This is a genomic window from Streptomyces sp. NBC_00285 (genome assembly GCF_036174265.1).
Classification (GTDB): domain Bacteria; phylum Actinomycetota; class Actinomycetes; order Streptomycetales; family Streptomycetaceae; genus Streptomyces.
In genome coordinates this window covers 4,627,524-4,684,058 of record NZ_CP108055.1, presented here as the reverse complement: position 1 = coordinate 4,684,058, position 56,535 = coordinate 4,627,524, and the positions used below count along the sequence as shown (strand labels likewise).

Below are 56,535 nucleotides of genomic sequence, written 5' to 3'. Positions count from 1 at the left end.
CCGGGCATCGCGGAGGCCATCCGGGCGTTCGGGCGGGAGAAGGTGCCCACCTCGGCGCTGTCCCGGGGCCTGGCCGGGGTGGCGGGACGCACGATGATCGTCAATCTGCCGGGTTCCAGCGGCGGGGTGAAGGACGGACTCGCCGTCCTGGAGCCCCTGTTGACGCACGCCGTCGACCAGATCCGCGGCGGGGACCACCCAAGACCCGGCGCCGGCACTGGGGGTGCGAGCTGAACAGCCCGTCATGGCCCGTCGTACTGGCGGACGGCGATGTCGTCCTGAGGCCGATAAGGATGCGCGACCAGCGGATCTGGCGCGAGGTCAACCGGCGCAACCGGGACTGGCTGCGGCCCTGGGAAGCGACCATTCCGCCGCCCACGCCCACCGGACCGATCGCACACCGGCCGACCTACCGTCAGATGGTCCGCCACCTGCGGTCCGAGGCGAACGCGGGGCGGATGCTGCCGTTCGTCATCGAGTACCAGGGGCAGCTGGTCGGGCAGTTGACGGTCGCCGGGATCACCTGGGGCTCGATGTGCTCGGGACACGTCGGCTACTGGGTGGACCAGTCGGTGGCCGGGCGCGGTGTGATGCCGACCGCGGTGGCGCTTGTCGTGGACCACTGTTTCCGTGCCGTCGGACTGCACCGCATCGAGGTCTGCATTCGCCCCGAGAACGGGCCCAGCCGACGGGTCGTGGAGAAACTCGGATTCCGCGAGGAGGGACTGCGGCCGCGCTATCTCCACATCGACGGGGCCTGGCGCGACCATCTCGTGTTCACGCTCACCGCGGAAGAGGTGCCCGACGGCTTGCTCAGGCGCTGGCAGCGGGCCCGCTCCGGCAGTACGCCGCACGACAATCCCGCATAGCCGAAGCATGGCGGTGGGCAGATTCGGGAGCATGGCCCAGAATTGAATAAGTGTTCGAAAATGATCGGTCCATGACCGTCTCGGGGCATTGAATTCGCGACTGAGGCGGCCTGCTGATCGGATCGGTCACAAAAAAAGCTCGAAATATCAGCCGGATCGTGCGACACACCGACTCAATTGGCAGATGGCCTCACGCAAACCCCTCTACCGTGTGAGGCGTGAGCAGCAGCGGCCTCATCTACGCAGTCATTGTCGGGGCCTGGGCCGCCTACTTGGTGCCGATGTGGCTCCGTAGGCAGGACGAGCTGAACGAGGCCCGTCCGACGGAACGCTTCAGCACCGCCATCCGGTTGCTCTCCGGACGGGCGGGCATGGAGCGCCGATACGCCAAGGACCTGCGCGCGCGCTCCACCGACGAGGAGGAGCGCGGCGCCGACGAACCGGACGCCGCCACCGAGTCGGTGGACGTCCGGGCCTTCGCCATGCCCCCGACCCGTCCGCAGACCCAGGCGACGCGCGAGCCCGCGCGAGAAGCAGGGCGGGATGCAGGGCGGGAACCCGGACGTGGCGAACCGGCGCGCCCGAAAACGAACGCGTCCGCGCCCGAACACAGCGGCGCGCCGACCCGGAAGCAGGCACCCGCCACCCCGGCGCACGCCCAGGGACAGACCCCCGCCCGGCGTACGGCCGCCGCGGAAGCGGCCGCGGCGCGCGCCCGGCGCTTGAAGGTGCTCGCACGCCGTCGGCGCACGACAGTGATGCTCTTCCTCGCCTTCACGCTCGGCGCGATCGTCGCCGCCGTAGGAGGGCTCGCCTTCCTGTGGGCGCCCGGCGTGCCCGCCGTGATGCTCAGCGTGTACATCGCCTACCTGCGCTCCCAGGAACACCGCCGCTTCGCCTACCAGATGGACCGGCGCCAGGCCGAGGCCGCCGCGCAGCGACTGCGGGAACGAGCGCGCCAGCCGCGCCGACGCGCCTCCGTCACCACCGGCGTGGACGCCGACGAATCGGACGAGGGACCAGCGCCGCAGACCGATCCCGGGCTTTCGGCGCTCGCCGCCGACCGGCGCGCCCTCGTGGAGCAGACCGACCACGCCGAGTGGGTCGACCAGCAGCGCGAGCGCCAGCGCGGACCGGGGCACGGGGACAGCTGGGACCCGGTGCCGGTGCCGCTGCCGACGTACGTGACCGCACCGGTCGCACCGCGGGCCTCCGCGGACGTGGACCTCGGGGCGCCGGACGCGTGGAGCTCGGCGCGGTCCAGCTCGGCCGCTCCGGAACAGTCCGGTCAGGAGGCGACGCCCGCCGCCGAGGACGGTGGATCGGAGGACGGGTCCGCCGACGCGGACGATCAGCCGGCGGCGGACGAGCGAAGTGACGCCCGCCGCGCCGCCTCCGCACGCCGGGCACGCGAGCGTGGCCGTACGCCCCTCTTCGACCAGTACGAGGACGGCGACCGGCCGCGCGCGGCCAACGAGTGAGGTCCCTGACCAGCCGGGAACGGATTTCCAAGCACCCTGACGGGGATGCTAGAGTTTCACTCGTTGCAAGGGCCTGTGGCGCAGTCTGGTAGCGCACCTCGTTCGCATCGAGGGGGTCTGGGGTTCAAATCCCCACAGGTCCACGCATCATGAAGACCCGCTCCTGGGTTCAGGAGCGGGTCTTCTGTCATGTGGGCGGGGGCCTCACAGGGGCTTCGCGAAGCAGCGGCTCTCCTCGTGGAAGCGGTAGTAGCCGAACTTCCCGCAGGGTTCGTAGCCGCTGGAGGAGTACAGGGCGATGGCCTCCGGCTGCTTGGTGCCGGTCTCCAGGACCATGCGGGTGCGGCCGGCCGTGCGGGCGTCGTCCTCCAGGGCGGCGAGGATACGGCGGGCGAGACCCCGGCCGCGTGCCACGTCGACGACGTACATGCGCTTGAGCTCGGCGTCGCCGTCCACGTTTCCCTCCCCGTTCGCGTCCTGGGCGCGCCAGCCGCCCGTGGCGACGGGGGCGTCCGTCTCGTCGTACGCGATCAAGTAGGCGCCGTTCGGCGGCTCGAAGTCCTCCGGTGCCAGGGTCGTGGCGTCGCCGCCGTCGCCGTAGCGGACGTGGTACTCGGCCTGGACCTGGTCGTTCAGCTTCACGGCGTCAGGGTGGTCGAAGGGGACCTGGCGTATGCGCATGTCCCACACAATAAATTGAGCAGGTCCGCAGCAGGGTCCGGCCCCAGGTGCCGGTATCGTTCCCGGGTGCTCACTGTGACCTCCGCCAATGTGAACGGACTGCGCGCCGCCGCGAAGAAGGGCTTCGTGGAATGGCTCGCGGACACCTCCGCCGACGTGCTCTGCCTGCAGGAGGTGCGCGCCGAGCCGCAGCAACTGCCCGAAGGCGTCCGCACCCCCGACGGCTGGCACGTCGTGCACGCGCCCGCCGCGGCCAAGGGCCGCGCCGGCGTCTCCCTCTACACCCGCCGTGAACCCGACCGCGTCCAGGTCGGCTTCAGGTCGGCGGAGTTCGACACCAGCGGGCGCTACGTCGAGGCCGACCTGCCCGGCGTCACCGTCGCCTCCCTCTACCTGCCCTCCGGCGAGGTCGATACCGAGCGGCAGGACGAGAAGGTGCGCTTCATGGACGAGTTCCTGGTGTACCTGAAGGGCCTGCGTGAGCGCGCCGCCGCCGACGGCCGCGAAGTCGTCGTGTGCGGCGACTGGAACATCGCCCACCAGCAGGCCGACCTCAAGAACTGGCGTGCCAACCAGAAGAGCTCCGGGTTCCTGCCGGAGGAGCGGGTGTGGCTGAGCCGGGTGCTCGATCAGGCCGACGGCGGTTACGTCGACGTCGTCCGGTCGCTGCATCCGGACGTGGAGGGGCCGTACTCGTGGTGGTCGTACCGGGGGCGGGCGTTCGACAACGATTCGGGTTGGCGCATCGACTACCAGTTCTCCACGCCCGGCCTCGCCGCCAAGGCGGTCAAGGGGTTCGTGGAGCGCGCGGCCACGCATGCGGAGCGCTGGTCGGACCACGCGCCGGTGACCGTGGTCTACGACCTCTAGGACCCTCTAGGACTGCGGTTTCCGCAACCGCCGGTCCAGTGCCAGTGAGAGTTCCGCCTCCACCACGCTGCGGGCCAGGGGGCGTAGTCGCTGGAGGTCGTCTTCTCCTGCGTGGCGCAGGACCAGTTCGGCGAACATCTCCGCCAGTTCGTCGACGTGTTCGCGGACGCGTTTGCCGGCTGCCAAGACCTCCGCGAGGGGGATGCCCTCGCGGACCAGGCTGGAGGAGACGTCCAGGAGGCGGCGGCTGATGTGGACGATCTCGTCGCCGTCGGTGCCGAGGTAGCCGAGGTCCATCGCGGCGGCGAGGTTCTCGGTGGTGACCTCGCCCTCGAAGCGGGCGGCGAGTTCCTCGGGGGTGAGGCGGACCGGCTCCTCCTCGGTGGGGGCCACCCCCAGGACGTCGGCGACGTCCCGGCCGTGGTCGAGGGCCTCGGCCAGTTCCGCGATCCCGTTCAGGGTGTGGCCGCGGTCCAGGAGGGCGGCGATGGTGCGCAGGCGGGCCAGGTGGTGGTCGTCGTACCAGGCGATACGGCCCTCGCGGCGGGGTGGCGGGATCAGTTTGCGTTCGCGGTAGAAGCGCAGGGTGCGCACTGTGATGCCGGCCAGGCGGGCCAGTTCCTCCATGCGGTACTCGCGCTTGTCCGTCACGCCCGCACCCTATGTCGTACTCCCGGTAACTTCCTCGTCCCCGACCCCTACCCATCGGTACGGAGCTGCTCTACCCTCCCATTGCGCCAGTATTTACTGGCGGAGTCGCGCAGGGAAGGCGTCGGTATGGCCGAACACGAGCATGTGCGGGTGGCGGTGGTCGGGTCCGGGTTCGGTGGGCTGGGGGCCGCCGTACGGCTGCGGCGGGAAGGGGTCACCGACTTCGTCGTCCTGGAGCGGGCCGACAGCGTCGGCGGTACCTGGCGTGACAACAGCTATCCGGGGTGTGCGTGTGATGTGCCGTCCCATCTGTATTCGTTCTCCTTCGCGCCGAACCCGGACTGGCCGCGCACCTTCTCCGGGCAGGAGCACATCCGCGCCTACCTGGAGCAGGTGACCGACGTCTTCCGGCTGCGCCCGCACATCCGCTTCAACTCCGAGGTCAAGCGGATGACTTGGGACGCCGAGAAGCTGCGGTGGGACATCGAGACAGCCAGTGGAGTGCTGTCCGCCGACATCGTCGTGTCCGCCACCGGGCCGCTCTCCGATCCGAAGATCCCGGACATCCCCGGCCTGGACTCCTTCCCGGGCGAGGTCTTCCACTCCGCCCGCTGGGACCACGACTACGACCTGCGCGGCAAGCGGGTCGCGATGGTGGGGACGGGGGCCTCGGCCATCCAGATCGTGCCGGCCGTCCAGCCGCTCGCCCAGAAGGTCACCCTGTTCCAGCGGACCCCGCCCTGGGTGATGCCCCGTATGGACCGGGCGATCAGCGGCGCCGAGCGCTGGCTGCACCGGCAGCTGCCCTTCACCACGCAGGCCCGGCGCGGACTGCTGTGGGGCATCCGGGAGGTGCAGGTCCAGGCGTTCACCAAGCGCCCGGGCGAGCTGGGCGCGGTCGAGCAGCTGGCCAAGCGGAACATGGCCCGCGCCATCAAGGACCCGGCTCTGCGCGCCAAGCTCACTCCCGACTACCGCATCGGCTGCAAGCGGATCCTGCTGAGCAGTACGTACTATCCGGCGCTCGCCCAACCCAACGTGGACGTGGTCGCCGCCGGGCTCAGCCGCGTCGAGGGGTCGACGCTCGTCGCCGCCGACGGTACCGAGGCCGAGGTCGACGCGATCGTCTTCGGTACCGGCTTCCACGTCACCGACATGCCGATCGCCGACCGGGTCGTGGGCGCGGACGGGCGGACGCTCGCCGAGGCCTGGAAGGGCGGGATGGAGGCGCTGCGCGGTGCCTCCGCGGCCGGGTTCCCCAACTGGATGTCCATCATCGGGCCCAACACCGGCCTTGGGAACTCCTCGATGATCCTCATGATCGAGGCCCAGTTGAACTACCTCGCCGACTTCGTACGGCAGCTCGACGTCCTCGGGGGGCGGGTCGCCCTCGACGCGCGCCCGCCGGCCGTGCTGGCCTGGAACGACCGGGTGCAGAAGCGTATGGAGCGCACGGTGTGGAGCACCGGCGGCTGCACCAGCTGGTACCTGGACGCGAACGGCCGCAACAGCACGATCTGGCCCGGTACGACGACCGAGTTCCGGCGCGCGACACGGCGGGTGGACCTCGCCGAGTACGAGGTGCTGCGGCCCTTCGAACCGGCGGGCGCGGTCGCGGACCAGAGCGCGGAGGCCGCCGTATGAGCCGTCTCGCACATGTCGCCTCCGGTCCATACGCCCCGCCCGTCCCGGTGCGTGAACTCACCGTGCTCTCCGCCGACGGCGCCCGCCTGCACGTGGAGGTGCACGGACCCGAGGGCGCGCCCCCGGTCGTCCTCGCCCACGGCTGGACCTGTTCCACCGCGTTCTGGGCCGCGCAGATCCGCGAACTCGCCGTCGACCACCGGGTCGTCGCGTACGACCAGCGCGGCCACGGGCGCAGTCCGGCGAGCCCGGCGTGCACTGCGGACCTGCTCGCCGACGACCTCGAAGCCGTACTGGAGGCGAGCCTCGCGGCGGACGAGAAGGCGGTGATCGCCGGTCACTCCATGGGCGGGATGACCGTCATGGCCGCCGCCGGGCGTCCGGCGTTCCGTGCGCACGCGGCGGCCGTCCTGCTGTGCAGCACCGGTTCGTCGCGGCTGGTCGCCGAGTCGACCGTGGTGCCGATCCGGGCCGGACGGGTGCGTACCTGGCTGACCCGGCACGTCCTCGGGGCGCGGGCGCCGCTCGGGCCGGTCACGCCGCTGGCCCGACGGATCCTCAAGTACGGGACGATGGGCCCCGGTTCGGCCCCGCACATGGTCGAGGCGTGTGCGCGGATCGTGCACGCGTGTCCGCGCAAGGTGCGCCACGCGTGGTCGCAGGTCCTCGATCTGCTCGACCTCGACCACGGGGTACGGCAGCTCACCGTGCCGACGGCTGTCGTCGTCGGTACGGCGGACCGGCTCACCCCGCCCGTGCACGCACACCGGTTGGCCGCCGCGCTGCCGAACTGCCTCGGGGTGACCGAGCTGCCCGGCCTCGGCCACATGACGCCCGTCGAGGCGCCCGAACTGGTCACCGCACGGATCCGGGAACTCGTCACCACCTACGTCCAGGTCAAGGAGGGCGCATGAGCAGGGTCGGACTCGAAGGACAGGTCGCGGTCGTCACCGGAGCGGCGCGGGGGGTCGGAGAGCTGCTCGCCCGGAAGCTGTCCGCGCGCGGGGCGAAGGTCGCGTTGGTAGGGCTGGAGCCGGACGCGCTCAAGCAGCTCTCCGAGCGGCTGCACGGCGACAGTGACCACTGGTACGCCGACGTCACCGACGACGAGGCGATGGCCCGGGTGGCGCGGGAGGTCAAGGAGCGGTTCGGGAAGGTCGACATCGTCGTCGCCAACGCGGGGGTCGCCACCGGAGGACCCTTCGTCGACTCCGACCCGCAGGCGTGGCGGCGGGTGATCGAGGTCAACCTCATCGGATCGGCCGTCACCGCGCGGGCGTTCCTGCCGGTGCTGATGGAGAGCCGCGGCTATCTGCTCCAGATCGCCTCCCTCGCCGCGGTCACCCCGGCGCCGATGATGACCGCGTACTGCGCGTCCAAGGCCGGTGTGGAGGCGTTCGCGCACAGCCTGCGGGCCGAGGTCGGGCACAAGGGCGTGCGGGTCGGGGTCGGTTATCTGTCGTGGACCGACACGGACATGGTGCGCGGGGCGGATCAGGACGACGTCATGCGGGAGCTGCGGCAGCGGCTGCCGTGGCCCGCCAACAAGACGTATCCGCTGGGCCCTGCGGTGGAGCGGATCGTGGCCGGGATCGAGCGGCGGTCGAGCCATGTGTACGGGCAGGGGTGGCTGCGCGGGATGCAGGGGGTGCGCGGGTATCTGCCGGGGCTCATCGGGACGGTCGGGCAGCGCGAGATGCGGCGGTTCGGGGCACGGTTGGAGGGCATGCGGGTGGGGCTCGTCGGTGCAGGTGGGGCGGCCGATGAGGAGGCGCGCGCTACGCACCGTAACTGATCGAAATGCGCGCTCTGTCCTGGCGTGTGAATCTGGTCGAGGCCCCGGCCAGGGGCTCTTCCCCTCACCCCCACGGGAGTGAACCCACATGGGTATGAAGGACCAGTTCCAGGACAAGTCCGAGCAGTGGCAGCAGCAGGCCAAGCAGAAGGCCCAGGAGGGCAAGGAGCAGGCCCAGCGGGGTCGCCGCGGCGAGCAGGACAGTGAGCGCACGCGCGACGAGGAGAGCGAGCGTCTCCAGCGCGAGGAGCAGGAGCGGATGGATCCCGACCGCGACATGTAGTCACGTCACTGCTTGAAGCGTGGGGTGCACTCTCTTTTTCTGGGAGGGCACCCCACGCTTCTGTGTGCCGGGACCGTGTGGCTGGACGGGTTCGTTGTCGGGTGCGGGGCGGTGGGGGCTTGTCGCGCAGTTCCCCGCGCCCCTAAAAACGATCACCATGGCCCCTTTCAAGTCCTCGGCGGCAGCTTCGGTCTCGATCTGTCCGGTACGTCTCGGTAGTCCGGCGGAGTTGCCGGTGGCGTTGTCTCCAGCAGGTCCAGTGCCAGGCGCACCGCGTCGTCCAGTTGGGCGTGCCGGCCCTCCGCCCAGTCCAGCGGGGTGCGGAGGATCTCCAGGTCCGGGGTGACTCCCTGGTTCTCGATGGACCAGCCGTACGCGTCGAACCAGGCCGCGTTCATCGGGACCGTGATCACCGTGCCGTCGCCGAGTTGGTGGCGGCCGGTCATGCCGACCACTCCGCCCCAGGTGCGCTGGCCCACCACCGGTCCGAGCCCGAGGAGTTTGAAGGCCGCCGTGATCATGTCGCCGTCGGAGGAGGTCGCCTCGTCGGCCAACGCGACGACCGGGCCACGGGGGGCGTTCGAGGCGTACGACACGGGCTGGGCGTTTCTCGTCAGGTCCCAGCCGAGGATGGTGCGGGTGAGTTTCTCCACGACCAGTTCGCTGATGTGGCCGCCCGCGTTGCCGCGTACGTCGACGATCAGGGCCGGGCGGGAGACCTCCATCCGCAGGTCCCTGTTGAACTGGGCCCAGCCCGAGCCTCCCATGTCGGGGATGTGCAGATAGCCGCAGCGGCCGCCGCTCAACTCCCGTACGACCGCACGGCGTTTGGCCACCCAGTCCTGGTAGCGCAGGGGGCGTTCGTCGAGGAGGGGGACCACCGCCACCCGGCGGGGCCCGCCCTCGCCCCCGGCCGGTGTGAACGTCAGTTCCACCGTCGTACCGCCCGCCGCCGCGAGCAGGGGGTACGGCCCCGCCGACGCGTCGACCGGCCTGCCGTCCACGTGGGTGAGGACCGCGCCCTCGCGGATGCCCGTGCCGGCGAGCGGGGAGCGCGCCTTGGAGTCCGAGGAGTCACCGGGGAGGATCCGCCGGACCCGCCAACCGCCGTCCCGGAGAACGAAGTTGGCGCCCAGCAGACCCTGGCGGCGCTGGTAGTGGGGTGGGCCCTCGTTGCGGCGGGCGGCGGTGACGTAGGCGTGGGAGGTGCCCAGTTCGCCGAGCACCTCGCGCAGGAGGTCCGCGAACTCGTCGGGGGAGGCGATCCGTTCGACCAGCGGGCGGTACTGGTCGAGTACCGCGTCCCAGTCGATGCCGCACATCCCCGGCTCCCAGAAGTACGCCCGGATCAGCCGCCCCGCCTCCTCGTACGACTGGCGCCACTCGGCGGGCGGGTCGACCTCGTGCAGGATGCGGCGGAGGTCGATCCAGACGGTCGAGTCGCCGTCGCCGGACTCCGTGGCGGGGGTCGCGCGCAGCTCGCCCTCGTCCACCACGACCAGCCTGGAACCGTCGCCGCTGACCGCGAACCAGTCCAGGTGCTCCACGAGTTCGGACTTCTTCGCCTTGCCGATGGCGAAGTGTTCGAGGGTCGGGCGCTCGGAGGTGTCGTCCGGGTTCACGAAGGTCTCGCCGAGCGCGCCCGAGATCGGCCAGCGCAGCCAGACCAGGCCGCCGCCGGCGACCGGGTACAGCGCCGAGTACTTGGAGGCGGGGACCGGGAAGGGGGTCACCCGGCTCTCCAGCCCTTCGATCTCGACCGTCACCGTGCCGCCTTCGCCGCTCTCGCCGCTGTCGTCCTCTACGGGGTCCAGGCCGCCGGCGGCCGGGCGGCCCTCCGGGTTCAGGGCGAAGGGGGAGGGGGTCGCGGAGGACAGCGGGACCAGGTAGGGGCGGCAGCCGAGCGGGAAGGACAGGTCGCCGGTGTGGACGTCGTAGACCGGGTCGAAGCCCCGCCAGGAGAGGAACGCCAGGTAGCGGCCGTCCTTGGTGAAGACGGGGTTCTCGTCCTCGAAGCGGCCGTTGGTGACGTCGACGATCAGCCGGTCCCCTCCTCCCTTCGGGGAAATACGGGCCATCTTGATCTGGCGCAGCGATCGCCCGATGCCCGGGTGCGACCACGTCAGCCAGGAACCGTCAGGGGAGAAGGCCAGGTCCCGGACCGGGCCGTTGACCGAGCGGATGAGCTCGGTGACCCCGCCGTCGGCGCCGTCCGCGCCCGTGGCGCCGCCGGCGGCATCGTGGGACACGGTGATGAGCAGCACGCGTCCGTCGTGCGAGGCGATGGCCAGGCGCTCGCCCCGCGGGTCGGAGACCAGTTCGAGCACCCGGCCCAGGTCGCCCGAGGCGGGTCGCCGTGGTGCGCGGTCACCGGTCGCCCGGGGCAGATAGGCGATCTCGACGGCGTCCTCGCCCTCGGCGTCCGTGACGTACGCGACCTGTCCGCCCGAGCCGAGCATCTCCGGGAGCCGGACCCGTACCCCCGGTGTGTCCGTGATGGTGCGGGCCGGCCCGTCGCGGTGGGTCAGCCAGTACAGGCTGCCGCGTACGACGACGGCGCTCGCGCGGCCCGTCTCGTCCACCGAGATGCCGTCCACGTGCTGGGAGGCCGGCACCTGGTAGGTACGGCGCCCCGCGCGTGGCCCGCTGAGCCGTACGTCGAGTTTGCGCGGCTCGGCGCGGGAGAGGTCGTCGACGATCCAGAGGTCACCGGCGCACTGGTACACCACCCGGGTGCCGTCGCTCGCCGCGTGCCGGGCGTAGAAGGCGTCGTGGTCGGTGTGGCGGCGCAGGTCGGAGCCGTCGTGGGCGCAGGAGTAGAGGTTGCCGACGCCCTCGTGGTCGGAGAGGAAGGCGATCCGGCCGCCGACGAACATGGGGGAGTGGAGGTGGCCGCCGAGGCCCGGGAGCAGGCGTTCGCCGTGCAGCCAGAGGCGGCCCGTGGCGCCGCCCCGATAGCGCTTCCAGGCGGCCGGTTCGTGCGGCGGGGTGCCGGTCAGCAGCAGTGTCCTGCGGTCGGCGACCTGGATGTCCGAGACCGGGCCCCAGGGGAGCTTGCGGCCGGGGGAGCCGTCCGTGGGGACCTTGTAGGCCCAGGTGAAGTAGGAGAAGGGCTCGCCGTGGGAGGCGACGGCGAGGATCTCGCCCTTCGGGGTCCAGCCGGTCACCTGGGTGTCCGTCGAGCCCCAGTAGGTGAGCCGTCGGCCCGGTCCGCCGTCCACGTCCGCCAGGTGGATCTCGGGCACGAGACTGCGCCAGCTCGTGTAGGCGATACGGCGGCCGTCGGGCGAGAAGCGGGGGTGGCCGGTCTTGGTGCGGTCGACGGTCAGGCGCCAGGCGCGGCCCGGGCCGTCGAGGGGGGCCAGCCAGAGGTCGTCCTCGGCGACGAAGCACAGCAGGTCGCCGCTCAGGTGCGGAAGGCGCAGATAGCTCACCTTCCCATGCTTTTCCGGCGGATGGACCGGAGCAACTTGTGAAATACCGGCCGCGGGCGACCCGGGGGTGGCGGGGGGATGGCCGGGCGGTGACTCACAACACGAACGAAACAGTTTCGTTTCGTTGGCGGATGCGCTACATTCGTTGTCGTACGGCGCTGTCGTACGAAACCGTGTCGTTCAAGGGCGCCGAGCGGAAAGGGTGAGTGACATGACCGAGGCGGCAACCGTGCGTCGCAGTCGGATCACCCCCGAGCGCGAGGCCGAACTGTACGGGGCCGTCATCGAACTGCTCCGTGAGGTCGGCTACGACGCCCTCACCATGGACGCCGTCGCGGCCCGCACGCGTTCCAGCAAGGCCACGCTCTACCGCCAGTGGGGCGGCAAGGCCGAGCTCGTGGTGCGAGCGGTGCGGCACACCAAGCCGGGCGGTATGGGCCTCGGCGAGATCGACACCGGGTCGCTCAAGGGCGACCTGCACGCGCTGACCATGCGCTCGGACGACTGCACGATGGAGCAGAACTCCGCGCTCATGCGGGGTCTGGCCATGGCGGTCCACAGCAACCCGGATCTCCTGACGGCGTTCCGCGCGCATCTCATCGAACCCGAGATGGCGGAGTTCCGCCGTATGGTGCAGCGGGCGATGGACCGGGGTGAGGTCCACCCCGACAACCCGGCGGTGGAGTTCATGATGCACATGATGATCGGCGGTTTCGCCGCCCGCACCATGATCGACGAGCTGCCGCCGACGCAGGAATTCCTCCTTTCGTACATCGACGCCGTGGTCCTCCCCGCCCTCGGCGCTTCGACCGTCTGACCTTCCCCGCAAGTCCTCCACCTGACGTACCCGCTCATGTCGTCGGGCCGATCACCCCTGCCACCCACCGGGTTGATCAACCCTGTTCCGAAACACTCACGACCTGACCGGGAGTACGCCTTCGTGGCCACGTTCCTCTACAAACTCGGCCGGCTCGCCTTCCGGCGACGGTACTTCGTCGCCCTCATATGGGTGGCCCTGCTGATGCTCGCGGGCATCGGCGCGTTCACTGCGCCCGCCGCCGGATCCACCTCCTTCTCCATCCCGGGGACCGAGGCCCAGAAGGCCTTCGACCTGCTGGAACAGCGCTTCCCAGGAGCCAGCGCGGACGGCGCCACCGGACGCATGGTCTTCAAGGCGCCCGAGGGCGAGAAGATGACGGACGCCGCCAACAAGGCGACCGTCGCCAAGACCGTCAGGGAACTGGGCGACGGCTCCGAGGTCGTCTCCGTCACCGACCCCTTCACCACCAACGCGGTGAGCCGGGACGGCAGGGTCGCCTACGCGTCGGTGCGCTACGACGCCCCCACCATGGAACTCAAGGACGCCACCCGGGACGCCCTGGAGAAGTCGGCCGACGAGGCCCGGGACACGGGACTGACCGTCGACGTCGGCGGTGACGTGCTCCAGGCCGAGCCGGAGGCGGGAGGGATCGGTGAGGCCATCGGTCTCGCCCTCGCCGCGGTCGTCCTGGTCATCACCCTGGGCTCGCTGGTCGCGGCCGGGCTGCCGCTGCTGACGGCGATCATCGGCGTCGCGATCGGCGTCTCCACCATCGCCGCCCTCGCCAACGCGCTCGACCTCGGTGACAACACCTCCACGCTCGCGGGGATGATCGGCCTCGCGGTCGGCATCGACTACGCGCTGTTCATCGTCTCCCGCTACCGCGGCGAGCTGGCCGACGGCCGGGACCGGGAGGAGGCGGTCGGCCGGGCCACCGGCACCGCCGGCTCCGCGGTGGTCTTCGCCGGCCTCACCGTCGTGATCGCGCTGGCCGGACTCTCGGTCGTCGGCGTGCCGATGCTGACCAATATGGGCCTCGCCGCGGCGGGCACGGTCGTGATCGCCGTCCTCATCGCGCTGACCATGATCCCGGCGCTGCTCGGGTACGCGGGCCGCAAGATCCGCCCGGCGGGAGAGAAGCGCAAGAAGCCCCTCGACAAGGAGGCTTCGGAGCCTTCCAAGCCCAACCTGGGCGTCCGCTGGGCGAGCTTCGTCATCCGCCGTCCGGTCGCCGTGCTGCTGCTCGGCGTGGTCGGCCTCGGCGCGGTCGCCCTGCCGGTCAGCCAGTTGGAACTGGGCCTGCCCGACGACGGTTCGCAGCCGACGTCCACGACCCAGCGCCGCGCCTACGACCTGCTCTCGGACGGATTCGGCCCAGGCTTCAACGGCCCCCTGATGATCGTGGTCGACGCGAAGAACAGCGACGACCCCAAGGCCGCGGCCACCTCGGTGGCCGACGGGATCAAGGGCCTCAAGGACGTCGTCACGGTCACCCCGGCGACCTTCAACAAGGCGGGCGACACCGCGACCATCACGGTCATCCCCGACTCCAAGCCTTCCTCGGTGCAGACCGAGGACCTGGTGCACGCCATCCGTGACGACATCGCGTCCAAGGCGGACGCGGACGTCCTGGTCACCGGCACCACCGCGATGAACATCGACTTCTCGCAGAAGCTCACGGACGCCCTGATCCCGTACCTGGCCCTGGTCGTCGGCCTCGCCTTCCTCCTCCTGATCGTGGTGTTCCGCTCGATCCTGGTCCCGCTGAAGGCGGCCCTCGGCTTCCTGCTGTCCGTGCTCGCCGCGCTCGGCGCCGTCGTCGCGGTCTTCCAGTGGGGCTGGCTCGGCGGCCTGCTCGGCGTCGAGGAGACCGGCCCGATCATGTCGATGATGCCGATCTTCATGGTGGGCGTGGTCTTCGGCCTCGCGATGGACTACGAGGTGTTCCTCGTGACCCGCATGCGCGAGGCGTACGTCCACGGCGAGTCCCCGAGCGAGGCCATCGTGACCGGGTTCCGGCACAGCGCCCGGGTCGTGGTCGCCGCCGCGGTCATCATGATGGCCGTCTTCGGAGGCTTCATCAGCTCCGGCGAGTCGATGATCAAGATGATCGGCTTCGGCCTCGCGATCGCCGTCTTCTTCGACGCGTTCGTCGTCCGCATGGCGATCGTCCCGGCCGTGCTGGCGCTGCTCGGCCACCGCGCCTGGTGGCTGCCGAAGTGGCTGGACCGCGCGCTGCCCGCCGTCGACGTCGAGGGCGAGAGCCTGCGCGCCCCGGCCGAGAAGAACACGGATCCGGACGAGGAGCGGGAACTGGTCCGCGTCTGACACCTCTGGTGTGAGAGAAGCCGGCCGGTGGGGGGTGCCCTCACCGGCCGGCTTCTGCCGTGCCGCGCCCGAGATACGTGACGGTCCCGGCGTCCGGTACGGCGATCTCGTGGAAGCCGAGACGGTCGTAGAAGGCGCGGGCGGGTATGTTGGCGCTCACCATCGAGAGGTGGACAGCGGCCACGCCCCGCTCGTGCAGCGCGCGCAGGAAGGTCTCCATGAGCGCCCGGCCGTACCCGCGCCCCTGCCACTCCGGGAGCAGATCGATGTGCAGGTGGGCGGGATACGCGGCGACTTCGGAGACGAGCATCCGCTCCGGGCGGTGCAGCAGCGCGACGATCTCCTCGTCCGGGGTGCGCGGCTCGCCGCCGGGCTCCGGATAGCGGCCGGCCACGAGCGGAAGCCATTTCGCGCGGTAGTCCTCGACGAACCGGGACGTGTCGGCGGTACCGAGGACGTACCCGACGGCCCGTCCCTCCCCGTCGTCGAGGACGAAGGCCAGCCCCGGTTCGAGATGGGCGTACGGCGCCGCGAAGGCCGCGGTGAAGACGCTCGGGTCGGCGTAGTGCGGCCGGCTGTCCCGGCCCACGTGCGCGGTGCGGACGCAGATGTCGCCGAGGGCTTCGCGGTCCCCGGGGCGGTAGGGGCGTACGGCGGGAGACGGGGTGGGGGGTGAGGTCACGGCAGCATCCTGCACGACGGAGGAGGGCGGCGGAACGCTCCGGGCGCCAGGCGTGCCGACACCGCGTCCGCCCGTCGCGGGGAGGACAGGTGAGGCTGGAATTCGTTCGTGATGTCTGTATCCGGCAAGTAATCTGCCCGGCATGACGCCTTCCGACGCCGGTGCCCACCCCCGTTTCGCCGAGACCCTCCGTGAGCTGGGCCTCGACGAGCTGACCGCGCAGGTCCGCCGCTTCCCCGACGCCACCCGTACCGCCGTCGAGGCCGCCGCGGCCGTCGGGTGCGAGCTGAGTCAGATCTGTAAGTCGCTGATCTTCGCGGCGGACGGGGTGCCCGTGCTGGTGCTGATGGACGGGTCCTCCCGCGTCGACCTCGAACGGGTCCGGGAGGCACTCGGCGCCGAGAAGGTCACACGGGCCAAGGCCGATGTCGTACGGGAGACGACCGGGTACGCCATCGGGGGCGTGCCGCCCTTCGGGCACCGGACGAGGACCCGGGTGCTCGCGGACCGTTCGCTGCTCGGCCACGACATCGTGTGGGCCGCCGCGGGCAACCCGCACGCCGTGTTCCCGATGGCGCCCGAGGAACTCGTCGCCCACGCCGGAGCCACCCTGGTGGACGTCCGAGAACACACCCCGTGACCCCGCTCGTCACCGCCGCCGTCCTGTTCGCCGCGGTCACGCACGCCTGTTGGAACGCGATCGCGCACCGGATCACTGACAAGCTGGTCGGGTTCACGCTGATCGCGGGCGGCGGGATGCTGATCGGGCTGGCGTTCATCCCGTTCGTGCCCGTACCGGCGTCGGCGGCATGGCCGTATCTGGTCGCCTCGGTGTTCATCCACCTCGCGTACTACGTCCTGCTGATGAAGTCCTTCCGGCTCGGCGACTTCGGGCAGGCCTACCCGATCGCGCGCGGCACCGCGCCCCTGGTCGTGACGCTGCTCGCCGCCCTCTTCGCCCATGAGGTGCCGAACGGCTGGGCGGCCGCCGGAATCGCCGTGTCCTGCGCGGGACTCACCGGCGTCGCCCTGTGGGGGATGCGGGGCCGCAGGCCCAACTGGGCCGCCATCGGGGCCGCGTTGGCGACCGGACTGTCCATCGCCGCGTACACGGTCGTCGACGGCCTCGGCGTGCGTGCCTCCGGCTCCGCGTCCGGGTTCATCGCCTGGCTGATGGCGATGGAGGGTGTGGCGATCCCGGCGTACGCGCTCTGGCAGTGGCGCGGGCAGTTCATCCCCGTCCTACGGCCCTTCGCGGGCATCGGTCTGCTCGGCGCCGTCCTGTCCGTCACCGCGTACGGGCTCGTCCTGTGGGCCCAGACCAAGGCGGAGCTGGCCCCGATCGCGGCCCTGCGGGAGTCCTCGATCATCGTCGGCGCGGCCATCGGTGCCGTGTTCTTCAAGGAGCGGTTCGGGGCGCCCAGGATCGCGGCGGCCGGGCTGCTCGTGGTGGGGATCGGGCTGATGCTGCACGCCGGTTGAGGTGGGCGCCGGGCGGCTTCCGGATCTCACGGCCGCCCTCACACTGCCCGCCCTCGTCACTGCTCGGCGGCGGATCCTCGCGGCTGTTGGCCGACCGTGAGCGCCCAGCGGACGCCGGACGGAGCTGTGACCGTCACCGTGCCGTGCGACCGGGGGCCTGGCAGGTCCATCTCGTTCATGATGCTGCTGGTCTCCTCCTTCACGCAGGTGAGAGGAAAGCTCAGCCCGACCGGTTTCACGGAGACGGTCAGCGTTCCGTTGCCCTGGCAGTTCACGAGGATGTCCAGGGGGCCCGCCTTCAACCCGCCCGGAATGTCGAGCTCTTGGCTGCCCTGGGCGTTCGCCTTCTCGATGAGGGTCTTTCCGTCCGGGTAGGCCGGGGCCCTGCTCACGGTCTCGCCCTGGGCGTGTTCGACGCGGTCGACGGCCGACGCCCGCGTCGGTGAGGGGGAGGAAGGGGACGGCGGGGTCCCGGTGTTGTCCTGGCCACCGGTGCAGCCAGCCAGTGCGGCTGCTGCCGCCAATGCCCCCACCGCTGCCGCGAGTGCTCTCAGCAGGAGCGACAGTTTGAGCATGTGACTCTCACCCGTGTCTTTCGTCGTGGCGGCAGGCAGGGATGTGAGCGTATGGCGCGGGCCAGAGGGCAGGGAGAGTTCCGTTGATCTCCTGAGCCGGATTTGAGGTGCTGCGGCTTCAGCCGGTCGCCGTCCTCCCGTGCGCTCGCCCCAAGCGCTCCCCAAGTCCCGCTCAACGTCGGCTATTGGTTCGCTCCACTTGCCGATGACTTGACGCTTCGTTCCCTGAGCGTTCAGCCAGCCGTCTGTGGCTGGGTTGTGTGCCGTCCCTAGGGTCCTTGCGGATGCCGAAGAAGGGACTCAAGGGACTCATGGGCACTCTCCACGCGGTCCGGGCCCGCGGGATCGCCAAGTGCTTCGGCGATGTCGTGGCACTCGACGGCGTCGACCTGGAGGTGACGCGGGGCCGGATCCACGGCCTGGTCGGTCCGAACGGCGCCGGCAAGACGACGCTGCTCGGGCTCCTGCTGGGTCTGGCCGTCGCCGACGGCGGCAGTCTGGAGATCCTCGGGACGCCGGTCGGACGGGCGTTCGCCGCTCCCGACGGGGTCGCCGGCTTCGTGGACGGGCCCGGTCTCTACCCCTCGCTCACCGCCCGGCAGAATCTCGCCGCGCTGGCCCGGCTGCGGGGCCGGGACGCCCGTACCGCGCGGATCGACGACGTGCTCGACCAGGTCGGGCTCACCGACGTCGCCGACGACCGGGCCCGCGGGTTCTCCCTCGGCATGCGCCAACGGCTCGGGCTAGCCGCCGCGTTGCTCACCGAGCCGCGGCTGCTGGTGCTCGACGAGCCCGCCAACGGCCTTGATCCGGCCGGGAAACGGCAGGTGCACGGCGTCCTGAACGGCCTCGCCGCCCAGGGCACGAGTGTCGTGGTCTCCAGCCACCGCATGGACGACCTGGAGGCGCTGTGCTCCGAGGCCACCATCCTGGCCGCGGGACGGGTCGTGTTCTCGGGCCCGCTCGGCAAGCTGGCCGCCGAGAGCCGTGAACTGGACTACCGGGTACGGACGTCCGACCCGCAGGCGGCGCGGCGGCTGGCCGACGGCACGGACGGCGTCCGCATCGTCGAGGACCCCGGACGGTGGACACCGGACGTCGACGTGCTCGTCGTACGCGCGCCGGTGCCCGCCCTCGACGACCTGGTGACACGGCTCGTGACGTCGGGCATCGCGGTGCGCGAGCTGGCCCCTGTCGTGTCGCCGCTGGAAGCCGCGTTTCTCGCTCTCACCGAGCCGCAGGAGGGCGTCGGATGACCGCACTCGTCGTGGTTGAGGACACCGCCGCCCGTCCCGTCCCGGTGTCGCGGAGCTACCGCTTCGAACTCGTCAAGCTCGTCTCCCAGTGGCGTATCCGCCTCCTCGTCCTCGCCTGCTGGAGCGCACCGGGACTCTTCGTCGCCGGGGTGAGCCGGCAGAGCACCCTCCCCTCCGACACCCTCTTCGGCCGCTGGATGCACGCCACCGGATGGGCCGGACCGCTGGTGATCCTCGGTTTCGCGGGCACCTGGGCGCTCCCGCTGCTGACCTCGGTGGTCGCCGGTGACATGTTCGCCGTCGAGGACCGGCTCGGCACCTGGCGGCACCTGCTGGTGGCGGTCCGCTCGCCGCGCCGGATCTTCGTGGCGAAGGTGCTGGCCGGCCTCACTGTCATCCTGCTGCTGGTGGCAGGACTGGCCTGCTCCAGTGCCGTGGGCGGGCTCGCGTCCGTCGGCAACCAGCCGCTCGTCGGCCTCGACGGCCACCTGCTGTCCCCTTCGGATGCCGCCGGGAGGGTCCTGCTCGCCTGGGTCGCCGCACTCGCCCCCACTCTGGCCCTCGCCGCGATCGGCCTGCTCGGCTCGGTCGCCCTCGGCCGGTCCCCTACGGGGCTGCTGCTGCCGCCGGTGGTCGCGCTCGGGATGCAGGTCGCCCAGATGCTGCCGCTGCCCGTCGCCGTACGCCTCGCACTACCGGGCTACGCCTTCGTCTCCTGGAACGGCCTGTTCACCGGCCCCGCCCAGCTCACCCCGCTGCTGATCGGCGTCGCGGTCAGCCTGGTGTGGGCCGTCCTCGCGACCGCACTGGCTCAACTGCTCTTCCTGCGGCGGGACTTCACCAACCTCGCCTACGACGGTGCCGGGCGCCGCGGGTTCGCCGCGGGGCTGCTGCCCCTGGCCGGGCTGACCGCCCTCAGCGTCGCGGTGATCGCCGTGGCGGTCCCCTCGACGGGCATCACGCAGGCCAAGGTCCAGCGGTCCCTCGCCACGGCCTTCGCCCACCTGTACCGCATGCAGACCGAGCAACTCCACCGTCCCGCCGTCACCGAGGCGCAGCTCAGGGCCTCGGCGGCGTGCACCAAGAGCGACGGACAGGCCGCTCAGAAGGGGGCGGGCAATGACTGGCGGTGTGTCGTGACCTGGCACCTGCCCGGCGTACCGGTGGCGGGGACGGCTGTCTATCAGCTGGACGTCGGATCGGACGGGCGGTTCGTCGCCGACGGCGACGGGCCCAAGGAAGTGAACGGCTACTTCCTGGTGCGGACCTCCACCGGGGACGCGCCCAATCCGCTGTGGCAGTTCGACGGCAACGTCGAGCTGCTGGACACCACTTCGAAGGGATAGCCCCATGCAGGTAACACGCCGGCGCCGGAGCAGCGAGAAGGTCAGACGCCTCAGCCGTCGGAGCACGCTGGTGACGGCGGGCATCGCCGTCGCCCTCGGCGTCACCGGTACCGCGGTCGCCTCGACCTACCAGTTCGGCACCCAGCAGGTCGCGCAGGACACCGCCAGGGGCGAGGTCATCTCCAGCGACCAGTACCTCAAGCCGTACGGCAGCCGGACGGTCATCAACGACGGCAAGATCATGTCGTCCACGGTCAGCCCGGACGGCACCCACCTCGCGGCCGCGGTCACCGACGGCGACGCGGCGCTGGTGATCATGGACCTCGCGACCGGGCAGATGAAGCAGAAGATCGGCGCCAACGCGGCGGACGACCTGCGCATCAGCAGCGCCGCCGTCGGCCAGGAGGGCCCCGCCTACTCGCCCGACGGCAAGCAGCTGTGGCTCGGACAGGCCACCGGATACACCAAGTTCACCGTCACCGCGGACGGCACCCTCGCCGACCCGGTGGCCGTCCCGATCCCGACCGTCGGCACCCAGCAGGCCCTGGTGGGCGCGGCGGTGTTCTCGCCCGACGGCTCCACCGTGTACGCGGCGGTCAACGGCCAGAACCGGGTCGTCGCCCTCGACGCGGCGACCGGAACCATCAGGCAGAGCTGGGCCGTCGGCAACGCGCCCCGCGGAATCGCCCTGGTCGACGGCAAGCTGTACGTCAGCAACGAGGGCGGGCGCCCGGCCAGGGCCGGCGAGACCACCATGAACTCCTACGGCACCCAGGTGCCCGCCAACCCGGACACCGGCGCCGCCACCACCGGCACGGTCAGCGTCATCGACACCCTCGGGGACAAGGCCGTCCGGACCATCGACGTAGGTCTGCACCCGACCGCCGTGTACGCGAAGAAGGGTGCGGTGTTCGTCACCAACACCGCCGACAACAGCGTCTCGGTCATCGACACCCGCAAGGACAGGGTCGTCCAGACCATCGCCACCCAGCCGTGGCCCGAGGCGAAGGTCGGCTACGAGCCCGACGCGGTCACCCTCACCGACGACGGCCGGCTCCTGGTGACGCTGGGGCGCGCCAACGCGGTCGCCGTCTACCGGTACAAGTCCGCGCAGGAACCCGCCAGTTACGTGGGCCTGCTCCCCACCGACTACTTCCCCGCCGAGGTCACCACCGTCGGCAAGCAGGTTGTCGTCTCCAACACCCGTGGCATCGACGCCCGCCGCCCCACCACCGCCTCCGGACACGGCACCCACGACACGACGTCCAGCCTCACCGAGTTCACGCTGCCGAGCGACCTCGTCATCCGGTCCCGGACCGCCAAGGTGTTCCAGCAGAACGGCTGGACGCCCGGCTCGGTCACCACGGCCAAGGGCGGCAGCCACGCCAAGCCGATTCCGGTCCCCGCCCGCCTCGGCGACCCCTCGACGATCAAGCACGTCTTCCTGCTCGTCAAGGAGAACCGCACCTACGACCAGGTCTACGGCGACCTCCCGCAGGGCAACGGCAACCCGGCGCTGACCACGTTCGGCGCGAACGTCACCCCCAACCAGCACGCGCTGGCCCAGCAGTTCGGCCTCTACGACAACTTCTACGACATCGGCACCAACTCCGCCGAGGGCCACAACTGGCTGATGCAGTCGGACAACCCGGAGTACACCGAGTCCTCCGCCGGTGAGTACACCCGCAGTTACGACACCGAGAACGACGTCCTCGGCCACCAGAAGTCCGGCTTCATCTGGACCGGCGCGCAGGCGGCCGGCAAGTCGGTCAAGGACTTCGGCGAGTTCCAGTCCACGGAGTCCAAGCCGGCCGATGCCACCTGGCAGAACCTGTACTGCGACACCAAGAACATGGCCGCGACGGGAGCGGGGACGCAGTACCCCATCCAGACCGGCTCGGCGATCCCGTCCCTCAACGACGTGTCCGTGCAGGGCTTCCCGATGTTCGACCTCACCGTCCCGGACATCTACAAGGAACAGATCTGGAAGCAGGACTTCGAGAAGAACGGCCCCGCGAACCTGAACATGTTCTGGTTCTCCAACGACCACACCGGCGGTCCGGCCAACGCGTCCGCCGAGGTCGCCGACAACGACCTCGCGGTCGGCCGGATGGTCGACGAGATCTCGCACAGCAAGTACTGGAAGGACTCCGCGATCTTCGTCGTCGAGGACGACTCCCAGAACGGTCTCGACCACGTCGACGGCCACCGGGCCCCGGTCCAGGTCATCAGCCCCTACGCCCAGCACGGCACCGTCGACAGCCACTACTACACGCAGATCACGATGATCCGCACCGTCGAGCAGATCCTCGGGATCCACCCGATGAACCAGAAGGACAGCGCGGCCACCCCGATGTACGGGGCCTTCACCCCGAAGGCGGACACCACCCCGTTCACGGCGCTGCCCAACCGCACCTCGCTGACCCTCGGGGTGAGCCCCGCACCCTCCTGCGGCACCGACACCCCGGCCGCCCAGGACGCCGACGCGGCCCCCGCGCCGACCTCGGCGGCGGTGCCGGCGGCACAGCAGGCACTTGCCGCGCAGTGGAAGACCTGGGCCTCCCACCAGCGGCTGACCGGCGCGCACGCCGTGCCGGACTACGCCAACGCCGAGCAGATGAACCGCTACACCTGGTACCAGACGCACAACTGGACCAAGCCGTACCCGGGCGACAAGAAGGTCTACACGCCGAACGCCGTCCCCGGCGCCTACCTGCCGTCGGCGGAGTCCGACGGCTGAGCCGGGAGGTGAGCCGCGGGCGGGCCCGCGCAGAGTGCGTTCCCGGCGGGGTCACAAGGCCGCCCGTACCGCCCTGACCAGTGCCTGTGCCCTCGGGTCCGCCGTGACCGTCTTGCGGAAGCCGTTGGTGACGTAGCCGAAGGCGATGCCCGTGTCCGGGTCGGCGAAGCCGAGGGAGCCGCCGCGGCCGGGGTGCCCGAAGGAGCCGGGGCCGAGCAACGGGGATGCGCTGCCGTGCAGCATGTAGCCGAGGCCGAAGCGGGTGTTGACGACCAGTACGCGATCGGGGCCCGCCGACTCCTCGGTGCGGGCCGCCTCCACGGTGGCCGGGGTGAACAGCCGCACGCCGCCGTCGACGTCACCGATCAGCGCCGCGTAGATCCGGGCCAGCCCGTCGGCCGTCGCGATCCCGTTCGTCGCGGGCAGGGCGCTCGCCCGGTACGCCGGGTCGTTCTGGTCGGGGAAGGGGGTGATCGCGGCGAAGGCGCGGCGGGTGAGGGAGCCGGGATCCTCGTAGGCCTCGGTGACGGACCGTTTGGGGCGGGCGTGCAGGGCGCCGGTCGGCTCCGGCGTCTCGATCCGGCCCACCCGGCCCGTCCGGCCGGCCGCTTCCTCCGTCTCGGGCAGCCCGAGCCAGAACCCGGCCCCGAGCGGCCCGGCGATCTCCCGTGCGATCCACGCGCCGGCGCCGAGCCCGGTCACCCTGCGCACCAGTTCGTCCAGCATCCAGCCGTACGTCAGCGCGTGGTACCCGTGGTCCGTGCCCGGCTCCCAGGCCGGGGTCTGCGCGGCGACCGCCTCGGGGCCCTTCCGCGGGTCCAGGGCCTCCTCAGGGGTGAGCGGCCGGTCCAGCACCGGCACCCCGGCCCGGTGGTTCAGCACATGCCGGACCAGCAGCCGCTCCTTGCCGTGCGCCTTGAACTCGGGCCAGTACTCGGCCACCGGCGCGTCCAGGTCCAGCAGCCCACGCTGACGCAGCAGCAGGGGTACGGCGGCGGCGACGCCCTTGGTCGCCGAGCGCACGAGCTGCGCGGTGCCGCGCTGCCAGGGCTCGGTGCCGTCGACGTCCCTGGTGCCGGCCCACAGGTCGACGACCCGGCGCCCGTCCCGGTACACGGCGACCGCGGCACCCCGGTCCCCGAGCGTCTCGAAGTTCCGCGCGAACACGTCCCTGACCGGTTCGAAGCCCTCGGCGACGGTGCCGTTCACGTCCACGTCCGTGCTCCTCCTGCGTGCGGGTGTCTCCCTCTCACCCAAGCAGGATCGTCACGTCGATGTTCCCGCGGGTCGCGTTCGAGTACGGGCAGACCTCGTGGGCCGCGTCCACCAGCTTCGCCGCGATGCCCGCGTCGAGGATCGGGAGGGACACGCTCAGGGCGACCGCGAGGCCGTAGCCGCGGTGCTTGTTGGGGCCGATGCCGACTTTCGCGGCGACGGTGGAGCCGCTCAGGTCGTAGCCCATGCGGTTGCCGACGAGGATCAGCGCGTTGTGGAAGCAGGAGCTGTACCCGGCGGCGAACAACTGCTCCGGGTTGGTGCCGTTGCCGTCCCCGCCGAGGGCCGGCGGCATGGCGACCTTCAGCTCGATCTGGCCGTCCTGGCTGGTGACGTAGCCGTCGCGGCCGCCGTGCGCGGTGGCCTCGGCGACGTACATGATCTTCGTCGGACGAGTGTCGACGGCGGTGTCGACTGCGGTGTCGTCACTCATGGCTGGCCCCCCAAGGAACAAGTGCGCGCAAGTACATCGTGCACAAGGTACCGGCCGGTAGGTGCGAGTCGGACCACCAGGGGGTGGCAACCGTGGGTAACGGGAGGTCAGTGGGGGCGCTCGGATGCCTCGTGCGCTCTCTCCGCGAGCCCCCGCAACTCCTGGCGCAACCTCGCGACCTCCTCGGAGTCGAGCCCCGTCGCGGACAGGAGGGCGCCGGGGACGCGGGTCGCACGCTCCCGGAGTTCCGTCGCGCGCTCCGTGCACGCGACGAGGACCGAGCGCTCGTCGGCCGCCGCGCGCTCCCGGCGTACCAGCCCCGCGCTCTCCAGCCGCTTGAGCAACGGCGAGACCGTGCCGTAGTCCAGCCGCAGGGCCCCCGCCAGCTCCTTCACGCTGGTCTCGCCGCGCTCCCACAGCACCAGCAGCACGAGGTACTGCGGATAGGTGAGCCCGAGCTCGTCGAGGAGCGGCCGGTACGCGGCCGTCACCGCGCGCTGGGCGGCGTACAGCGCGAAGCACAACTGGTCGTCAAGGAGCAGCGACCCGGCGTCCTCTTCGTTCGTCACGCGCCCATTGTCACGGACCGCGGATCGAATCCGAAGGGCAGCTCCAGCCGGTGTGCCCGCATCAGCCCGTCGTCGGCGAGGAGTCCGGCCGTCCTGCCGTCCGCGACGATCGTGCCCTCGCTCAGGATCAGGGAGCGCGGGCACAGCTCCAGGGCGTACGGCAGGTCGTGCGTGACCATCAGCACGGTCACGTCCAACGAGCGCAGGATGTCGGCGAGTTCACGGCGAGAGGCCGGGTCGAGGTTCGAGGAGGGCTCGTCCAGGACCAGGATCTCCGGCTCCATCGCCAGTACGGTCGCCACGGCCACCCGGCGCCGCTGGCCGAAGGACAGGTGGTGCGGGGGCCGCCCGGCGAAGTCCGCCATGCCGACCCGCTCCAGGGCGGTCCGCACACGCTCCTCCAGCTCGGGCCCCGCGAGCCCGGCCGCCGCCGGCCCGAACGCCACGTCCTCGCGCACGGTCGGCATGAAGAGCTGGTCGTCGGGGTCCTGGAAGACGATGCCGACCCGGCGCCGGATCTCCGCCATGTGCTGCTTGCCGACCGGAAGTCCGGCGACCCGCACCGAGCCCACCCCGCCGCTCAGGATGCCGTTGAGGTGCAGCACCAGGGTCGTCTTGCCGGCGCCGTTCGGGCCGAGCAGCGCGACCCGCTCGCCGCGCGCGATCGAGAAGTCCACGCCGAAGAGGGCCTGGTGCCCGTCGGGATACGCGTAGGCCAGACCGGCCACTTCGAGGGAAGGTGTCACAGGGTCCATCCCAACACGCAGACGACGAGGGCGGCGACGGGGAGCGCGAAGGCGTACGACCACTGCGCCCGGGACGCGGTCACCTCGTCGATGACCGGCATCGAACCGGCGTAACCGCGGCTGACCATGGCCAGGTGCACCCGCTCGCCGCGCTCGTAGGAGCGGATGAACAGCGCGCCGGCCGACTTCGCGAGGACGCCCCAGTGCCGGACGCCGCTCGCCTCGAACCCGCGCGACTCCCGCGCGATCCGCATCCGCCGCATCTCGTCCGTGATGACGTCGCCGTAGCGGATCATGAAGGACGCGATCTGGACGAGGAGCGGCGGGAGCCTGAGCCGTTGCAGCCCCAGCAGCAGTTCGCGCAGTTCGGTGGTGGACGCCAGCAGCACCGACGCGGCGACGCCGAGGGTGCCCTTCGCGAGCACGTTCCAGGCGCCCCACAGCCCGTTCACGCTCAGCGACATGCCGAGCACCCCGACCCGTTCGCCCTCCGCGACGAACGGCATGAGCACCGCGAACGCCACGAACGGCACCTCGATCAGCAGCCGCTTCAGCAGAAAGCCGGCGGGCACCCGCGCGACGTACGCGGTGACGCCCAGCAGTGTGGCGTACAGGGCGAACGCCCACATCGCCTCCCGCGGGGTCGAGACCACGACGACCACGAAGGCGAGGACCGCCGCGAGTTTCGTGTGCGGCGGCAGGGCGTGCACGGGCGAGTGCCCGTGCCGGTAGAGCCTGTGCGCGTGTCCGGCCCCCACGTCAGACGCTGCTCGTGCTCGCCGGTGAGACGTCGCCCGTACGACGCCTGCGCACCGCCCAGAACACGCCGGTGCCCGCGACGACGGTGACGCCGACGCCGATGACGCCCGCCAGCCCCCCGGACAGGCGGGCGTCCTCGACGTCCCTCACGCCGTAGTCGGCGAGCGGCGAGTCCGCGTTGGCATGCTGCTCGGCCCTGTCGTCGATGCCCTTGTCCGCGGCGACCTTCTCCAGCCCGTCGGGGTTCGCGGAGGCGTAGAAGCTGACGAATCCGGCGAGGACCAGCGAGGTCACGAGGCCGGTGATCCACACCTTGCGGTGCGAACGGGCGGCGACGGGGGTCTTCTCGGCGGCGGGTACGTCGACGAGCTCGCCGTTCACCCGCAGCCGGAGCTTCTGCTCCAGACCGCGCGCGCCGTACACCAGGTCGGGGCGTACGGCGATGACGGCGCCCACGGTGAGCGCGGTGATGGCGGCCTCGCCGATGCCGATGAGGACGTGGACGCCGATCATCGCGGTGGCGACCTTGCCGATGGAGACGTCGGTGGTGCCGCCGACCGCGTAGATCAGGGTGAAGGTGACGGCCGCGGCGGGCACCGAGAGCACCGCGGCGACGAAGGAGGCGGCTGTGATCGAACTGCGCCTGCGCGGCAGGACCTTCACCAGGCCGCGGAAGACGGCGTACGCGACGACCGTGGTGACGACGGCCATGTCGGTGATGTTCACGCCGAGCGCGGTCAGACCGCCGTCCGCGAAGAGGATGCCCTGCATCAGCAGGACCACGGACACGCACAGGACCCCGGTGAAGGGCCCCACGAGGATCGCGGCCAGCGCCCCGCCGAGCAGGTGTCCGCTGGTCCCCGCGGCGACGGGGAAGTTCAGCATCTGTACGGCGAAGATGAACGCCGCGACCAGGCCCGCCAGGGGCGCGGTGCGCTCGTCCAGTTCGCGGCGGGCGCCGCGCAGGCTCACCGCCACGGCGGTCGCGGCGACCACTGCGGTCGCTGCCGAGATGGGGGCGTCTATGAATCCGTCAGGCACATGCACCGTTGCATGATGTGGCTTGTTGCGAACCTTTTGCAAGAGAGGGGTGACGCGAACAGCAAGTCGCAGGCTTGCGGTCCCGGGGGCGCAAGCCAGGAAATGTGCGACGCTGGAGAAGGAATGGATGCACAGCTTCCGCACAGGTTACGCAGCGTGAGAGGCCCGTCACGATGTCTGTAGTCGAACAGTACGCACGAGCCCACATCGTTTCGGACGCGGACATCGCCGAGGACGAGGCGGTCCCGGTGGTCCTGCGCTACGACCCCGAGGACGACCCCCGCTCGGTACGCGTCGGCCTGCCGGGCACCCACGAGTGGACCTTCTCCCGCGCTCTGCTGGAGCAGGGACTCAGGGCGCCGGCCGGCAGCGGCGAGGTACGGGTGTGGCCGTGCGGCCGCGTACAGGCCGTCATGGAGTTCCACTCCCCGCAGGGCGTGTCGGTGGTGCAGTTCGAGCAGAAGGCGCTGCTGAGGTTCCTGCGCCGCACCTACATGGCCGCGTCCCCCGTACGGGGCTAGCCGCCGGTCAGCCGCCCATCTTCAGCAGGGCCGCCACGATCGGGCCCGCCGTGTCGCCGCCGTGGCCGCCCGCCTGGGCGACGCCCGCCGCCGCCAGGTCGCCCCGGTACGCGGTGAACCAGCCGTTGGGCTTCTTCTGGCCGTCGACCTCCGCGGAGCCGGTCTTCGCGCCGACGTTGCCGTAGACCCCGGACATCGCCTCGGCCGCCGTGCCGTAGCCCGCCGTGTACGCCATCAGCTCACGCAGCTGCGCCAGCGTGCCCGCGGACATCGTGCGCGAGGCCGTGGCCAGCGTGCGGCCGTCGACCGTCGGGGACACCAGGTAGGGCTGCTTGAAGGTGCCCGACTCGATGGTGGCGGAGACCGACGCCATGTTCAGCGGGTTCATGCGCACCCCGCCCTGGCCGATGAGCGAGGCCGCCTTCTGGGCCGCGCTCTGCACCGGCACCGCGCCGTCGAAGGACGGGACGCCGATCGCCCAGTTGTCCATGGACAGACCGAAGACCTGCTGGGCCTGCTTGGTCAGGCTGTCGTTGTCCAGCTTGCCCGCCTGGCTGATGAAGGCGGTGTTGCAGGAACGCGCGAAGCTCGCCTTGAAGGTGCCGCCCTTGATCTCGAACTTGTCGTCGTTCTGGAACTTCCAGCCGCCGTACGTGAAGTACTTCGGGCAGGGGTGCGCCTTGTCCGCCGACGCGAGGTCCTTCTCGATCAGCAGCGAGGAGGTGACGACCTTCATCGTGGAACCGGGGGCGAGAGAGCCCTGGAAGGCCGTGTTGAAGCCGTGGCCGGCGTTGGCCACGGCGAGGATCTCGCCGGTCGAGGGGCGCAGGACGACCACGGAGGACTGCGCCTGCGTCGTGACCTGCCGCTCCGCCGCCGCCTGGAGCGCCGGGTTCAGCGTCGTCTTCACGGTGCCCGGGGTGCCCTTGCTGAGCTCCACCAGGGTCTTGTCGGAGTCCTCGGCCTTCGCGGACCCGGACGACTTGCCGCGGACCACCCGCAGTTCGATGCCCGCCTTGCCGCCGGCCTTCTTGCCGTACTTCTCGCGCAGCCCGTCCAGCACCGTGCCCAGGGAGGGGTACTTGGCCGCGGTGAGCTCGCCGCCGTCCCGGTCGACCGCCTTGATGGGTGGCGTCCCGGACTCGCCGGTGACCAGGGTGTCGCCGTCCTTCAGATCGGGGTGGACGACCGAGGAGGCCCAGTGGACCTGCGGCTTCCCGGTGCTCGTGTTGCGGACGACGGTGAGTGAACTGCCGTACGCCAGCGGCTTGGTGAGGCCCTTGTACGTCACCGTGGCCTTCACGGAGAAGGGCACCTTGCCGCCCGTGCGGGTGCCCGGGGTGAGGGTGACGCCGGTGATGTGGGCGTCCTTGGTGTAGCCGGTGAGGAGAGCGGTGGCGGCCGCGGTGTCACTGGTCGCCGCGGCGGCCGCGGTCACCCTGCCCTGCTGCCAGGAGGTGAGGAAGGTGGTCGCGGTGGAGGTCACCTCGGCCGCCGACAGCGGTCCGGTCTTCACCTTCGGCTTCTGGTCGGCGGCCGAGGACGTGTTCTGCGTCCGGTCGTCCGCCGCCGCCCCGGCGCCGTACAGTGCGTAGACGCCGACACCGGCGCCGACGACGACAACGGCGATCATCCCGCCGACCACGGCGGGCTTGGTCTTCCGTCGCTCGGCGACGCGCCTTCTGTTACCCACGATCTACGCTTCCTCCGCGCTGTCTCAGGGTCCCCTTAGGGCCCTGGCGTCGCATTCCCGTCTGCCCCGCGGTGTCTGGCACGCGCGCTCGCCGCGTTCCCGAACCGCCCACGTGGCTCCGCCACGAGGGCGGCCCGGCGCCTTGCGATCACACGCACCAGACACCGCGGGGCCCGCCCTTCGGGCGGACGACGGGAATGCGACGCCAGGACCCAGCCCTCATCCATCCCAACGACGGCCACAGCCTAGAGTCCCTGCCCTGCGCGGGTGACTTCAGCCTGCGGCTCGTAGCACAGCTGCGACAATCGGCCCCGCCGCGTCGCCGCCGTGGCCGCCCTCCTCCGTCATGGCCGCCGCGGCCACGTCGTTGCGGAAACCGGTGAACCAGCTGTTGGACACCTGCTGTCCGTCGACCTCCGCGGAACCGGTCTTCGCGCCGATGTCCCCGCCGAGCCCCGCCATCGCCTTCGCGCCGGTGCCCTGGGTCGCGGTCATCCGCATCATCTGCTTCAGCTGGGAGGCCGTGTTGTACGGCAGCCCCTTGGCGGTGGCCAGTTTCCGGTCGTCGAGTTCGGGCGACACCAGGTAGGGCTGGCGGAAGGTGCCGGTGATCGCGGTCGCGGTCACCGAGGCCATGTTCAGCGGGTTCATCTGGACCTGGCCCTGGCCTATCGCGCCCGCCGCCCGGTCCGGGCCGCCGACCGCGGGGACCTTGCCGTCGAAGGAGACGACGCCGGTCTTCCAGTCCTCGCCGATACCGAACCGGTTCTGGGCCTCCAGCGTCAGCGAATCGTCGGTGAGCGGCTTCTCGTCGATGAGCTTGATGAAGGCCGTGTTGCAGGACCGCATGAAGCTGTTGGCCAGCGTGGCGCCCTCGTTGGACTGCATGCCGGTGAGGTTCTTGAAGGTCTGTCCCTGCCACACGGCACTGTCCGGGCAGGGCGCCGGGCCGTTCATCGAGGTCACGCCGTTGTCGATGAGCATCGCTGCGGTGATGATCTTCATGGTGGAGCCGGGGGCCTTGGTGCCCTCGAAGGCCGCGTTGAAGGCGTCCGTACGGTTGTTGGCCACGGCCAGCACCTCGCCGGTGCTGGGCTTGACGGCGACCACCGAGGACTGGTGGTACAGCTTCACGGCCTTCTCGGCGGCGGCCTGAGCGGTCGCGCTGAGCGTGGTCTCCAGCTTGCCCGCCTTGCCTTCGGCGAGGGTCAGCAGCGAGGTGTCGGGCGTCTGGTCCGGGTGCTTGACGACCAGCTCGATGCCGGGAGTGCCGCCGGCCTCGGCGCCGTACTTCTCCCGCAGGGCGTCCAGGACCGGCCCGAGGGAGGGGTACTTCTCCTTCGTCAGCACCTTGCCCGAGCGGTCAACCGCCTCGATGGACGGGTTCGCGGACTCGCCGGTGACGAGCCTGTCCTCCGCCTTGAGCTTCGGATACACCACGGCGGGCTGCCAGTCGACGAGCGCCTTCCCGGTGGTCACCCCGCGCACCACGGTCAACTTGCTCTCGTACGCGAGCGGCTTCGACTTCCCGTCGTAGGACACCGTCGCCTTCACGCTGTACGGCACGGTGGCGCCGGTCGCCTTGCCGGGCGTGATGCGTACGTCACCGATGTGCGCGTCCGTCTTGTAGCCCGTCAGCAGCGCCTCGGCCGTGGTGCTGTTGTTCGTGAGCGACGCCGCGCCCGCCGCGTCGCCCTTCTCCCAGGCGGCGAAGAAGTCCTTCGACGTCTTCGCGATCTCGTCGGCACCGGGCGGCCCGCTCCTGACACCGCCCGAACCGCTTCCGTCCTTGGTCAACGCCGACACGAAGTTGTACGCCCCGTATCCGGCCCCGCCGACCATCACGGCGAACACCGTGCTGACGACCGCGACCTTCACCCCCTTGGCCATGGTTGGCCCCCCTCCCCGATTACCCCATCGCTGTGGGCACTCTAGGCGGGAGGTGTGACACCAGGGGTAAGAGTTTCCTGATTCCTCGGAGCAGGTGCTCAATCACATACGTGAATTCCAGCCCCCTAGACCCACGTATCCAGCCACATCCGCGACCGCCAGCTCTCGATCGGGATCGCCGTTCCGGTGTACAGGGGCCAGAAATAGATGAAGTTCCACGTGATCAGGAGGACCAGGACTCCTGCCGCGATCGCGCCTGCCACGCGGCGGGTCTCGGTGGCGCGCGGGGGCCCGATGAGAGCGCCGAGGAGCATGGCCACGGCCAGGCAGAGGAAGGGGAGGAAGACGATCGTGTAGAAGAAGAAGATCGTGCGTTCCTGGTAGTTGAACCAGGGCAGGTATCCGGCCGCGATGCCGCAGGCGATGGCGCCCGCGCGCCAGTCGCGGCGGAAGAACCAGCGCCACAGGACGTAGAGGACCGCGAAGCAGGCCGTCCACCACAGGAGCGGGGTGCCGATCGCGAGGACCTCGCGGGCACACTTCGCACCCGCGTCCGCCGGGCAGCCGTCGGTGCCGGGCGAGGGCGACTCGTAGAAGTACGAGACGGGGCGGCCGTCGACGAGCCAGCTCCACGGGTTGGACATGTAGGTGTGCGGCGAGGAGAGGCCGACGTTGAACTTGTAGACCTCGTGCTCGTAGTGGACCAGGCTGCGCCACCAGTCGGGCAGGAAGGTCCAGTTGCCGCCCTTGCCGTCGGTCGCGGCCCAGTTGCGGTAGTAACCGCCGGTGCCGTTCGTGGGCGAGAGGATCCAGCCGATCCACGAGGTGAGGTAGGTGACGAACGCGACCGGCACCATGGCCAGGAACGCGATGCCGGCGTCGTGGTTGAGGGCCGCCTGGTACGGGTGCCGCGCCCCCGCGACCCGGCGGGAGCCGACGTCCCACAGCACGGTCATGATGCCGAAGGCGATGAGGAAGAACAGACCGTTCCACTTGGTGCCCATGGCCAGGCCGAGCAGCAGGCCCGCCAGCCAGCGGTACGGCCGCCAGCCGAGCCGGAGTGTGTCCGCGATCCCCGCGTCGGGGCGCACGAGCCCGTGGGCGTCGACCGGCAGCGCGGCCGCGAGTTTCTCCCGTGCCCGGTCGCGGTCGATGACCAGAGCGGCGAACGCGGCCAGCACGAAGAACATCAGCACACCGTCGAGCAGCGCGGTCCGCGCCATCACGAAGGCCAGGCCGTCCACGGTCATCAGCGCGCCCGCGAGACAGCCGAGGAACGTGGAGCGGAAGAGGCGACGGCCCACCCGGCACACGATCAGCACCGACAGCGTGCCGAGCAGCGCCGTCATGAACCGCCAGCCGAACGGATCGAACCCGAACATCAGCTCGCCGAGCCCGATGACGTACTTGCCGACCGGCGGATGCACCACATAGGCGGCGTCCGTCGGCAGCGCGACGTGCCCGTTGGACAGGATCTGGCTGTCGACGTTCTTGCCCCAGCTGAGCTCGAAGCCGCGGTGGACGAGCGCCCACGCGTCCTTCGCGTAGTACGTCTCGTCGAATATCACCTTCTTCGGGCTGCCCAGGTTCCAGAACCGCATCAGGCCCGCCACCAGCGTCACCAGCAGCGGCCCCAGCCAGCCCGACCAGCGCGTGACGCGCTCGGCGAGCGGCCCGGGCACGCCCAGGACCTGCCACATCCGCGGGCTGGGCTCGACATAGGGCGGCACCAGGCGCTCGCGCACATCGCTTCCGTCCGGGGCCTGGTAGCCGAATCGGCGCAGCCTCTGCTGCCACGACGGCCGCCGGTCCTGGGGGGCCTGGTCCTGCCGGGTGTCCGTGGAGGACGCGGTACTGGTCACCGCGCCATCGTAGGGAACAGCGCTGTGTGCGTCCCGTGCATGGGTGGGAGAGGCGCGGATGCATCCGGATCCGGTGACCCTGGGAGGATGGGCGCGTGACAGTTGAGCCCGGAACCCTGGTCCTTGCCGGAACCCCCATCGGCGACGTCGCCGACGCCCCGCCCCGGCTCGCGCAGGAGCTGGCCGGGGCCGACGTCGTGGCCGCAGAGGACACCCGCCGGCTGCGGCGCCTGACCCAGGCGCTGGGCGTCACGCCCAAGGGGCGCGTGGTGTCGTACTTCGAGGGCAACGAGGCGGCCCGCACCCCCGAACTCGTCGAGGAACTCCTCGGCGGCGCACGTGTGTTGCTTGTCACGGACGCCGGGATGCCGTCGGTGTCCGACCCCGGCTACCGGCTGGTCGCCGCCGCCGTCGAGAAGGACCTCCGGGTCACCGCGGTGCCGGGACCGTCCGCGGTGCTCACCGCGCTCGCGCTGTCCGGGCTGCCCGTGGACCGGTTCTGCTTCGAGGGGTTCCTGCCGCGCAAGGCCGGCGAGCGGCTCTCGCGGCTGCGGGAGGTCGCCGGGGAGCGGCGCACCCTCGTGTACTTCGAGGCCCCGCACCGTCTCGACGACACGCTCGCGGCGATGGCCGAGGTGTTCGGGACGGAGCGGCGGGCGGCCGTGTGCCGGGAGCTGACGAAGACGTACGAGGAGGTCAAGCGGGGGGACCTGGGCTTCCTCGCCGAGTGGGCCGCCGAGGGGGTCCGGGGCGAGATCACCGTCGTGGTCGAGGGGGCGCCCGCGAAGGGCGCCGAGGAGATCGACGACGCGGAACTGGTGCGCAGGGTGCGGGTGCGGGAGGAGGCGGGGGAGCGCCGCAAGGAGGCGATCGCCGCCGTGGCCGTGGAGGCGGGAGTGCCCAAGCGGGTCGTTTTCGATGCGGTCGTCGCGGCGAAGAACACCGCTCCCTGACGTGCCCGGATGAGGTGGGTCACACCCCCTCTGAGCAGGGCGCACATCTTCTGAGCGTGCGCCCCAAGTGCGTGCCAAAGGGGTGCCTCGGAATGCAAAGTCCCGCACGGCGTGGCGGGGCGGTTTGGCAAGGAACGCCCAAATCGGCTCCAACACTCGACAGGGCTGTCGCGTACCCGCCCACGGAGGCGTCCACTGGAGTGAGGGACGTACCCGTCCTCCACTCCAGCGGACACACAGGAGCTGGCATGAGCGAGATCGCAGGGCACCCCGGTGCCACGGCAGTCGTCAACGAGTCCTACTCCTTCGCCTGCATGCGCTGCGGGCACGGGTGGGAGCAGTCGTACGAGATCGAGCACCACATCGACGGCGGCGGCCGCGAATTCGTGCAGTACATGGTGAGCGGGCAGATCGTGCCCTCCCCGCTCTCCAGGCCCACGTGTGCGAACTGCGACAACCACGTCGTGCGGATCATGCGGCCCGGCCGGGTCGCGTCCGCCCGTGACGCGGCTCACCGCCAGCACCGCACGCCCCCCGCCGGGCCCGTGGAGGTGCCGGTGGCCGCGGACGGCTCGGTGGACCAGCACCACTGGCATCTGTCCGACCTCCTGCACGTCTTCCAGCGCAAGGCGAGCTGACCGCCCTCCGCCGCAGGGCGGGCATGCCCCTTTCGTAGGATCGGGGCATGCCTTCGAACAGCCCCCGCGAGAAGAACGCGGCGCCACCGCTCCCGGAGCCCCTGCGGGTACCGGTCGCCGACTCCCACACCCACCTGGACATGCAGGACGGGACCGTGGAGGAGAAGCTCGCGAAAGCCGCGTCGGTGGGGGTGACCACGGTCGTCCAGGTCGGCTGCGACGTCCGCGGCTCGCAGTGGGCGGCGCAGACCGCGGCCCGATACGACGCCGTCCACGCCGCCGTCGCCCTGCACCCCAACGAGGCCCCGCGCATCGTCCACGGCGACCCCGACGGCTGGTCCCGGCAGGGTGAGCGAAAGGCGGGAGGCACCGGCGCGCTCGACGACGCGCTCGCCGAGATCGACCGCCTCGCCGCACTCCCGCAGGTCAAAGGCGTCGGCGAGACCGGCCTCGACCACTTCCGCACCGGGCCCGAGGGCAAGGAGGCGCAGGAGGCCTCCTTCCGCGCCCACATCGAGATGGCCAAGCGGCACGGCAAGGCGCTCGTCATCCACGACCGCGACGCCCACGCGGACGTCCTGCGCGTGCTGAAGGAGGAGGGCGCCCCCGAGCGCACCGTCTTCCACTGCTACTCCGGCGACGCGGAGATGGCGGAGATCTGCGCCCGCGCCGGGTACTTCATGTCCTTCGCCGGCAACGTCACCTTCAAGAACGCCCAGAACCTGCGGGACGCGGTCGCCGTGGCCCCTCTCGAACTCCTCCTGGTGGAGACCGACGCGCCCTTCCTGACGCCGGTGCCGTACCGCGGACGGCCCAACGCCCCCTATCTCGTTCCGGTCACGGTGCGCGCCATGGCCGCCGTGCGCGGCATCGACGAGGACACCCTGGCCACGGCACTCGCCGCCAACACCGCACGCGCCTTCGGGTACTGACCCCGTCGAACGTAACTCCGGGTAGCCATGTCACTTTGGAGAGTGACGGTCGCTCCGCTAGGTTCTGTGGGCCCGATCCGGACCCCGCAGGACCCCTCGGCCCCTGGAGCGTGTCGGCGTGAGCAACTCGCAGTCGCAGTACGAGACGTACGAGACCTACGAGCCGTATGACCCGTACGGCCCGACCGAGCCGTACGGAACACAGGCGTACGGCGGTTTCGACGCGCCCTCCGCCGGCCCGCCCACCGCGGAGACCCTCGTCTACGGCGTGTACACGGCACCGCCGTACGAGGACACCTACCGGCCCGCCTACGAGGCGCCGGAGCCGACGTTCCCGCGTCAGCCCGTCCCGGAAGCGCGCCCCGAGGCGGGGCGGGCCGCGCGCCGGCGCAGGACGCGGTATGCGGAGCGGCCCGACAGCGCCATGCGTCGCCTGCTTCCCCAGGCGCTCGTCGTCGCCTTCCTCGCGGGCGGCACCACCGCGTTCGTCGCCGAGGACAAGGCGATCGAACTGACCGTCGACGGAAAGCCGCGCACACTCCACACCTTCGCGGACGACGTGAGCGAACTCCTCGCGGAGGAGGGCGTCGCCGTGGGAGCGCACGACGTGATCGCGCCCGGGCCCGACGACCCCCTCGCCAGCGGTGACGAGGTGGCGGTGCACTACGGACGTCCCCTGCGGCTCACGCTCGACGGACAACGGCGTGAGGTGTGGACCACGGCACAGACCGTGCAAGGGGCGCTCGAAGAGCTGGGCGTGCGGGCCGAGGGCGCGTACGTGTCCACCTCGCGCTCCCGGCGCATCGGGCGGGAGGGGCTCGCGCTGGACGTGCGGACCGAACGTTCCGTGACGGTCATGGCCGACGGCCGGGCCCGGACGGTCCGGACGAACGCGGCGACCGTCGGGGAGGTCGTCGAGGAGGCCGGGGTCACGCTCAGTGGGATGGACGCCACCTCGGTGCCGGCGGCGAGTTTCCCGCGCGACGGGCAGACCGTCACGGTGCTGCGCATCACTGGGACCCAGGAAGTGCGGGAGGAACAGATCCCGTTCCGCGAGGAGCGCACGGATGACCCCTCCGTGTTCAAGGGCACGGAGGTCGTCGAGCAGGCGGGCGTGCCCGGGGTACGGCGGGTCACGTACTCCCTGCGGACCGTCAACGGCGTGAAGCAGAAGCCGCGGCGGATCCGCACCGAGGTGGTCCGGGAGCCCCGCGAACAGATCGTGAAGGTCGGGACGAAGCCGATGCCCACGTCCGTGCAGGGAGCCGACCAACTGGACTGGCAGGGCCTCGCCGTGTGCGAGTCCGGAGGGCGCCCCGACGCGCTGGACCCCTCCGGGACGTACGGCGGTCTGTACCAGTTCGACACGAGAACCTGGCAGGGCCTCGGCGGCTCGGGCCGCCCCCAGGACGCACCGGCGGCGGAACAGACGTTCCGCGCGAAGAAGCTGTACGTAAGGCGCGGGTCGAGCCCGTGGCCGCACTGCGGGGCCCGCCTGCACGGATGAGGGTGTCCGGACCGCAGTTAGGCTGTCCACGTGAGCAGCCCCTCCCCAGACACCCTCTTCGGCGCCGCCGACATCCGCGAACTCGCGGCCGCCCTCGGCGTACGACCCACCAAGCAGCGCGGTCAGAACTTCGTGATCGACGCCAACACCGTGCGCCGGATCGTGCGGACCGCCGGCGTACGGGACGACGACGTGGTCGTCGAGGTGGGACCCGGCCTCGGCTCGCTCACCCTCGCCCTCCTGGAGGCGGCCGACCGCGTCGTCGCCGTCGAGATCGACGACGTCCTGGCGTCCGCGCTCCCCGCCACCGTCGTCGCGCGCATGCCGCACCGGGCCGGGCGGTTCGACCTCGTGCACTCCGACGCCATGCAGGTGACCGAGCTGCCGGGGCCCCCGCCCACCGCGCTGGTCGCGAACCTGCCGTACAACGTCGCCGTACCGGTGCTGCTGCACATGCTCGACACCTTCCCGAGCATCGAGCGCACCCTCGTCATGGTCCAGGCCGAGGTCGCCGACCGGCTCGCCGCACCGCCCGGGTCGAAGGTCTACGGCGTCCCCTCCGTGAAGGCCAACTGGCACGCCCAGGTCAAGCGGGCCGGGTCGATCGGCCGCAACGTCTTCTGGCCCGCGCCGAATGTCGACAGCGGGCTCGTCGCGCTCACCCGGAGGACCGAGCCGGTGAAGACGACCGCGTCCAAGCGCGAGGTGTTCGCCGTCGTCGACGCCGCGTTCGCCCAGCGGCGCAAGACCCTGCGGGCCGCCCTCGCCGGGTGGGCGGGCTCGGCGGCCGCCGCCGAGACGGCCCTCGTGGCCGCCGGGGTCTCACCCCAGGCCCGCGGTGAGTCGCTCACCGTCGAGGAGTTCGCACGCATCGCGGAAAACAAGGAGCCGGTCCAGCAGTGAGCGTCACCGTCCGCGTCCCCGCCAAGGTCAACGTCCAGCTCGCGGTGGGCGCCGCCCGCCCCGACGGCTTCCACGACCTGGCCAACGTCTTCCTCGCGGTCGGCCTCCACGACGAGGTGACCGTGACGCCCGCCGAGGAGCTCCGCGTCACCTGCTCGGGGCCGGACGCCGGTCAGGTCCCCCTCGACCGCACCAACCTGGCGGCCCGCGCGGCGATCGCCCTCGCCGGACGCAACGGCATCGAACCCGCCGTGCACCTCCACATCGCCAAGGACATCCCCGTCGCCGGCGGCATGGCCGGCGGCAGCGCGGACGGGGCCGCCGCGCTGCTGGCCTGCGACGCACTGTGGGGGACACACGCCTCCCGTGCGGAACTGCTCGACATCTGCGCCGAGTTGGGCAGCGACGTGCCGTTCAGCCTGGTCGGCGGGGCAGCCCTCGGCACCGGACGCGGGGAGAAACTCAGGACGCTGGACGTCGGCGGCGACTTCTCCTGGGTCTTCGCGATGGCGGAACGCGGGCTGTCGACCCCGGCCGTCTTCCGGGAGTTCGACCGGCTCACCGAGGGCATCGTCGTCCCCGAGCCCGTCGCCTCCGAGCAACTGCTCGACGCCCTGGCCGAGGGCGACCCGCAGGCACTGGCCGCCGCCGTCTCCAACGACCTGCAGCCCGCCGCCCTCTCGCTCTTCCCGGAGCTCGCCGACACCCTCGCGGCAGGCAGCGCCGCGGGCGCCCTCGCCGGGCTCGTCTCGGGATCGGGGCCGACCACGGCGTTCCTCGCCCGCGATCCCGGGTCGGCGGCGAAGATCGCGGACGCGCTGCGCGACTCCGGGACGTGCCGGACGGTACGGACCGCGTCGGGGCCCGTGCCGGGTGCGACGGTGATGGGGGCGTAGCGCTCGGACTACCCTGGAGGGTCGATCGATCCCCCGAATCAGGAGAGTAATGGCCGTCAATCTGGTCAATGTCGAGAACGTCAGCAAGGTGTACGGCACCCGTGCACTGCTGGACGGTGTCTCGCTCGGCGTCTCCGAGGGCGATCGCATCGGAGTCGTGGGCCGCAACGGCGACGGCAAGACCACCCTGATCCGCATGCTCGCCAGGCTGGAGGACGCCGACACCGGACGCGTCACACACTCCGGCGGGCTGCGCATCGGCGTCCTCACCCAGCACGACTCCCTCGACCCGACCGCCACCGTCCGGCACGAGGTCATCCGGGACATGGCCGACCACGAGTGGGCGGGCAACGCCAAGGTCCGGGACGTACTGACGGGCCTGTTCGGCGGGCTCGACCTGCCCGGCTTCCCACAGGGTCTCGACACCGTCATCGCGCCGCTCTCCGGTGGCGAGCGCCGCCGTATCGCCCTCGCCAAGCTGCTCATCGAGGAACAGGACCTGGTCGTCCTCGACGAGCCCACCAACCACCTCGACGTCGAGGGCATCTCCTGGCTGGCCAAGCACCTGCGCGAGCGCCGCTCCGCGCTCGTGTGCGTCACCCACGACCGGTGGTTCCTCGACCAGGTCTGCACCCGCATGTGGGACGTGCAGAAGGGCGACGTCTTCGAGTACGAGGGCGGGTACTCCGACTACGTCTTCGCGCGCGCCGAGCGCGAGCGCATCGCCGCCACCGAGGAGACCAAGCGGCAGAACCTCGTCCGCAAGGAGCTGGCCTGGCTCAGGCGCGGCGCCCCCGCGCGGACGTCCAAGCCGCGGTTCCGCGTCGAGGCCGCCAACGAGCTCATCGCCGACGTGCCGCCGCCCCGGGACAGCAGCGAGCTGATGAAGTTCGCGTCCTCGCGGCTGGGCAAGACGGTGTTCGACCTGAAGGACGTCACCGTCCAGGCCGGACCCAAGGTGCTGCTCAAGCACGTGACATGGCAGCTCGGCCCGGGGGACCGGATCGGTCTCGTCGGGGTCAACGGGGCCGGCAAGACCTCCCTGCTGCGCGCCATGGCCGAGGCCGCCCGCACCGAGGGCGAGACCCAGCCCGTGGCCGGGCGGGTCGCCGTCGGCAGGACCGTCAAGCTCGCCTATCTCTCGCAGGAGGTCACCGAACTCGAGCCCACGCTGCGGGTGCTGGAGGCCGTGCAGCAGGTGCGCGAGCGCGTCGACCTCGGCAAAGGACGCGAGATGACCGCCGGGCAGCTGTGCGAGACGTTCGGCTTCAACAAGGAGAAGCAGTGGACGCCCGTCGGGGACCTGTCCGGTGGTGAGCGGCGGCGCCTGCAGCTGCTGCGGCTGCTCATGGACGAGCCCAACGTGCTCTTCCTCGACGAGCCGACGAACGACCTCGACATCGAGACCCTGACCCAGCTGGAGGACGTCCTCGACAGCTGGCCCGGCTCGATGATCGTCATCTCCCACGACCGGTTCTTCGTCGAACGGACCACGGACCGGGTCTTCGCGCTGCTCGGCGACGCGACCCTGCGGATGCTGCCGCGCGGCATCGACGAGTACCTGGAGCGACGGCAGCGGATGGAGGCGGCGGCCGCGTCCGCGCCCGTCGTGGAGAAGCCCGTCGCCGAGCGCAGCGCCGCCGATCAGCGGGCCGCGAAGAAGGAGCTCCAGAAGATCGAGCGGCAGCTCGACAAGATCTCCGAGAAGGAGACCAGGCTGCACGCCCAGATCGCCGACAACGCCACGGACTTCGCGAAGGTGGCCACGCTCGACGCCGAACTGCGGGACCTCGCCGGGGAGCGCGAGGAACTGGAGATGCGGTGGCTGGAACTCGCCGAGGACGCGTGAGGTCTTTCGGCCGCGAATGAGGCGAAACCCAGAAATTCCATCGATCCGGGGCACTTCTCACCAGTAGGGGAAGCGCAACGTCGAACAAGCGTGTAGCTTCCGGGGGCATGAAGGGCGGGGGAGCCGGGAGGGGGCCCCTGTCCGTGGGATCAGTGGGCATCCATAGTGGGACATCCACAAACGGGGTCCACAAGCGGGGCATCCATAGTGGGGCATTCACGCGGATCCATTGGGGGGACTGGGGGGTTGCTCGATGGGAGTTCGGCTCATGGTGGTCGACGACCACCGATTGCTCGCCGAGGCGCTGGCCTCGGCACTGAAACTGCGCGGGCACCGGGTGCTCGCGGCGGCGGCGCCTGCCGCGGGGGCGGCGGAGCTGGTGATCAGCCGGGCGCCCGAGGTGTGCCTGATGGGGACGGCCACGCCTGCCGAGCCGGGCATGTTCGATCCGATCGTGAAGATCAAGCGCGAACGGCCGCAGGTGGCGGTACTGGTCCTCGGACCGGTGCCGAGTCCTCGCGGGATCGCCGCCGCGTTCGCCGCGGGGGCCTCCGGCTATGTGCGGCACGACGAGCGCATCGAGGGGGTCGAGCGGGCGATCATGAAGGCTCGGGCGGGGGAGGCGGCGGTCGCTCCGCAGTTGCTGCAGGGGGCGTTCAGTGAGCTGCTCAATCCCGCGGCCCAGCCCGATGACGAAGGGCAGCGGCTGCTTCAGATGCTGACGCCTCGGGAGGTGGAGGTGCTGGTGCGGGTGGCCGACGGGGAGGACACGCGGCTCATCGCGGCGGGGATGGGGATAGCTCCGTCCACTGCTCGGACCCATGTGCAGCGGGTGCTGATGAAGCTGGGGGTGGGGTCCCGGCTGGAGGCGGCGGCGCTGGCCGCGCGGACGGGGTTGCTGGACCGGGCGGGGCCGGTGGGAGGGTTGCCCACGGTGGGGCCGTGACGCGTGCGGGTGCCTGTGCCTGTGCCTGCGGCGGCCTGTGCGGGTTGGTGGGGGCGGGCGTTTTTTGCGCAGTTCCCCGCGCCCCTGTATCGCCTGCGGTGCGGCTTTGGGTCGGGGCCGGGGTGGGGGGTGTCCGTCCTCGGTCCGGCGGCTCGGTCCCTTGAACAGTGCTCGGTTTCGGACGCCGGCCGCTGCGGGCGGACACCCCCCACCCCGGCCCCTTCGCGCCGTCGGCGGCTGCGGGTGCGTCGGGCTTTTAGGGGCGCGGGGAACTGCGCGACCGGCCACGACGGGCCCGCGGTCGGCATCGCGTGGCACAGCCCCGTGGTGCTACTCCGGGTCCGATTCCTCCGGCGGCGGGGCCATCGGCCTCAGCTTCAGCCAGGTCAGGAAGAAGATGCCGAGGGCCAGCATCGCCAGGCCGGTCCAGAGGTTGATGTTGACGCCCTCGGCCTTGTCGAGCGTGGCGTCGGACGGATTGATGCCGGCGATCGTGACGATGACGCCGTAGAGGACGAACAGGCCGCCGATGATGCGGCGCAGGTCGAAGATGCGGGCCGCGGTGGCGGACTTGGCCTGGAGATCGGTGACTTCCCGCTGGACGTCGTGTTCGGAGTGCTCGGACATGGTTCCTCTATCCTTCCGCGGCTAGAACGAGAACGGGATGTAGCAGGCGGCGGCCAGGACGACTGCGCCCCAGCCCAGCAGGGCCGGCCGGCGGTACCAGGCGTCGTCGCCGGCGGCGGGGCCTCGGTCATGCCGGGTGAGGTCGTGCCGTAGACGAGGCCCTGGAGTTCCGCGGTGGGCTTGGGGGCCGTGAAGAGGGACACGACGACCATGACGACCGCCCACTTGTCGAAGCGCAGGAGGAGCATCTCGGGGACCGAGCGCACCTTGCTGCCGTAGTAGAAGGGCATCATCACCAGGCCGAGGAAGACCATGGCCGGGATGGCGCCGATCCAGTACCAGTGGACCGTGTACGCCCCGTACTGCGCGCTGTTGGCTGCCATGCCCAGGATCTCGGTGGCGGCCAGGTTGGCGGAGATGAAGGCGAGGCCCGTGATCCAGGCCGGCAGGGAGCGGCCGGAGAGGAAGAAGTCCAGGCTCGTCTTCACCGAGCGGCGGGCCGCGAAGCCGATGCCGAGCACGACGACGAAGTAGATGCCGAGGATCATGTAGTCGAGCCAGTTGGTGGGGAGTCGCAGCTCGGCTGCCATATATGTGCTGCTTGTGCTGTTCATGGGGGATTGCATAGTCAGCATGTGAACACCTCGACTGATGCGCTTTGTTTGATTCCGATGTTGACGTGGGTGGGCGGTTATGGTTACTTGTGTTTAGTTATGTTTGAGTGAAGGAGTCCAGCGGTGAAGAAGACCTCGACCCGGCTGGCCGACGGTCGCGAGCTCATCTACTACGACCTGCGCGACGACACCGTCCGCGATGCCGTGGACCGACGTCCGCTGGAGCGGACCGTCACCACGTCCGAGGTTCGTCGGGATCCGCTGCTCGGCGACTCCGTGGCCATCGCCTCGCACCGACAGGGGCGCATCTACCACCCGCCCAAGGACGAGTGCCCGCTGTGCCCCTCGCAGGGTGAGCGGCTGAGCGAGATCCCGGACTCGTCGTACGACGCCGTGGTCTTCGAGAACCGTTTCCCCTCGCTGGCCGGTGATTCGGGCCGCTGCGAGGTCGTCTGCTTCACCTCCGACCACAACTCCTCCTTCGCCGATCTGACCGAGGAGCAGACGCGGCTCGTTCTCGACGCCTGGACCGACCGGACCTCGGAGCTGTCGCATCTCCCCTCCGTCGAGCAGGTCTTCTGTTTCGAGAACCGCGGCGCCGAGATCGGTGTGACTCTGGGTCACCCGCACGGCCAGATCTACGCCTACCCGTTCACCACTCCGCGCACCGCGCTGATGTTGCGCTCCCTCGCCGCCCACAAGGAGGCGACCGGAGGGCAGAACCTCTTCGACGCGGTCCTGGAGCGTGAGCTGGCCGAGGAGCGGGTCGTGCTGGAGGGCGAGCACTGGGTGGCCTTCGTGCCCTACGCGGCGCACTGGCCGTACGAGGTGCACCTCTACCCCAAGCGCCGGGTGCCGGACCTGCTCGGCCTCGACGAGGAGGCGCGCACAGAGTTCCCCAAGGTGTACCTGGAACTCTTGAGGCGCTTCGACCGGATCTTCGGGGAAGGTGAGTCCCCCACGCCGTACATCGCCGCCTGGCATCAGGCGCCGTTCGGCGCGCTGGAGGACTTCGAGGGCGTCAACCGCGACGACTTCGCGCTCCACCTGGAGCTTTTCACCATTCGCCGTACGTCCGGCAAGCTGAAGTTCCTCGCGGGCTCCGAGTCCGGCATGAACGTCTTCATCAACGACATCAGGCCGGAGGCCGCGGCCCAGCGACTGCGAGAGGTAGCGAGTTCATGAGCAGCGGGAAGTACCTGGTCACGGGTGGCGCGGGGTACGTCGGCAGTGTCGTCGCCCAGCATCTGCTGGAGGCCGGCCACGAGGTCGTCGTCCTGGACAACCTCTCCACCGGCTTCCGCGAGGGCGTCCCGGCCGGGGCCGCCTTCATCGAGGGCGACATCCGGGACGCCGGCAAGTGGCTGGACTCCTCCTTCGACGGCGTGCTGCACTTCGCCGCCTCCTCGCAGGTGGGCGAGTCGGTCGTGAAGCCCGAGAAGTACTGGGACAACAACGTCGGCGGCAGCATGGCCCTGCTCGGTGCCATGCGCGAGGCCGGCGTCAAGAAGCTCGTCTTCTCCTCCACGGCCGCCACCTACGGGGAGCCCGAGGAGGTGCCGATTGTCGAGTCGGCGCCGACCAGGCCGACCAACCCCTACGGCGCCTCCAAGCTCTCCGTCGACTTCATGATCACCAGCGAGGCGAACGCGCACGGCCTCGGCGCGGTCTCCCTGCGCTACTTCAACGTGGCCGGCGCCTACGGCAAGCAGGGCGAGCGGCACGACCCCGAGTCGCACCTCATCCCGCTGATCCTCCAGGTCGCGCAGGGCAGGCGGGAGGCGATCTCCGTCTTCGGCGAGGACTACCCGACGCCGGACGGCACCTGCGTCCGCGACTACATCCACGTCGCCGACCTGGCCGACGCGCACCTGCTGGCGCTGACGGCCGCCCAGCCCGGCGAGCACCTCATCTGCAACCTCGGCAACGGCGAGGGCTTCTCAGTCCGCCAGGTCATCGAGACCGTCCGCAAGGTCACCGGCCACCCGATCCCCGAGGTCGTGGCCCCGCGCCGGGGCGGCGACCCGGCCACCCTGGTTGCCTCCGCCGCCACCGCCCGCGAGAAGCTGGGCTGGAACCCGTCCCGCGCGGACCTCGCGGGGATCGTCGCGGACGCGTGGGAGTTCGCGCAGAACATCTCGAAGGAGCAGTAGTGGCACAGCAGGTGCGGGACGGTTTCACGGAGCTCTACGGGACCGCCCCGGAAGGTGTCTGGTCGGCGCCGGGCCGCGTCAACCTCATCGGTGAGCACACCGACTACAACGACGGCTTCGTGATGCCCTTCGCGCTGCCGCACACCGCGGTCGCGGCCGTCTCCCGGCGCGAGGACGGTGTCCTGCGCCTGCACTCGGCGGACGTCGAGGGCGGCGTCGTCGAACTGCGCCTGGACGACCTCGCCCCCGAGAGCGACCGGAACTGGACCGCCTACCCCGCCGGTGTCGTCTGGGCGCTGCGCGAGGCGGGCCACGCGGTCACCGGCGCGGACGTCCACCTCGCCTCCACGGTCCCCTCCGGAGCGGGCCTGTCCTCGTCGGCGGCCCTGGAGGTCGTGGTGGCGCTGGCCCTCAACGACCTGTACGAACTCGGTCTCCAGCGCTGGCAGTTGGCCCGCCTGTGCCAGCGCGCCGAGAACGTCTACGTCGGCGCCCCCACCGGGATCATGGACCAGACCGCGTCCGCCTGCTGCGAGAGCGGCCACGCCCTGTTCCTCGACACCCGGGACCTCGCCCAGAAGCAGATCCCCTTCGATCTCGCCGCCGAGGGCATGGTCCTGCTCGTCGTCGACACCCGCGTCAAGCACTCACACAGCGAGGGCGAGTACGGCAAGCGCCGCGCGGGCTGCGAGAAGGGCGCCGCGCTCCTCGGCGTCGACGCCCTGCGGGACATCCCCTACGGCGAGCTCGACGCGGCCCTCAAGAGGCTCGGCGACGAGGAGGAGGTCGTGCGCCTGGTCCGGCACGTCGTCACCGAGGACGAGCGGGTGGAGAAGGTCGTCGCCCTGCTGGAGTCGGGCGGTGACACCCGGGCGATCGGCCCGGTGCTGGTCGAGGGGCACGCCTCGCTGCGGGACGACTTCCGCATCTCCTGCCCGGAGCTGGACCTGGTCGTCGACACCGCTCTCGCCTCGGGCGCCCTGGGCGCGCGGATGACCGGCGGTGGCTTCGGCGGCTCGGCGATCGTGCTGGCGGAGGCGGCCGACGTGCAGACCATCACCAAGGCTGTCGAAGAGGCGTTCGCCGCAGCGGAGTTCACCGCTCCGCGGGTCTTCGAGGCAGTGCCCTCGGCGGGCGCGCGACGCGTCGGCTGAGGTCCGGGGGACACGGTTTTGCCCGGCTTGATCCGAACTTGGGGAAAGCCGGGCCTCTCCCTGACGCACGCCCCAGTAGCGTCGGAGCGTGAGTCGAGGGCACCATCGCATCCTGTCGGCGATCGGCATCGGCTGCTACGTGCTGGCCGCGATCGCCGGTCTGTTCCTGCTGGCGGACGACCATGGCACCGGCCTGCTGGTGCCCCTGTGGATCGCGCACGGCGTGCTGCTCGCGGTGCTGCTGACCAAGCTGTGCGCCGACGAGACGGGCGCGCCCCTCGCGCTGTTCGTCGTCGGCGCCTCCCTGGCGGCGGTGTACTTCGCCGACCTGGCCCGCGACGACCTCACCCTGGAGCGGCGGGGCGAGCGGATCACCGCCACCGTCGTACGGGAGTGGCTCGCCCCGGACCAAGGGCGGCAGTCGCACACCTACGACTACGCCCTCGCCCGCCGCGACGGCACCCGGCTGCCGGGCCCCGCCCTGCAGGCCGGGTCGGGACGCTTCGCCGTCGGCCAGTCCCTCACCGTGCTCGCGGACCCCGAGGGCGTCCTGCGGCCCCGGACGCCGGGCGACGCGGACGCCACCGGCACCCTCCTCGGTGTGGGCGCGTTCGCGCTGGCCGCGCTCGGCATCGTCGCGACCACGGCCCGCCGGGGCGCGACCGTCGCCCGGCGGCGTGAGGAGCGGACCAGGCTGGCGGATCAGGAGCACACGCTCCGCGAGGCCCTGCGCACCGCCCTGGCCGACGTCAACGGCTTCGTCGAGGTGCACCCCGAGCACTACCCCGACGTCTCCCACCGCCGCGCGGCCGGCATCGCCGGGGAGCTGGGCCTGGAGCCGGCCGACGACCCGGGCTCCTGGCGCTTCAGGGACTGACCGCTCACTCCAGCCGCTTGGTCAGCGTGTACTCCGTGATTCCCGGCGGATAGTCCGGGATCACGCACACCACCTCGTACCCGCGCTTCCGGTAGAACTCCGGCGCCTGGAAGTCCCACGTCTCCAGGCGTACGGCGGTGCAGCCCCGGCCGCGCCGGGCCAGGCGCTCCGCCCGCGAGAGCAACTGCGAACCCAGGCCCGCGCCGCGGTGCCGCCCGTCGACCCACAGATGGCTCACGTGCAGCCAGCTCGTCCAGGTGTGGCCGACCAGCCCGCCCGCCAGGGCGCCGGAGTCGTCCAACGCCCAGACGTGGAGCGGATGTTCCCGTTCACCAGGGGTTCCGCGCAGCGCGCGCAGAACGGGGGAGGCCGCCGTGTTGGCGTCCAGCAGGCGTTTGCGGAGCAGATCTTGCCGGGCTTTGTCGACTTCTGTCTCCAGACGAAACATGCGGCTCACCATAAACGCACCGGACAGCCAGTTCTGCAAATAACCTTCCGCTCCTGCCCCCCGGCCGTACCCTGATGAACAGCACCAGTGGGGGCCGGTGCTGATCAGGGGGCGAGACGGTCGGGTACGACACCCGAAGCGGGGGTAGCAGTTCTTGCACGGCGGCGGCCGTGCGGCCATCGTGCTTCGGGAGTCGTACCCGCGGCGGTGTCGTCTCCCGAGTCGTCCTCAGACGAAGACGATGGGGTATCCCCTGCTCTTCGAGAGCTTGGGGAAGGGGGTTTCGTGGTTCGCATCCGAGTCCTGGTCGTCGACGACCATCGCATCTTCGCCGAGTCGCTCGCCGCCGCGCTGGCGGCCGAGCCCGACGTGGAGGTCTCCGCGGCCGGCAGCGGTCCCGCGGCGCTGCGCAGTCTGGAGCGCGCGGCCGCCGAGGGCCGCCGTTTCGACGTGCTGCTCGTCGACGCGGATCTGGGCGGCAACGTCCAGGGCATCAGGCCCGCCGTGTCCGTGCAGGACGGCAACGAGGACGGGCTGGTCGACGGCATCTCGCTGGTCGTCGGGGTCCGTTCGGGACAGCCGGCCGTCCGGATCATCGTGCTCGCCGAGAAGGACGATTCGCGGCGGGCCGCGCTCGCCCTGCAGGCCGGCGCCTCGGGCTGGGTCGCCAAGGACTGCTCGCTGTCCCGGCTGCTCACCGTCATCCGGGGGGTGCTGCGCGACGAGACCCATCTGCCGCCCGCCCTGCTCACCGGCGTGCTCAGGGAGCTCACCGCGGCCCGCAAGCACCGCACCGAGAGCGAACAGCTCGTGGAGTCCCTCACCCCGCGCGAGCGGGAGGTGCTGCGCTGCATGGTCGCCGGCCTGGGCCGCAAGGCGGTGGCCGAGCGGCTGTTCCTCTCACCGCACACCGTCCGCACCCATATGCAGAACGTCCTCGGCAAGCTGGGCGTCCACTCCACCCTGGCCGCCGTCGCACTGGCGCGGCGCGCGGGTGTGGGGCCGGTCGACCTAGCCGGGGATGTTGTCGAACGGGGCGGTCAACTGGCGTAGCAGTCCGGCGAGTTCCCCGCGCTGGGCGCGGGAGAGCTCGGCGAGGATCGCGCGTTCCTGTTCCAGCAGACCGGCGAGGGCCTGGTCCGCGCGGTCCTTGCCGTCGTCGGTGAGCCTGACCAGCACCCCGCGCCGGTCGCTCGGGTCGGGCAGCCGCTCCACCAGGTCCTTCTTGGCCAGGCGGTCGATGCGGTTGGTCATGGTGCCCGAGGTGACCAGAGTCTGCGTCAGAAGCTGTCCCGGGGAGAGCTGATACGGCGTCCCCGCGCGCCTGAGCGCGGTCAGCACGTCGAACTCCCAGGGCTCCAGGCTGTGCTCGGCGAAGGCCAGCCGGCGCGCCCGGTCCAGGTGCCGGGCCAGTCTGCTCACCCGGCTGAGCACCTCGAGCGGTTCCACGTCGAGGTCAGGGCGCTCACGGCGCCACGCAGCGACCAGCCGATCGACCTCGTCCTCCATGACGATCAGTGTAGTGGTTGTGTCGATGTGGAGTCTCTTGAGGTCAAGTCTCTTGACGTCAAGATAAATTGTGCGGGAAGGTGACGGGCATGACCACCACCGCCTGGGACCCCGCCCAGTACCTCCGCCACGCGGACCACCGTGCCCGCCCCTTCACCGACCTCCTTGCCCGCGTCCCGGACCTGCCGGGCGACCGGCCCGTCATCGCCGACCTGGGCTGCGGCCCCGGCAACGTGACGGCGCTGCTCGCCGCCCGCTGGCCCACGGCCGGCATCACCGGCTACGACACCTCGGCCGAGATGCTCGACAAAGCCCACGCCGAACACGCGGGCCCCACGCCCGGCGGCGGACACCTCGACTTCGCCCACGCCGACGTACGCACCTGGAAGCCCGCACAGCCGTACGACCTCATCGTCAGCAACGCCACGCTGCAGTGGGTGCCGGGGCACGTGGAGCGGTTCGGGGAGTGGATCGGCGCACTCACCCCGGGCGGCACCTTCGCCTTCCAGGTCCCCGGCAACTTCGACTCCCCGAGCCACCGCCTCATGCGCCGACTCGCCGAGTCCGTGGGCCTCGGGCAGACCCTGCGCCACGACGACGCCGTCCTTTCACCCGAGGCCTATCTGGCGGCCCTGGCCGACCTGGGCTGCGCGGTGGACGTGTGGGAGACGACGTACGTCCATCTGCTGCAGGGCCAGGACCCGGTCCTGGACTGGGTGCAGGGGACAGGTCTGCGGCCGGTCCTGACCGCGCTCGCCGACGACCCGAAGGCCCGGGACGCCTTCCTCACCGCCTACCGGGAGGCCCTGCGCGAGGCGTATCCGGCGGGCCCGCACGGCACGGCGTTCCCGTTCCGCCGGATCTTCGCGGTGGCACGGAAGGAGAGCTGATGCTCACCGCGTTCGACCATGTGCAACTGGCCGCCCCGCCGGGCTGCGAGGACCTGTTGCGGGCGTACTACACAGGCGTCCTCGGCATGACCGAGGTGCCCAAGCCGCCGGTGCTCGCGGCGCGCGGCGGATGCTGGTTCCGGACGGGGTCCGTGGAGCTGCACCTGGGCATCGAGGAGGGTTTCCGGCCGTCGGCCAAGGCCCATCCCGGGCTCAGGGTCACGGGCATCGCGGAGTACGCCGCCCGGCTGGAGGCGGCCGGGGCGACGGTGGTGTGGGACGAGGCCCTGCCGGGGCGCCGACGGTTCTACTCGTACGACCCCGTGGGCAACCGGCTGGAGTTCCTTGTTTGACCGGGGCGGTCCGGGTCACCCGCAGTCAGGACAGCGGAGTCGCTATCACCGGGAGTGAGAACAGTGGCTGGAGACCAGAAGGCCAAGGGCAAGACGGAACAGGCCAAGGGCAAGGCCAAGGAAGTCGTGGGCCGCGCGGTCGGCAACGAGAGCATGGAGGCCGAGGGCCGCGCCGAGCAGGCCAAGGGCGACGCCCGCCAGGCCAAGGAGAAGACGAAGGACGTCTTCAAGCACTGACGCCGCACCACAGATCCGGGCACACGCCGACAGGGCGCCGCGAGCATCAGCTCTTGCGGCGCCCTATCAGGCGTGGCTTGGCCTCCAGCCCGTCCAGGCCGTGCCACGCCAGGTTCACCAGGTGCGCCGCCACCTCCGCCTTCTTCGGGCGGCGGACGTCCAGCCACCACTGGCCGGTCAGGGCGACCATGCCGACCAGGGCCTGGGCGTACAGCGGGGCCAGCTTGGGATCAAAACCGCGCCTCTTGAACTCGCGGCCCAGAATGTCCTCGACCTGCGTCGCGATGTCGGAGATGAGCGATGCGAAGGATCCCGTGGACTGCGGGATCGGGGAGTCACGGACCAGGATGCGGAACCCGTCCGAGTACTCCTCGATGTAGTCCAGGAGCGCGAAGGTCGCCTGCTCGCACAGCTCACGGGGGTGACCTGCGGTCAGGGAACTCGTCACCATGTCCAGCAGGCGCCGCATCTCACGGTCCACCACCACCGCGTACAGGCCCTCTTTGCCGCCGAAGTGCTCGTACACCACCGGCTTCGAGACGCCCGCCTTCGCCGCGATCTCCTCCACCGACGTGGCCTCGAAGCCCTTCGTGGCGAACAGCGTGCGACCGATCTCCAGAAGCTGGGCGCGGCGCTCGGCCCCCGTCATCCGGGTACGCCGCACGCGCCGCGGCTTCACTTCGTCGCTGGGGGTGCTGCTGGAGTCGGTCGCCACGGCGTCCATCATGCCGCCTCGGCGGCCTCCTTCTTACGTCCGGAGGCGTCCCCGTCCGTGTTCCGGCGGGAATCGATACGCGAGCGTGACGGCCAGCGCACGTCGTACGCCCACCCCAGCATCTCGAACCAGCGGATGAACCGTGCCGAGGAGTCCACCTGGCCCCGCAACACCCCGTGCCGCGCCGACGTCGGCTCGGCGTGGTGCAGGTTGTGCCAGGACTCACCGCAGGACAGCACCGCCAGCCACCACACGTTGCCCGAACGGTCCCGCGACTTGAAGGGCCGCTTGCCGACCGCGTGGCAGATCGAGTTGATCGACCACGTCACGTGGTGCAACAGGCACACGCGGACCATCGAGCCCCAGAAGAAGCCGGTGAACGCGCCCCACCAGGACATCGTCACCAGACCGCCGATCACGGCAGGCAGGGCCAGGGAGAGCATGGCCCAGAAGAGGAACTGGCGCGAGATCGCCCGCATAGCCGGGTCCTTCACCAGGTCCGGCGCGTACTTCTCCTGCGAGGTCTGCTCCTCGTCGAACATCCAGGCGATGTGGGCCCACCACAGGCCCTTCATCAGCGCCGGGAGCGTCTCCCCGAACCGCCACGGCGAGTGGGGGTCGCCCTCGGCGTCGGAGAACTTGTGGTGCTTGCGGTGGTCGGCGACCCAGCGCACCAGCGGCCCCTCGACCGCCATCGACCCCATGATCGCCAGCGCGATCCGCAGCGGCCGCTTGGCCTTGAAGGAGCCGTGCGTGAAGTACCGGTGGAAGCCGATCGTGATGCCGTGGCAACCGAGGTAGTAGAAGAAGACGAGAAGGCCGAGGTCCAGCCAGCTCACGCCCCAGCCCCACGCCAGCGGCACCGCCGCGAGCAGCGCCAGGAACGGAACGATGATGAAGAGGAGCAGCGTGATCTGCTCGAGTGAGTGCTTGTGCTCACCCCCCAGCGTCGCGGACGGCGGTGCCGAGCCGTCGTCCGCCTGCGGGGCGTCTTCGATCACATCGGAGCTCGTGGTCATGGGCGTCCCCTGTGGGGTTTCGAGAGTTGAGAATCAGGTGCCGGGCAGCGGGAATCATTCCCGGGGTCCGTTACAGCGGAGCCTACGGTTCCGTAACCTACGGCGTCGTAAGTATGGCAGTGGGTAGCCGCCCGGCCGCAAGAGCCCAAAATTCTGCGCGTCCGCATCGACACCTATCCTTGGAGTCGGTCGGACAGCGCGGTCCGTTCTGTTACTTCCCGGATGTCCGGCCCGTATGCGGCGGCTGCCGCACGACCGCACACCGGGTTCCCTCCCGGACGAGCTTCAACACTGCAAGGAGCCGCACCTGTGAGCAGTGCCGACGACCTGACCACGAGCGCCACGTCGACCAGTAGTGAGCTGCGCGCCGACATCCGCCGGCTGGGTGACCTCCTGGGCGAGACCCTCGTCCGCCAGGAGGGCCCCGAGCTGCTGGAACTCGTCGAGAAGGTGCGCCGCCTCACCCGCGAGGACGGCGAGGCCGCCGCCGAACTGCTGCGTGGCACCGAACTGGAGACCGCGGCCAAGCTGGTCCGCGCCTTCTCCACCTACTTCCACCTGGCCAACGTCACCGAGCAGGTCCACCGAGGCCGCGAGCTGCGGGCCAAGCGCGCCGCCGAGGGCAGCCTCCTCGCCCGTACGGCCGACCGCCTCAAGGACGCCGACCCCGAGCACCTGCGCCAGACCGTCGCCAACCTCAACGTCCGCCCGGTCTTCACCGCCCACCCGACGGAGGCCGCCCGCCGCTCGGTGCTGAACAAGCTCCGCCGCATCGCCGCCCTCCTGGAGACGCCGGTCATCGAAGCGGACCGCCGCCGCTACGACACCCGTCTGGCCGAGAACATCGACCTGGTCTGGCAGACCGACGAGCTCCGTGTCGTACGCCCGGAGCCCGCCGACGAGGCCCGCAACGCCATCTACTACCTCGACGAACTGCACGCCGGTGCCGTGGGTGACGTACTGGAGGACCTGACGGCCGAGCTGGAGCGCGTCGGCGTCCAGCTCCCCGAGGCCACCCGCCCCCTGACCTTCGGCACCTGGATCGGCGGCGACCGCGACGGCAACCCCAACGTCACCCCCCAGGTCACCTGGGACGTCCTGATCCTCCAGCACGAACACGGCATCAACGACGCCCTCGAACTCATCGACGAGCTGCGCGGCTTCCTGTCGAACTCCATCCGCTACACCGGCGCCACCGAGGAACTCCTCCAGTCCCTGGGCACCGACCTGGAGCGGCTGCCCGAGATCAGCCCCCGCTACAAGCGCCTGAACGCCGAGGAGCCGTACCGCCTCAAGGCCACCTGCATCCGGCAGAAGCTGGAGAACACCAAGCAGCGCCTGGCCAAGGGCACCCCGCACGAGGACGGCCGCGACTACCTCGGCACCGGCGAGCTCCTGAACGACCTCACCCTCATCCAGACCTCGCTGCGCGAGCACCGGGGCGGCCTGTTCGCCGACGGCCGGATGAACCGCACCATCCGCACCCTGGCCGCCTTCGGCCTCCAGCTCGCCACCATGGACGTCCGCGAGCACGCCGACGCCCACCACCACGCCCTCGGCCAGCTCTTCGACCGCCTCGGCGAGGAGTCCTGGCGGTACGCGGACATGCCCCGTGAGTACCGCGGCAAGCTGCTCGCCAAGGAGCTGCGGTCCCGCCGCCCCCTCGGCCCGACCCCGGCACCCGTCGACGCGGCCGGCGAGAAGACCCTCGGCGTCTTCCAGACCGTGAAGCGGGCCCTGGAGGTCTTCGGACCCGAGGTCATCGAGTCGTACATCATCTCGATGTGCCAGGGCGCCGACGACGTCTTCGCCGCCGCCGTCCTGGCCCGCGAGGCCGGGCTCCTCGACCTGCACGCCGGCTGGGCGAAGATCGGCATCGTGCCGCTCCTGGAGACCACCGACGAGCTCAAGGCCGCCGACACCATCCTCGAGGACATGCTGTCCGACCCCTCGTACCGCAGGCTCGTGGCCCTGCGCGGGGACGTCCAGGAGGTCATGCTCGGTTACTCCGACTCCTCCAAGTTCGGCGGCATCACCACCAGCCAGTGGGAGATCCACCGCGCCCAGCGCCGGCTGCGTGACGTGGCCCACCGCTACGGCGTGCGGCTGCGCCTCTTCCACGGCCGCGGCGGCACCGTCGGCCGCGGCGGCGGCCCCTCCCACGACGCGATCCTCGCCCAGCCCTGGGGCACCCTCGAAGGCGAGATCAAGGTCACCGAGCAGGGCGAGGTCATCTCCGACAAGTACCTCGTGCCGTCCCTCGCGCGGGAGAACCTGGAACTCACGGTCGCCGCCACCCTCCAGGCCTCCGCCCTGCACACCGCCCCCCGCCAGTCCGACGAGGCCCTGGCCCGCTGGGACGCCGCGATGGACGTCGTCTCGGACGCCGCCCACGCCGCGTACCGCAGGCTCGTCGAGGACCCGGACCTGCCGACGTACTTCCTCGCGTCGACGCCGGTCGACCAGCTCGCCGACCTGCACCTCGGCTCACGGCCCTCCCGCCGCCCCGGCTCCGGCGTCTCCCTCGACGGACTGCGCGCCATCCCGTGGGTGTTCGGCTGGACCCAGTCCCGGCAGATCGTCCCCGGCTGGTTCGGCGTCGGCTCCGGCCTCAAGGCACTGCGCGAGACCAGCCTGACCGCAACACCGGGAGGGGAGGGCGTGCTCGACGAGATGCACGAACAGTGGCACTTCTTCCAGAACTTCGTCTCCAACGTCGAGATGACCCTCGCCAAGACGGACCTGAGGATCGCCGGCCACTACGTCGACACCCTCGTCCCCGACGAACTCAAGCACGTCTTCGACACCATCAAGGCCGAGCACGAACTGACCGTCCGCGAGGTCCTGAGGATCACCGGCGAACAGGAACTCCTCGACGCCACCCCGGTGCTGAAGCAGACCTTCTCCATCCGCGACGCCTACCTGGACCCCATCTCCTACCTCCAGGTGACCCTGCTCAAGCGTCAGCGCGACGCGGCGGCCGTCGGTGAACAGCCCGACCCGCTGCTCGCCCGCGCCCTGCTCCTGACCGTCAACGGCGTGGCCGCAGGCCTGCGCAACACCGGCTGACCCCGCTGCACACAGGGCGGTGCCCCGGGCCACATGGCTCGGGGCACCGCCCTTTCACAGCCACATCAGGCCCGGCCGGGCAATCACGAACAGACCGTTCGCAGAAGCGGCGCCCCGAAGCCGCTCAGATCACCACGAACGCCGCCGTGAGCAGCGCGACCCCCGACCCCGCCATCACCCACGCCACCCTGGTCCTGCGCAACCCGCCCGCCACCACCACCGACGCGAGCAGCAGCGCCCCGCCCATCGGCACCCACGAATACAGCACCCCGGCGGGCCCGGACCGTACGACATCGGCACTGCCGGGCTTCACGATCACCGTGTAGGTCCGCCCCTTGCGCACCGCCACCGTCTTCTCGATGACGGCCCGGTCCCGGGCCTCGGAGCCGTGCGACAACGGCGTGTACGGCCCGCTGCACACGTCCTGCGCACACCGCGCCACCTCGATCGTGCCGCGCTCGCGCCCCTTGGTCAGCATCACGTACTGCGCGCTGCCCCAGGACGCCCAGACCCCCGCGAT

Annotated in this window: 53 protein-coding genes, 1 tRNA gene and 1 pseudogene (2 of these 55 running past the window's edge); 34 read left to right on the top strand and 21 right to left on the bottom strand. The window is 70.8% G+C overall.

Annotated features, from left to right (window positions below; genetic code table 11):
* From OHT57_RS21530 to OHT57_RS21515, 4 genes are all read left to right on the top strand, one after another.
* Nucleotides 1–234, top strand: partial view of a MogA/MoaB family molybdenum cofactor biosynthesis protein gene (locus OHT57_RS21530; protein ID WP_328748099.1) — the final stretch only. Its footprint begins 273 nt before the window's first position; 234 of the gene's 507 nt are visible here — the last part of the coding sequence; its start codon lies beyond the left edge, outside the window; its stop codon occupies nt 232–234.
* Entirely contained in the window at nt 231–869 is a 639-nt protein-coding gene (locus OHT57_RS21525; protein ID WP_328753277.1) for a GNAT family N-acetyltransferase, read from the top strand. The genes OHT57_RS21530 and OHT57_RS21525 overlap by 4 nt, the downstream gene beginning before the upstream one ends.
* A gap of 218 nt (nt 870–1,087) precedes the next feature.
* Nucleotides 1,088–2,350: a gephyrin-like molybdotransferase receptor GlpR gene (locus OHT57_RS21520; RefSeq protein ID WP_328748098.1), complete on the top strand. Its 1,263-nt coding sequence runs from the start codon at nt 1,088–1,090 to the stop codon at nt 2,348–2,350.
* Nucleotides 2,351–2,419: 69 nt separating this feature from the next.
* Nucleotides 2,420–2,493 (top strand) — tRNA-Ala (locus OHT57_RS21515).
* A 61-nt stretch (nt 2,494–2,554) separates the two neighbouring features.
* Here OHT57_RS21515 and OHT57_RS21510 read toward each other — a convergent pair.
* A complete protein-coding gene (locus OHT57_RS21510; RefSeq protein ID WP_328748097.1) occupies nt 2,555–3,031 on the bottom strand; it encodes a GNAT family N-acetyltransferase in 477 nt (158 codons plus the stop codon).
* Between the two features lie 66 nt (nt 3,032–3,097).
* On the opposite strand from OHT57_RS21510, the gene OHT57_RS21505 reads away from it, so the two are divergent.
* Nucleotides 3,098–3,901, top strand: a complete 804-nt coding sequence (locus OHT57_RS21505; RefSeq protein ID WP_328748096.1) for an exodeoxyribonuclease III — start codon at nt 3,098–3,100, stop codon at nt 3,899–3,901.
* A 6-nt stretch (nt 3,902–3,907) separates the two neighbouring features.
* Here OHT57_RS21505 and OHT57_RS21500 read toward each other — a convergent pair whose 3' ends face one another.
* Nucleotides 3,908–4,552, bottom strand: a complete 645-nt coding sequence (locus OHT57_RS21500; protein ID WP_328748095.1) for a MerR family transcriptional regulator — start codon at nt 4,550–4,552, stop codon at nt 3,908–3,910.
* A gap of 126 nt (nt 4,553–4,678) precedes the next feature.
* On the opposite strand from OHT57_RS21500, the gene OHT57_RS21495 reads away from it, so the two are divergent.
* The 4 genes from OHT57_RS21495 to OHT57_RS21480 all read left to right on the top strand — a co-directional run bounded on the left by OHT57_RS21495 (nt 4,679) and on the right by OHT57_RS21480 (nt 8,274).
* A complete protein-coding gene (locus tag OHT57_RS21495) occupies nt 4,679–6,196 on the top strand; it encodes a flavin-containing monooxygenase (RefSeq protein WP_328748094.1) in 1,518 nt (505 codons plus the stop codon).
* Nucleotides 6,193–7,110: an alpha/beta fold hydrolase gene (locus tag OHT57_RS21490; RefSeq protein ID WP_328748093.1), complete on the top strand. Its 918-nt coding sequence runs from the start codon at nt 6,193–6,195 to the stop codon at nt 7,108–7,110. Before OHT57_RS21495 ends, OHT57_RS21490 begins: the two co-directional genes overlap by 4 nt.
* On the top strand, nt 7,107–7,991 hold the full coding sequence (locus OHT57_RS21485) for an SDR family oxidoreductase (RefSeq protein ID WP_328748092.1): 885 nt from the start codon (nt 7,107–7,109) through the stop codon (nt 7,989–7,991). Before OHT57_RS21490 ends, OHT57_RS21485 begins: the two co-directional genes overlap by 4 nt.
* A gap of 88 nt (nt 7,992–8,079) precedes the next feature.
* Nucleotides 8,080–8,274, top strand: a complete 195-nt coding sequence (locus OHT57_RS21480) for a hypothetical protein (RefSeq protein ID WP_328748090.1) — start codon at nt 8,080–8,082, stop codon at nt 8,272–8,274.
* A 167-nt stretch (nt 8,275–8,441) separates the two neighbouring features.
* Here the strand turns inward: OHT57_RS21480 and OHT57_RS21475 are convergent, their stop codons facing one another.
* Nucleotides 8,442–11,708, bottom strand: coding sequence for a S41 family peptidase (locus OHT57_RS21475; RefSeq protein ID WP_328748089.1), 3,267 nt, complete (start codon nt 11,706–11,708; stop codon nt 8,442–8,444).
* 211 nt (nt 11,709–11,919) lie between these two features.
* On the opposite strand from OHT57_RS21475, the gene OHT57_RS21470 reads away from it, so the two are divergent.
* Nucleotides 11,920–12,525, top strand: a complete 606-nt coding sequence (locus OHT57_RS21470) for a TetR/AcrR family transcriptional regulator (protein WP_328748088.1) — start codon at nt 11,920–11,922, stop codon at nt 12,523–12,525.
* 123 nt (nt 12,526–12,648) lie between these two features.
* Nucleotides 12,649–14,856 (top strand): MMPL family transporter, encoded by a 2,208-nt coding sequence (locus OHT57_RS21465; protein ID WP_328748087.1) that lies wholly within the window; start codon nt 12,649–12,651, stop codon nt 14,854–14,856.
* A gap of 40 nt (nt 14,857–14,896) precedes the next feature.
* On the opposite strand, the gene OHT57_RS21460 is transcribed toward OHT57_RS21465, so the two are convergent.
* Entirely contained in the window at nt 14,897–15,538 is a 642-nt protein-coding gene (locus OHT57_RS21460) for a GNAT family N-acetyltransferase (RefSeq protein ID WP_328748086.1), read from the bottom strand.
* A gap of 142 nt (nt 15,539–15,680) precedes the next feature.
* Between OHT57_RS21460 and OHT57_RS21455 the strand changes: the two genes are divergently transcribed.
* Both OHT57_RS21455 and OHT57_RS21450 read left to right on the top strand, forming a co-directional pair.
* A complete protein-coding gene (locus OHT57_RS21455; protein WP_328748085.1) occupies nt 15,681–16,178 on the top strand; it encodes a YbaK/EbsC family protein in 498 nt (165 codons plus the stop codon).
* On the top strand, nt 16,175–17,020 hold the full coding sequence (locus tag OHT57_RS21450; RefSeq protein WP_328748084.1) for a DMT family transporter: 846 nt from the start codon (nt 16,175–16,177) through the stop codon (nt 17,018–17,020). Before OHT57_RS21455 ends, OHT57_RS21450 begins: the two co-directional genes overlap by 4 nt.
* Before the next feature lie 56 nt (nt 17,021–17,076).
* Here the strand turns inward: OHT57_RS21450 and OHT57_RS21445 are convergent, their stop codons facing one another.
* Nucleotides 17,077–17,595 carry a hypothetical protein gene (locus OHT57_RS21445; RefSeq protein ID WP_328748083.1) on the bottom strand — a complete coding sequence of 173 codons (519 nt, stop codon included), beginning with the start codon at nt 17,593–17,595 and terminating at the stop codon, nt 17,077–17,079.
* A 311-nt stretch (nt 17,596–17,906) separates the two neighbouring features.
* Between OHT57_RS21445 and OHT57_RS21440 the strand changes: the two genes are divergently transcribed.
* Genes OHT57_RS21440 through OHT57_RS21430 form a run of 3 tightly spaced genes read left to right on the top strand, consistent with a single transcriptional unit; the run spans nt 17,907 to nt 22,937 of the window.
* A complete protein-coding gene (locus tag OHT57_RS21440) occupies nt 17,907–18,851 on the top strand; it encodes an ABC transporter ATP-binding protein (protein ID WP_328753276.1) in 945 nt (314 codons plus the stop codon).
* Nucleotides 18,848–20,197 carry an ABC transporter permease gene (locus OHT57_RS21435; protein WP_328748082.1) on the top strand — a complete coding sequence of 450 codons (1,350 nt, stop codon included), beginning with the start codon at nt 18,848–18,850 and terminating at the stop codon, nt 20,195–20,197. The genes OHT57_RS21440 and OHT57_RS21435 overlap by 4 nt, the downstream gene beginning before the upstream one ends.
* 4 nt (nt 20,198–20,201) lie before the next feature.
* A complete protein-coding gene (locus OHT57_RS21430) occupies nt 20,202–22,937 on the top strand; it encodes a bifunctional YncE family protein/alkaline phosphatase family protein (protein ID WP_328748081.1) in 2,736 nt (911 codons plus the stop codon).
* A gap of 51 nt (nt 22,938–22,988) precedes the next feature.
* On the opposite strand, the gene OHT57_RS21425 is transcribed toward OHT57_RS21430, so the two are convergent.
* The 6 genes from OHT57_RS21425 to OHT57_RS21400 form a co-directional block, all read right to left on the bottom strand.
* Nucleotides 22,989–24,152, bottom strand: coding sequence for a serine hydrolase domain-containing protein (locus tag OHT57_RS21425; RefSeq protein ID WP_328748080.1), 1,164 nt, complete (start codon nt 24,150–24,152; stop codon nt 22,989–22,991).
* A gap of 34 nt (nt 24,153–24,186) precedes the next feature.
* Nucleotides 24,187–24,645: an organic hydroperoxide resistance protein gene (locus tag OHT57_RS21420; protein WP_328748079.1), complete on the bottom strand. Its 459-nt coding sequence runs from the start codon at nt 24,643–24,645 to the stop codon at nt 24,187–24,189.
* A 107-nt stretch (nt 24,646–24,752) separates the two neighbouring features.
* Nucleotides 24,753–25,214, bottom strand: coding sequence for a MarR family winged helix-turn-helix transcriptional regulator (locus OHT57_RS21415; RefSeq protein ID WP_328748078.1), 462 nt, complete (start codon nt 25,212–25,214; stop codon nt 24,753–24,755).
* Complete coding sequence (locus OHT57_RS21410; protein ID WP_328748077.1) at nt 25,211–25,969, bottom strand: energy-coupling factor ABC transporter ATP-binding protein; 759 nt, start codon at nt 25,967–25,969, stop codon at nt 25,211–25,213. Before OHT57_RS21410 ends, OHT57_RS21415 begins: the two co-directional genes overlap by 4 nt.
* Nucleotides 25,957–26,718: a cobalt ECF transporter T component CbiQ gene (cbiQ, locus tag OHT57_RS21405; protein WP_328748076.1), complete on the bottom strand. Its 762-nt coding sequence runs from the start codon at nt 26,716–26,718 to the stop codon at nt 25,957–25,959. Before cbiQ ends, OHT57_RS21410 begins: the two co-directional genes overlap by 13 nt.
* A gap of 1 nt (nt 26,719) precedes the next feature.
* Nucleotides 26,720–27,766 (bottom strand): energy-coupling factor ABC transporter permease, encoded by a 1,047-nt coding sequence (locus OHT57_RS21400; protein WP_328748075.1) that lies wholly within the window; start codon nt 27,764–27,766, stop codon nt 26,720–26,722.
* 167 nt (nt 27,767–27,933) lie between these two features.
* Here OHT57_RS21400 and OHT57_RS21395 point away from each other — a divergent pair, with 167 nt between their 5' ends.
* Nucleotides 27,934–28,281, top strand: coding sequence for an SsgA family sporulation/cell division regulator (locus OHT57_RS21395; protein ID WP_328748074.1), 348 nt, complete (start codon nt 27,934–27,936; stop codon nt 28,279–28,281).
* 7 nt (nt 28,282–28,288) lie between these two features.
* On the opposite strand, the gene OHT57_RS21390 is transcribed toward OHT57_RS21395, so the two are convergent.
* The 3 genes from OHT57_RS21390 to OHT57_RS21380 all read right to left on the bottom strand — a co-directional run bounded on the left by OHT57_RS21390 (nt 28,289) and on the right by OHT57_RS21380 (nt 33,726).
* On the bottom strand, nt 28,289–29,974 hold the full coding sequence (locus OHT57_RS21390; RefSeq protein ID WP_328748073.1) for a penicillin-binding transpeptidase domain-containing protein: 1,686 nt from the start codon (nt 29,972–29,974) through the stop codon (nt 28,289–28,291).
* Between the two features lie 273 nt (nt 29,975–30,247).
* Nucleotides 30,248–31,864, bottom strand: a complete 1,617-nt coding sequence (locus OHT57_RS21385) for a penicillin-binding transpeptidase domain-containing protein (protein ID WP_328748072.1) — start codon at nt 31,862–31,864, stop codon at nt 30,248–30,250.
* 125 nt (nt 31,865–31,989) lie between these two features.
* Nucleotides 31,990–33,726, bottom strand: coding sequence for a dolichyl-phosphate-mannose--protein mannosyltransferase (locus tag OHT57_RS21380; protein ID WP_328748071.1), 1,737 nt, complete (start codon nt 33,724–33,726; stop codon nt 31,990–31,992).
* A gap of 95 nt (nt 33,727–33,821) precedes the next feature.
* Between OHT57_RS21380 and rsmI the strand changes: the two genes are divergently transcribed.
* The 8 genes from rsmI to OHT57_RS21340 all read left to right on the top strand — a co-directional run bounded on the left by rsmI (nt 33,822) and on the right by OHT57_RS21340 (nt 42,350).
* The gene (rsmI, locus tag OHT57_RS21375) at nt 33,822–34,679 is read left to right on the top strand and encodes a 16S rRNA (cytidine(1402)-2'-O)-methyltransferase (RefSeq protein ID WP_328748070.1); all 858 of its coding nucleotides are present in this window, start codon (nt 33,822–33,824) and stop codon (nt 34,677–34,679) included.
* A 248-nt stretch (nt 34,680–34,927) separates the two neighbouring features.
* Nucleotides 34,928–35,317, top strand: a complete 390-nt coding sequence (locus OHT57_RS21370) for a hypothetical protein (protein ID WP_328748069.1) — start codon at nt 34,928–34,930, stop codon at nt 35,315–35,317.
* Nucleotides 35,318–35,364: 47 nt separating this feature from the next.
* The gene (locus tag OHT57_RS21365) at nt 35,365–36,249 is read left to right on the top strand and encodes a TatD family hydrolase (protein WP_328748068.1); all 885 of its coding nucleotides are present in this window, start codon (nt 35,365–35,367) and stop codon (nt 36,247–36,249) included.
* 118 nt (nt 36,250–36,367) lie between these two features.
* Complete coding sequence (locus tag OHT57_RS21360) at nt 36,368–37,756, top strand: ubiquitin-like domain-containing protein (protein WP_328748067.1); 1,389 nt, start codon at nt 36,368–36,370, stop codon at nt 37,754–37,756.
* Nucleotides 37,757–37,786: 30 nt separating this feature from the next.
* On the top strand, nt 37,787–38,659 hold the full coding sequence (rsmA, locus tag OHT57_RS21355) for a 16S rRNA (adenine(1518)-N(6)/adenine(1519)-N(6))-dimethyltransferase RsmA (RefSeq protein ID WP_328748066.1): 873 nt from the start codon (nt 37,787–37,789) through the stop codon (nt 38,657–38,659).
* Nucleotides 38,656–39,555, top strand: coding sequence for a 4-(cytidine 5'-diphospho)-2-C-methyl-D-erythritol kinase (locus OHT57_RS21350; protein ID WP_328748065.1), 900 nt, complete (start codon nt 38,656–38,658; stop codon nt 39,553–39,555). Before rsmA ends, OHT57_RS21350 begins: the two co-directional genes overlap by 4 nt.
* Before the next feature lie 49 nt (nt 39,556–39,604).
* The gene (locus tag OHT57_RS21345) at nt 39,605–41,404 is read left to right on the top strand and encodes an ABC-F family ATP-binding cassette domain-containing protein (RefSeq protein ID WP_328748064.1); all 1,800 of its coding nucleotides are present in this window, start codon (nt 39,605–39,607) and stop codon (nt 41,402–41,404) included.
* Nucleotides 41,405–41,657: 253 nt separating this feature from the next.
* Nucleotides 41,658–42,350: a helix-turn-helix transcriptional regulator gene (locus tag OHT57_RS21340; protein ID WP_328748063.1), complete on the top strand. Its 693-nt coding sequence runs from the start codon at nt 41,658–41,660 to the stop codon at nt 42,348–42,350.
* 330 nt (nt 42,351–42,680) lie between these two features.
* Here the strand turns inward: OHT57_RS21340 and OHT57_RS21335 are convergent, their stop codons facing one another.
* Together OHT57_RS21335 and OHT57_RS21330 are read right to left on the bottom strand one after the other, a co-directional pair.
* On the bottom strand, nt 42,681–42,977 hold the full coding sequence (locus tag OHT57_RS21335) for a hypothetical protein (RefSeq protein WP_328748062.1): 297 nt from the start codon (nt 42,975–42,977) through the stop codon (nt 42,681–42,683).
* A gap of 218 nt (nt 42,978–43,195) precedes the next feature.
* Nucleotides 43,196–43,591, bottom strand: a pseudogene (locus OHT57_RS21330) (sodium:solute symporter family transporter); the annotation flags it as partial.
* A 123-nt stretch (nt 43,592–43,714) separates the two neighbouring features.
* On the opposite strand from OHT57_RS21330, the gene galT reads away from it, so the two are divergent.
* The 4 genes from galT (at nt 43,715) to OHT57_RS21310 (ending at nt 47,775) form a co-directional block, all read left to right on the top strand.
* Entirely contained in the window at nt 43,715–44,776 is a 1,062-nt protein-coding gene (gene galT, locus OHT57_RS21325) for a galactose-1-phosphate uridylyltransferase (RefSeq protein WP_328748061.1), read from the top strand.
* Nucleotides 44,773–45,744: a UDP-glucose 4-epimerase GalE gene (galE, locus tag OHT57_RS21320; RefSeq protein ID WP_328748060.1), complete on the top strand. Its 972-nt coding sequence runs from the start codon at nt 44,773–44,775 to the stop codon at nt 45,742–45,744. Before galT ends, galE begins: the two co-directional genes overlap by 4 nt.
* Nucleotides 45,744–46,898, top strand: a complete 1,155-nt coding sequence (gene galK, locus OHT57_RS21315) for a galactokinase (RefSeq protein ID WP_328748059.1) — start codon at nt 45,744–45,746, stop codon at nt 46,896–46,898. Before galE ends, galK begins: the two co-directional genes overlap by 1 nt.
* A gap of 88 nt (nt 46,899–46,986) precedes the next feature.
* The gene (locus tag OHT57_RS21310) at nt 46,987–47,775 is read left to right on the top strand and encodes a hypothetical protein (RefSeq protein ID WP_328748058.1); all 789 of its coding nucleotides are present in this window, start codon (nt 46,987–46,989) and stop codon (nt 47,773–47,775) included.
* A 4-nt stretch (nt 47,776–47,779) separates the two neighbouring features.
* On the opposite strand, the gene OHT57_RS21305 is transcribed toward OHT57_RS21310, so the two are convergent.
* Nucleotides 47,780–48,235, bottom strand: coding sequence for a GNAT family N-acetyltransferase (locus OHT57_RS21305; protein ID WP_328748057.1), 456 nt, complete (start codon nt 48,233–48,235; stop codon nt 47,780–47,782).
* Between the two features lie 273 nt (nt 48,236–48,508).
* Here OHT57_RS21305 and OHT57_RS21300 point away from each other — a divergent pair, with 273 nt between their 5' ends.
* Nucleotides 48,509–49,276, top strand: coding sequence for a response regulator transcription factor (locus OHT57_RS21300; protein ID WP_328748056.1), 768 nt, complete (start codon nt 48,509–48,511; stop codon nt 49,274–49,276).
* Here OHT57_RS21300 and OHT57_RS21295 read toward each other — a convergent pair.
* Complete coding sequence (locus OHT57_RS21295; protein ID WP_328748055.1) at nt 49,235–49,732, bottom strand: MarR family winged helix-turn-helix transcriptional regulator; 498 nt, start codon at nt 49,730–49,732, stop codon at nt 49,235–49,237. The two genes, OHT57_RS21300 and OHT57_RS21295, sit on opposite strands and share 42 nt — an antisense overlap.
* Nucleotides 49,733–49,821: 89 nt before the next feature.
* On the opposite strand from OHT57_RS21295, the gene OHT57_RS21290 reads away from it, so the two are divergent.
* From OHT57_RS21290 to OHT57_RS21280, 3 genes are all read left to right on the top strand, one after another.
* Nucleotides 49,822–50,622 (top strand): trans-aconitate 2-methyltransferase, encoded by an 801-nt coding sequence (locus OHT57_RS21290; protein WP_328748054.1) that lies wholly within the window; start codon nt 49,822–49,824, stop codon nt 50,620–50,622.
* Entirely contained in the window at nt 50,622–50,975 is a 354-nt protein-coding gene (locus OHT57_RS21285; protein WP_328748053.1) for a VOC family protein, read from the top strand. Before OHT57_RS21290 ends, OHT57_RS21285 begins: the two co-directional genes overlap by 1 nt.
* A 63-nt stretch (nt 50,976–51,038) precedes the next feature.
* Nucleotides 51,039–51,212 (top strand): CsbD family protein, encoded by a 174-nt coding sequence (locus OHT57_RS21280; RefSeq protein ID WP_328748052.1) that lies wholly within the window; start codon nt 51,039–51,041, stop codon nt 51,210–51,212.
* A gap of 46 nt (nt 51,213–51,258) precedes the next feature.
* Here the strand turns inward: OHT57_RS21280 and OHT57_RS21275 are convergent, their stop codons facing one another.
* Nucleotides 51,259–51,939 carry a TetR/AcrR family transcriptional regulator gene (locus tag OHT57_RS21275; protein ID WP_328748051.1) on the bottom strand — a complete coding sequence of 227 codons (681 nt, stop codon included), beginning with the start codon at nt 51,937–51,939 and terminating at the stop codon, nt 51,259–51,261.
* Nucleotides 51,936–52,946 (bottom strand): acyl-CoA desaturase, encoded by a 1,011-nt coding sequence (locus OHT57_RS21270; RefSeq protein ID WP_328748050.1) that lies wholly within the window; start codon nt 52,944–52,946, stop codon nt 51,936–51,938. The genes OHT57_RS21275 and OHT57_RS21270 overlap by 4 nt, the downstream gene beginning before the upstream one ends.
* 309 nt (nt 52,947–53,255) lie before the next feature.
* On the opposite strand from OHT57_RS21270, the gene ppc reads away from it, so the two are divergent.
* Nucleotides 53,256–56,015 carry a phosphoenolpyruvate carboxylase gene (gene ppc / locus OHT57_RS21265; protein ID WP_328748049.1) on the top strand — a complete coding sequence of 920 codons (2,760 nt, stop codon included), beginning with the start codon at nt 53,256–53,258 and terminating at the stop codon, nt 56,013–56,015.
* A 124-nt stretch (nt 56,016–56,139) separates the two neighbouring features.
* Here ppc and OHT57_RS21260 read toward each other — a convergent pair whose 3' ends face one another.
* A protein-coding gene (locus OHT57_RS21260; protein ID WP_328748048.1) for a hypothetical protein crosses the window boundary here: on the bottom strand, nt 56,140–56,535 show its 3' portion. Its footprint extends 120 nt past the window's final position; only the last 396 of its 516 coding nucleotides appear in the window; its start codon lies off the right edge, out of view; the stop codon is at nt 56,140–56,142.

Bases quoted from the DNA above. Each gene is read 5' to 3' on its own strand.
- OHT57_RS21480 (WP_328748090.1), top strand. From the start codon at position 8,080: ATGGGTATGAAGGACCAGTTCCAGGACAAGTCCGAGCAGTGGCAGCAG.
- OHT57_RS21455 (WP_328748085.1), top strand. From the start codon at position 15,681: ATGACGCCTTCCGACGCCGGTGCCCACCCCCGTTTCGCCGAGACCCTC.
- OHT57_RS21370 (WP_328748069.1), top strand. From the start codon at position 34,928: ATGAGCGAGATCGCAGGGCACCCCGGTGCCACGGCAGTCGTCAACGAG.
- OHT57_RS21290 (WP_328748054.1), top strand. From the start codon at position 49,822: ATGACCACCACCGCCTGGGACCCCGCCCAGTACCTCCGCCACGCGGAC.
- OHT57_RS21365 (WP_328748068.1), top strand. From the start codon at position 35,365: ATGCCTTCGAACAGCCCCCGCGAGAAGAACGCGGCGCCACCGCTCCCG.
- OHT57_RS21510 (WP_328748097.1), bottom strand. From the start codon at position 3,031: ATGCGCATACGCCAGGTCCCCTTCGACCACCCTGACGCCGTGAAGCTG.
- OHT57_RS21490 (WP_328748093.1), top strand. From the start codon at position 6,193: ATGAGCCGTCTCGCACATGTCGCCTCCGGTCCATACGCCCCGCCCGTC.
- OHT57_RS21395 (WP_328748074.1), top strand. From the start codon at position 27,934: ATGTCTGTAGTCGAACAGTACGCACGAGCCCACATCGTTTCGGACGCG.
- OHT57_RS21345 (WP_328748064.1), top strand. From the start codon at position 39,605: ATGGCCGTCAATCTGGTCAATGTCGAGAACGTCAGCAAGGTGTACGGC.
- OHT57_RS21445 (WP_328748083.1), bottom strand. From the start codon at position 17,595: ATGCTCAAACTGTCGCTCCTGCTGAGAGCACTCGCGGCAGCGGTGGGG.
- OHT57_RS21485 (WP_328748092.1), top strand. From the start codon at position 7,107: ATGAGCAGGGTCGGACTCGAAGGACAGGTCGCGGTCGTCACCGGAGCG.
- OHT57_RS21430 (WP_328748081.1), top strand. From the start codon at position 20,202: ATGCAGGTAACACGCCGGCGCCGGAGCAGCGAGAAGGTCAGACGCCTC.
- OHT57_RS21435 (WP_328748082.1), top strand. From the start codon at position 18,848: ATGACCGCACTCGTCGTGGTTGAGGACACCGCCGCCCGTCCCGTCCCG.
- OHT57_RS21305 (WP_328748057.1), bottom strand. From the start codon at position 48,235: ATGGTGAGCCGCATGTTTCGTCTGGAGACAGAAGTCGACAAAGCCCGG.
- OHT57_RS21470 (WP_328748088.1), top strand. From the start codon at position 11,920: ATGACCGAGGCGGCAACCGTGCGTCGCAGTCGGATCACCCCCGAGCGC.
- galE (WP_328748060.1), top strand. From the start codon at position 44,773: ATGAGCAGCGGGAAGTACCTGGTCACGGGTGGCGCGGGGTACGTCGGC.
- OHT57_RS21285 (WP_328748053.1), top strand. From the start codon at position 50,622: ATGCTCACCGCGTTCGACCATGTGCAACTGGCCGCCCCGCCGGGCTGC.
- OHT57_RS21495 (WP_328748094.1), top strand. From the start codon at position 4,679: ATGGCCGAACACGAGCATGTGCGGGTGGCGGTGGTCGGGTCCGGGTTC.
- OHT57_RS21440 (WP_328753276.1), top strand. From the start codon at position 17,907: ATGGGCACTCTCCACGCGGTCCGGGCCCGCGGGATCGCCAAGTGCTTC.
- OHT57_RS21420 (WP_328748079.1), bottom strand. From the start codon at position 24,645: ATGAGTGACGACACCGCAGTCGACACCGCCGTCGACACTCGTCCGACG.
- OHT57_RS21270 (WP_328748050.1), bottom strand. From the start codon at position 52,946: ATGACCACGAGCTCCGATGTGATCGAAGACGCCCCGCAGGCGGACGAC.
- OHT57_RS21410 (WP_328748077.1), bottom strand. From the start codon at position 25,969: ATGGACCCTGTGACACCTTCCCTCGAAGTGGCCGGTCTGGCCTACGCG.
- OHT57_RS21335 (WP_328748062.1), bottom strand. From the start codon at position 42,977: ATGTCCGAGCACTCCGAACACGACGTCCAGCGGGAAGTCACCGATCTC.
- OHT57_RS21295 (WP_328748055.1), bottom strand. From the start codon at position 49,732: ATGGAGGACGAGGTCGATCGGCTGGTCGCTGCGTGGCGCCGTGAGCGC.
- OHT57_RS21340 (WP_328748063.1), top strand. From the start codon at position 41,658: ATGGGAGTTCGGCTCATGGTGGTCGACGACCACCGATTGCTCGCCGAG.
- OHT57_RS21385 (WP_328748072.1), bottom strand. From the start codon at position 31,864: ATGGCCAAGGGGGTGAAGGTCGCGGTCGTCAGCACGGTGTTCGCCGTG.
- OHT57_RS21275 (WP_328748051.1), bottom strand. From the start codon at position 51,939: ATGATGGACGCCGTGGCGACCGACTCCAGCAGCACCCCCAGCGACGAA.